At 69.2% G+C, this 56063-nt stretch carries 57 protein-coding genes and 2 pseudogenes (2 of these 59 running past the window's edge); 16 read left to right on the forward strand and 43 right to left on the reverse strand.

Annotated features, from left to right (window positions below; translation table 11 throughout):
• The 6 genes from ACGFWE_RS40515 to ACGFWE_RS40540 all read left to right on the forward strand — a co-directional run.
• Positions 1–551: the 3' portion of a type II secretion system F family protein gene (locus ACGFWE_RS40515; RefSeq protein WP_393605345.1), read on the forward strand. 349 nt of this gene lie to the left of the window's left edge; only the last 551 of its 900 coding nucleotides appear in the window; its start codon lies beyond the left edge, outside the window; the stop codon is at positions 549–551.
• 48 nt (positions 552–599) lie between these two features.
• The gene (locus tag ACGFWE_RS40520) at positions 600–806 is read left to right on the forward strand and encodes a hypothetical protein (RefSeq protein WP_393605346.1); all 207 of its coding nucleotides are present in this window, start codon (positions 600–602) and stop codon (positions 804–806) included.
• Between the two features lie 2 nt (positions 807–808).
• A complete protein-coding gene (locus tag ACGFWE_RS40525; protein WP_393605348.1) occupies positions 809–1225 on the forward strand; it encodes a TadE family protein in 417 nt (138 codons plus the stop codon).
• Positions 1222–1677: a TadE/TadG family type IV pilus assembly protein gene (locus tag ACGFWE_RS40530; RefSeq protein ID WP_393605350.1), complete on the forward strand. Its 456-nt coding sequence runs from the start codon at positions 1222–1224 to the stop codon at positions 1675–1677. Before ACGFWE_RS40525 ends, ACGFWE_RS40530 begins: the two co-directional genes overlap by 4 nt.
• Positions 1678–1730: 53 nt before the next feature.
• A complete protein-coding gene (locus tag ACGFWE_RS40535) occupies positions 1731–2117 on the forward strand; it encodes a hypothetical protein (RefSeq protein ID WP_393605352.1) in 387 nt (128 codons plus the stop codon).
• 78 nt (positions 2118–2195) lie between these two features.
• Positions 2196–5513 (forward strand): LysM peptidoglycan-binding domain-containing protein, encoded by a 3318-nt coding sequence (locus ACGFWE_RS40540; protein WP_393605354.1) that lies wholly within the window; start codon positions 2196–2198, stop codon positions 5511–5513.
• A gap of 27 nt (positions 5514–5540) precedes the next feature.
• Here the strand turns inward: ACGFWE_RS40540 and ACGFWE_RS40545 are convergent, their stop codons facing one another.
• The 9 genes and pseudogenes from ACGFWE_RS40545 to ACGFWE_RS40585 form a co-directional block, all read right to left on the reverse strand.
• A complete protein-coding gene (locus ACGFWE_RS40545) occupies positions 5541–5981 on the reverse strand; it encodes a hypothetical protein (protein WP_393605356.1) in 441 nt (146 codons plus the stop codon).
• Between the two features lie 1282 nt (positions 5982–7263).
• Positions 7264–8050 (reverse strand): annotated as a pseudogene (locus tag ACGFWE_RS40550) (DUF2637 domain-containing protein); the annotation flags it as partial.
• Between the two features lie 247 nt (positions 8051–8297).
• Positions 8298–9203, reverse strand: coding sequence for a ParA family protein (locus ACGFWE_RS40555; RefSeq protein ID WP_393605358.1), 906 nt, complete (start codon positions 9201–9203; stop codon positions 8298–8300).
• A 95-nt stretch (positions 9204–9298) separates the two neighbouring features.
• Positions 9299–10690 (reverse strand): ParB N-terminal domain-containing protein, encoded by a 1392-nt coding sequence (locus ACGFWE_RS40560; protein WP_393605360.1) that lies wholly within the window; start codon positions 10688–10690, stop codon positions 9299–9301.
• 589 nt (positions 10691–11279) lie between these two features.
• On the reverse strand, positions 11280–11576 hold the full coding sequence (locus ACGFWE_RS40565) for a hypothetical protein (protein WP_393605362.1): 297 nt from the start codon (positions 11574–11576) through the stop codon (positions 11280–11282).
• A 119-nt stretch (positions 11577–11695) separates the two neighbouring features.
• Positions 11696–13816, reverse strand: a complete 2121-nt coding sequence (locus ACGFWE_RS40570; protein WP_393605364.1) for a hypothetical protein — start codon at positions 13814–13816, stop codon at positions 11696–11698.
• The gene (locus tag ACGFWE_RS40575; protein ID WP_393605366.1) at positions 13813–15573 is read right to left on the reverse strand and encodes a hypothetical protein; all 1761 of its coding nucleotides are present in this window, start codon (positions 15571–15573) and stop codon (positions 13813–13815) included. The genes ACGFWE_RS40570 and ACGFWE_RS40575 overlap by 4 nt, the downstream gene beginning before the upstream one ends.
• Before the next feature lie 104 nt (positions 15574–15677).
• Complete coding sequence (locus tag ACGFWE_RS40580; protein WP_393605540.1) at positions 15678–17096, reverse strand: site-specific integrase; 1419 nt, start codon at positions 17094–17096, stop codon at positions 15678–15680.
• A gap of 142 nt (positions 17097–17238) precedes the next feature.
• Positions 17239–17457: pseudogene (locus ACGFWE_RS40585) on the reverse strand (IS1380 family transposase); the annotation flags it as partial.
• A gap of 633 nt (positions 17458–18090) precedes the next feature.
• Here ACGFWE_RS40585 and ACGFWE_RS40590 point away from each other — a divergent pair.
• From ACGFWE_RS40590 to ACGFWE_RS40610, 5 genes are all read left to right on the forward strand, one after another.
• Positions 18091–18999: a LuxR C-terminal-related transcriptional regulator gene (locus tag ACGFWE_RS40590; protein WP_393605368.1), complete on the forward strand. Its 909-nt coding sequence runs from the start codon at positions 18091–18093 to the stop codon at positions 18997–18999.
• A gap of 221 nt (positions 19000–19220) precedes the next feature.
• Complete coding sequence (locus ACGFWE_RS40595; RefSeq protein WP_393605370.1) at positions 19221–20600, forward strand: APC family permease; 1380 nt, start codon at positions 19221–19223, stop codon at positions 20598–20600.
• Between the two features lie 189 nt (positions 20601–20789).
• Positions 20790–21137 (forward strand): hypothetical protein, encoded by a 348-nt coding sequence (locus tag ACGFWE_RS40600; RefSeq protein ID WP_393605372.1) that lies wholly within the window; start codon positions 20790–20792, stop codon positions 21135–21137.
• A 17-nt stretch (positions 21138–21154) separates the two neighbouring features.
• Positions 21155–23470: a N,N-dimethylformamidase beta subunit family domain-containing protein gene (locus ACGFWE_RS40605; RefSeq protein WP_393605374.1), complete on the forward strand. Its 2316-nt coding sequence runs from the start codon at positions 21155–21157 to the stop codon at positions 23468–23470.
• A 268-nt stretch (positions 23471–23738) separates the two neighbouring features.
• Complete coding sequence (locus ACGFWE_RS40610) at positions 23739–25178, forward strand: gamma-aminobutyraldehyde dehydrogenase (RefSeq protein ID WP_393605376.1); 1440 nt, start codon at positions 23739–23741, stop codon at positions 25176–25178.
• A gap of 253 nt (positions 25179–25431) precedes the next feature.
• Here ACGFWE_RS40610 and ACGFWE_RS40615 read toward each other — a convergent pair whose 3' ends face one another.
• From ACGFWE_RS40615 to ACGFWE_RS40650, 8 genes are all read right to left on the reverse strand, one after another.
• On the reverse strand, positions 25432–25800 hold the full coding sequence (locus ACGFWE_RS40615) for a hypothetical protein (RefSeq protein WP_393605378.1): 369 nt from the start codon (positions 25798–25800) through the stop codon (positions 25432–25434).
• Positions 25797–26480 carry a hypothetical protein gene (locus ACGFWE_RS40620; RefSeq protein ID WP_393605379.1) on the reverse strand — a complete coding sequence of 228 codons (684 nt, stop codon included), beginning with the start codon at positions 26478–26480 and terminating at the stop codon, positions 25797–25799. The genes ACGFWE_RS40615 and ACGFWE_RS40620 overlap by 4 nt, the downstream gene beginning before the upstream one ends.
• Positions 26481–26581: 101 nt before the next feature.
• On the reverse strand, positions 26582–26761 hold the full coding sequence (locus ACGFWE_RS40625) for a hypothetical protein (RefSeq protein WP_393605381.1): 180 nt from the start codon (positions 26759–26761) through the stop codon (positions 26582–26584).
• Between the two features lie 32 nt (positions 26762–26793).
• On the reverse strand, positions 26794–27540 hold the full coding sequence (locus tag ACGFWE_RS40630) for a hypothetical protein (RefSeq protein WP_393605383.1): 747 nt from the start codon (positions 27538–27540) through the stop codon (positions 26794–26796).
• Entirely contained in the window at positions 27540–27743 is a 204-nt protein-coding gene (locus ACGFWE_RS40635; protein ID WP_393605385.1) for a hypothetical protein, read from the reverse strand. Before ACGFWE_RS40635 ends, ACGFWE_RS40630 begins: the two co-directional genes overlap by 1 nt.
• Before the next feature lie 295 nt (positions 27744–28038).
• On the reverse strand, positions 28039–28482 hold the full coding sequence (locus ACGFWE_RS40640; RefSeq protein WP_393605387.1) for a hypothetical protein: 444 nt from the start codon (positions 28480–28482) through the stop codon (positions 28039–28041).
• Positions 28479–29156 carry a GGDEF domain-containing protein gene (locus tag ACGFWE_RS40645; RefSeq protein ID WP_393605389.1) on the reverse strand — a complete coding sequence of 226 codons (678 nt, stop codon included), beginning with the start codon at positions 29154–29156 and terminating at the stop codon, positions 28479–28481. Before ACGFWE_RS40645 ends, ACGFWE_RS40640 begins: the two co-directional genes overlap by 4 nt.
• A 235-nt stretch (positions 29157–29391) precedes the next feature.
• Positions 29392–29703, reverse strand: coding sequence for a hypothetical protein (locus ACGFWE_RS40650; protein WP_393605391.1), 312 nt, complete (start codon positions 29701–29703; stop codon positions 29392–29394).
• Positions 29704–30251: 548 nt separating this feature from the next.
• Here ACGFWE_RS40650 and ACGFWE_RS40655 point away from each other — a divergent pair.
• The 3 genes from ACGFWE_RS40655 to ACGFWE_RS40665 all read left to right on the forward strand — a co-directional run bounded on the left by ACGFWE_RS40655 (position 30252) and on the right by ACGFWE_RS40665 (position 32675).
• Positions 30252–31301: a DUF6192 family protein gene (locus tag ACGFWE_RS40655; RefSeq protein WP_393605393.1), complete on the forward strand. Its 1050-nt coding sequence runs from the start codon at positions 30252–30254 to the stop codon at positions 31299–31301.
• Between the two features lie 2 nt (positions 31302–31303).
• Entirely contained in the window at positions 31304–31717 is a 414-nt protein-coding gene (locus ACGFWE_RS40660) for a RacP protein (protein ID WP_393605395.1), read from the forward strand.
• A gap of 100 nt (positions 31718–31817) precedes the next feature.
• Positions 31818–32675, forward strand: a complete 858-nt coding sequence (locus ACGFWE_RS40665) for an IS5 family transposase (protein ID WP_393605397.1) — start codon at positions 31818–31820, stop codon at positions 32673–32675.
• Positions 32676–32757: 82 nt separating this feature from the next.
• Here the strand turns inward: ACGFWE_RS40665 and ACGFWE_RS40670 are convergent, their stop codons facing one another.
• From ACGFWE_RS40670 to ACGFWE_RS40795, 26 genes are all read right to left on the reverse strand, one after another.
• A complete protein-coding gene (locus ACGFWE_RS40670; protein WP_393605399.1) occupies positions 32758–33867 on the reverse strand; it encodes an NAD(P)/FAD-dependent oxidoreductase in 1110 nt (369 codons plus the stop codon).
• Between the two features lie 351 nt (positions 33868–34218).
• Positions 34219–34710 carry a hypothetical protein gene (locus tag ACGFWE_RS40675; protein ID WP_393605401.1) on the reverse strand — a complete coding sequence of 164 codons (492 nt, stop codon included), beginning with the start codon at positions 34708–34710 and terminating at the stop codon, positions 34219–34221.
• Positions 34707–35663, reverse strand: a complete 957-nt coding sequence (locus ACGFWE_RS40680; protein WP_393605403.1) for an AAA family ATPase — start codon at positions 35661–35663, stop codon at positions 34707–34709. Before ACGFWE_RS40680 ends, ACGFWE_RS40675 begins: the two co-directional genes overlap by 4 nt.
• Positions 35660–35977, reverse strand: coding sequence for a hypothetical protein (locus ACGFWE_RS40685; protein WP_393605405.1), 318 nt, complete (start codon positions 35975–35977; stop codon positions 35660–35662). Before ACGFWE_RS40685 ends, ACGFWE_RS40680 begins: the two co-directional genes overlap by 4 nt.
• A gap of 35 nt (positions 35978–36012) precedes the next feature.
• Positions 36013–36477 (reverse strand): Pycsar system effector family protein, encoded by a 465-nt coding sequence (locus ACGFWE_RS40690; protein ID WP_393605407.1) that lies wholly within the window; start codon positions 36475–36477, stop codon positions 36013–36015.
• Positions 36478–36606: 129 nt separating this feature from the next.
• A complete protein-coding gene (locus ACGFWE_RS40695; RefSeq protein WP_393605409.1) occupies positions 36607–37092 on the reverse strand; it encodes a hypothetical protein in 486 nt (161 codons plus the stop codon).
• A gap of 95 nt (positions 37093–37187) precedes the next feature.
• Positions 37188–37475: a hypothetical protein gene (locus ACGFWE_RS40700; RefSeq protein ID WP_393605411.1), complete on the reverse strand. Its 288-nt coding sequence runs from the start codon at positions 37473–37475 to the stop codon at positions 37188–37190.
• Between the two features lie 2 nt (positions 37476–37477).
• A complete protein-coding gene (locus ACGFWE_RS40705) occupies positions 37478–37906 on the reverse strand; it encodes a hypothetical protein (protein ID WP_393605413.1) in 429 nt (142 codons plus the stop codon).
• A 315-nt stretch (positions 37907–38221) separates the two neighbouring features.
• Positions 38222–38668 (reverse strand): RRQRL motif-containing zinc-binding protein, encoded by a 447-nt coding sequence (locus tag ACGFWE_RS40710; protein ID WP_393605415.1) that lies wholly within the window; start codon positions 38666–38668, stop codon positions 38222–38224.
• Positions 38669–38918: 250 nt separating this feature from the next.
• Complete coding sequence (locus ACGFWE_RS40715; protein ID WP_393605417.1) at positions 38919–39746, reverse strand: hypothetical protein; 828 nt, start codon at positions 39744–39746, stop codon at positions 38919–38921.
• Positions 39747–39855: 109 nt separating this feature from the next.
• On the reverse strand, positions 39856–40398 hold the full coding sequence (locus ACGFWE_RS40720; protein ID WP_393605419.1) for a hypothetical protein: 543 nt from the start codon (positions 40396–40398) through the stop codon (positions 39856–39858).
• Between the two features lie 70 nt (positions 40399–40468).
• A complete protein-coding gene (locus ACGFWE_RS40725) occupies positions 40469–40657 on the reverse strand; it encodes a hypothetical protein (protein WP_393605421.1) in 189 nt (62 codons plus the stop codon).
• 77 nt (positions 40658–40734) lie between these two features.
• Complete coding sequence (locus tag ACGFWE_RS40730) at positions 40735–42846, reverse strand: chromosome segregation protein ParM (protein WP_393605423.1); 2112 nt, start codon at positions 42844–42846, stop codon at positions 40735–40737.
• Between the two features lie 81 nt (positions 42847–42927).
• Entirely contained in the window at positions 42928–43344 is a 417-nt protein-coding gene (locus ACGFWE_RS40735) for a conjugal transfer protein TraB (RefSeq protein WP_393605425.1), read from the reverse strand.
• A 15-nt stretch (positions 43345–43359) separates the two neighbouring features.
• Positions 43360–45606 carry an ATP/GTP-binding protein gene (locus tag ACGFWE_RS40740; RefSeq protein WP_393605427.1) on the reverse strand — a complete coding sequence of 749 codons (2247 nt, stop codon included), beginning with the start codon at positions 45604–45606 and terminating at the stop codon, positions 43360–43362.
• A 152-nt stretch (positions 45607–45758) separates the two neighbouring features.
• Positions 45759–45995, reverse strand: coding sequence for a hypothetical protein (locus tag ACGFWE_RS40745; protein ID WP_393605429.1), 237 nt, complete (start codon positions 45993–45995; stop codon positions 45759–45761).
• Positions 45992–46483 (reverse strand): hypothetical protein, encoded by a 492-nt coding sequence (locus ACGFWE_RS40750; RefSeq protein WP_393605431.1) that lies wholly within the window; start codon positions 46481–46483, stop codon positions 45992–45994. Before ACGFWE_RS40750 ends, ACGFWE_RS40745 begins: the two co-directional genes overlap by 4 nt.
• Before the next feature lie 124 nt (positions 46484–46607).
• Positions 46608–48800: a hypothetical protein gene (locus tag ACGFWE_RS40755; protein ID WP_393605433.1), complete on the reverse strand. Its 2193-nt coding sequence runs from the start codon at positions 48798–48800 to the stop codon at positions 46608–46610.
• A gap of 140 nt (positions 48801–48940) precedes the next feature.
• Positions 48941–49312 carry a hypothetical protein gene (locus ACGFWE_RS40760; RefSeq protein WP_393605435.1) on the reverse strand — a complete coding sequence of 124 codons (372 nt, stop codon included), beginning with the start codon at positions 49310–49312 and terminating at the stop codon, positions 48941–48943.
• Between the two features lie 121 nt (positions 49313–49433).
• Positions 49434–49691: a DUF5999 family protein gene (locus ACGFWE_RS40765; protein WP_393605437.1), complete on the reverse strand. Its 258-nt coding sequence runs from the start codon at positions 49689–49691 to the stop codon at positions 49434–49436.
• Positions 49692–49835: 144 nt separating this feature from the next.
• The gene (locus ACGFWE_RS40770; RefSeq protein ID WP_393605439.1) at positions 49836–50024 is read right to left on the reverse strand and encodes a hypothetical protein; all 189 of its coding nucleotides are present in this window, start codon (positions 50022–50024) and stop codon (positions 49836–49838) included.
• Positions 50025–50081: 57 nt separating this feature from the next.
• Entirely contained in the window at positions 50082–50348 is a 267-nt protein-coding gene (locus ACGFWE_RS40775; RefSeq protein WP_393605441.1) for a WhiB family transcriptional regulator, read from the reverse strand.
• A gap of 184 nt (positions 50349–50532) precedes the next feature.
• Positions 50533–51051 carry an ATP-binding protein gene (locus ACGFWE_RS40780; RefSeq protein ID WP_393605443.1) on the reverse strand — a complete coding sequence of 173 codons (519 nt, stop codon included), beginning with the start codon at positions 51049–51051 and terminating at the stop codon, positions 50533–50535.
• Positions 51052–51328: 277 nt separating this feature from the next.
• Entirely contained in the window at positions 51329–51547 is a 219-nt protein-coding gene (locus tag ACGFWE_RS40785) for a hypothetical protein (RefSeq protein ID WP_393605445.1), read from the reverse strand.
• A gap of 356 nt (positions 51548–51903) precedes the next feature.
• Positions 51904–52296 (reverse strand): hypothetical protein, encoded by a 393-nt coding sequence (locus ACGFWE_RS40790; protein WP_393605447.1) that lies wholly within the window; start codon positions 52294–52296, stop codon positions 51904–51906.
• A 12-nt stretch (positions 52297–52308) separates the two neighbouring features.
• Positions 52309–52701, reverse strand: a complete 393-nt coding sequence (locus tag ACGFWE_RS40795) for a hypothetical protein (RefSeq protein ID WP_393605448.1) — start codon at positions 52699–52701, stop codon at positions 52309–52311.
• Positions 52702–53477: 776 nt separating this feature from the next.
• On the opposite strand from ACGFWE_RS40795, the gene ACGFWE_RS40800 reads away from it, so the two are divergent.
• Both ACGFWE_RS40800 and ACGFWE_RS40805 read left to right on the forward strand, forming a co-directional pair.
• A complete protein-coding gene (locus ACGFWE_RS40800) occupies positions 53478–54779 on the forward strand; it encodes a GNAT family N-acetyltransferase (protein ID WP_393605450.1) in 1302 nt (433 codons plus the stop codon).
• Positions 54780–55052: 273 nt separating this feature from the next.
• Positions 55053–56063: the 5' portion of an XRE family transcriptional regulator gene (locus ACGFWE_RS40805; RefSeq protein WP_393605452.1), read on the forward strand. 153 nt of this gene lie beyond the right edge of the window; 1011 of the gene's 1164 nt are visible here — the first part of the coding sequence; the start codon lies at positions 55053–55055; its stop codon lies off the right edge, out of view.

Below are 56063 nucleotides of genomic sequence, written 5' to 3' on the forward strand. Positions count from 1 at the left end.
GCGGTCTGGCACTGCCGTTCGTCGTGCCGGCGGCCGCCGGGCTCGGTGTCGCGCTGTTCATGGTGTTCAAGTGCCTGGACGATGTCCGTGACAAGGCCACCGGTGCCCGTCTTGAGTACCGCTACTACATCGCCTCGGTCCTGGAGCGCGTCGCCCTGGCCCGCAACTCCGACGCCGGCGCGGCCGAGGCCCTGGCCCGGGCCGTGGCCGCGGGCGACGGACGTGCCGCGGTCCGGATCAGGGACACCGTCGAGCACGCCCAGCTGGCCGGGCTCAGCCCCTGGGACGCACTCGGCACTCTCGGCACCGAACTCGGCGTCCCCGACATCGCCCGCCTGTCCGCCAGCTTGTCCCTTGCGGGCGAAGAACAGGCCGCCGTCTACGACCAGCTGGAGTCCCAGGCCGAGGTCGTGCGTAGGGGACTGCTCTCCGACCGCAAGGAGCAGGCCAACGTGGCCACCGAGAAGATGCACGTTCCCTCGCTCGCGATCGTGTTCCTGATGGCTGTCTTCCTGCTGGCACCCGCCCTCGTCCGCATCCTGACGTTCTGACCCGCCCGCACGGTGCCGTCCAGCGCCGTGAGCCTCTGGAGGAAGAGCATGCACACCGTACGAAGCCGCTTCCGTTTCGTGCTGGGGGCACTGCGCCGGCATGGCGCGGTGATCCGCAGTCAGGCCAACGACCGTGGAGCCTCGGCGATGGAGTGGGGGCTGATCCTGGTCGCCGGCGGCACGATGGTCGGCGTCGTGTACGCGGCGGCCAACACCACGGTCGGCGAGAAAGTCACTCAGATCCTGGGATTTTGAGCATGCCTGCCACACGCATACGCACCCGGCGGCACCCGGCTGGTAGGCCGTGGTGGCGGGAGGACCGCGGCGCCACCGCGTTGGACATGTCGATGGTCGTCCCGCTCGCGTTTCTGCTGGTGTTCACCCTGATTCAGGGCGGTATCTGGTTCCACGGCCGGTCGGTGGCGCACCACGCTGCCCAGCAGGCCGTGGATGCGCAGCGGGCCTATGACGCCGTACCCGGGGCAGGGCAGGCGGCGGCCGGAGCGTTCCTGGCCCGGATGGGCGGCTCCCTGAACGGCACGGCCGTGAAGGTGAGCGACGACGGTGAGACCGTCTCCGTCTTGGTGGAAGGCAATGTGATCAACCTGGTGCCAGGGTGGAGCGGGCATGTGAGCCAGCGTGTCCAGGCTCCCGTCGAGCGGTTCCGGCCGTGAGGTGGCGTCTGTGGCCGGACCGGCTGGAGCGTGATGACCGCGGTAGTGCCGCGCTCAGCCTCGCGATGTTCGTGCCGGTGGCGCTGGTGCTGATCGGCTTCACCATCGCCTGCGGCCGCGTGGCGCTGGCCGAGGGCGTGGCTGATGCGGCCGCGCGGGACGCGGCGCGTACCGCCTCCCTGGCGAGCGACCCGGCCTCCGGCGAAGCAGAGGCCCGCCAGGCCGCGCAGACCAGTCTGGCCAACTCCGGGATCCACTGCTCCGGCATCAGCGTCGAGCTGGACACCAGCGGGCTGTCCGCCCCGGTCGGGCAGGCCGCCCGGGTGACGGCCACCGTGTCGTGCACGGCGCCCCTGAGCGAGCTCGCGCTGCCCGGGATCGCCGGATCGAGGACGCTCACCAGCACCAAAACGTCCGTTGTGGACACCTGGGCAGCCCGGGGCGGCTCATGACCAGATGGCGTCGCTGGCTTCGCATCCCTTGCAGTCGCGGGGACCGCGGCGGCATGGAGCTGTTCTACGCAGGCACCGTGCTGATCGCGTTCCTGATCGTGGGCCTGGTCATCGATGGCGGGCTGGCCCTGGACCGGATGTCGGACGCCGACTACGTCGCGCAGGAAGCGGCGCGGGCCGGCGCGCAGCAGATCGACCCGGGCCAGGCCATCACCGGCGAGGCGATCGTGGTCGACCCGGACTCCGCCCAAACCGCAGCCCGCGCCTTCCTCGCCCGTGAAGGCGTCGACGGTGACGTCGCCATCGCCGGGGACGGACAGAGCATCACGGTGACCGTGCGCGACAACTACCGCCCCTACTTCGCGTCCCTGATCGGCGTCGGTGAGATGCCCGTGACGGGACACGGCACCGCTACCTTGCTGCACCAGCCCGGAGGCTGACCCATGCCCCACTCCCCCACGAACGGGCCCCGCCGGGAACGCTCTTGGCCACGGGCCGTCGTCCGCGGACTGTGCGCGTTGACCGCGCTGGCCGCTCTGGTCGCCGGTGTACCTGCGCTGCTCCTCGCCGTCGGCAGCCTGCCGGCGACCGTGCCGAGCCTGGACACTGTGCGCGATGCGCTGCTGAGTCCGGACGATGACGGCTCGGGATTGCTGACCACGATGACCGTGGCGGCGTGGATCGCGTGGCTGTGGCTCGTGATCCCGGTTCTGCTGGAGGTCGTCGCCGTGTTGGCGCGGCGGACGACTCCGCGGCTGCCGGGCATGGTGACCGGTCAGCGTCTGGCCGGGTTCCTGCTGAGCAGCCTTGTACTGGCGTCGCCCGCGGCCGCAGCCAGCGCCGCCACCCCGGCGGTCGCCGCCACCGCAGCCCACGTGCCGTCGGCCGATCCGGCGACGAGCAGCCAGCCGAGCACGCCGGCCAGAGCAACGTCGCCGACAGCGTCGGCCGAAAGCTCCCGGGAGTTCACCGTGGGGGCGGGGGACACCACCTGGTGGGAACTGGCCGAGCAGCTGCTGGGGGACGGCACGCGCTACACCGAGCTGCAGCGCCTCAACCCCGAAGTGCCCACCACGGCCACGGTGGTGCCGCAGGGCACGACCCTGCGCGTGCCCGGCCACACGGAGGGGCCCAGTGAGGCGGCCGAGACGGGGTTCCGTACGCAACTCGCCTCGAGCACGCAGGACACGCCCGCCGAAGGTGGGGACGTGGTCATCGTGAAGGCTGGCGATTCCCTCTCGGAGATCGCGGCTGAGGAGCTCCACGACGGCAGCAGGTGGCCGCAGCTGTTCGAAGCCAGTCGGGGCAGGGAGCAGCCTGACGGCCTGCCGACGATCACAGATCCGGATGTGATCTACCCCGGGCAGCAGGTCACCGTGCCCGGGGCTGCATCCGAGCGGCCGGAGCATCCCCGAGAGAACACAGGTGGCGGTTCCGGGACGGAGCACTCCACTCCCCCGGCCCCGGACAACAGCGCGCGGGAGCCGGGTGCCGGAGCAGGAGGTGCCCAGTCAACGGCTCCCAGTGGTTCCGCTGCCACGGGAACGAAGACTCCTGCTCCCAGCGAGTCCAGCCGTCCGTCCCAGCAGCCGAGTCAGGGCGCCGAGCATGCCGGGCCTTCGACCGGCACCAGCGCGTCGTCCGTACCGGGATCGGGTGTGCCGTCGGCATCGGATGCGTCTACGGCGTCGGCGTCCGAGACGCCCGCGTCGTCGCCTGCGAGTCAAGGGCTGCAGTTGCGGATGGTGCTGGGCGCCGGTGCGCTGCTTGCAGCCGCCGTGACCGGTGCCCTCGCCACGCGCCGCATGCTGCAGCGCCGTCGCCGCAGGCCCGGGGAGACGATCGCGATCGTCTCGGAGACCTCCTCTGCCGAGGCGCAGATGGCGGCCGCCGCCGAGCCCGAGGGATCGGGCCGACTGGATGTGGCCCTGCGGACGATGGCCCACCGGCTGGAAGACCAAGCCGGCCTGCCCCGGCTGCGGGCCGCTCGGATCGGGAGTCGCACGCTGGAGGTTCTGCCCGAGGACCCCTCGCTGCAGCCAGTGGAACCGTTCTCGGCAGGACGTGATGGCTGGTGGGTCCTGCCCGGTGACGCCGAGCTCCTGGCCGAGGAGGCTGCCCGCGAGGTGGCGGCACCGTATCCGGGGTTGGTGACGCTCGGCAGCACCGCGGACGGTGAACTCCTGCTGGTGAACCTGGCCTTGTTGCCCGCGCTGTTGCTCGACGGTGATCCGACCCGCATCGCGGAAGTGTGCACGTCGCTTGCGGTGGAGATGGGCATGAGCCCGTGGGGAAGTGTGGTCGAGGTCGTCGTCGTCGGCTTCGGTGAGGAACTGCCCCGGCTGCTGCCGACTTCTCGGATCATGCACATGCGGGAGGCCGGGCACGCCCTGCGGGATCTCTCCGAGCGGCTGCTAGAGGTGCACCAGATGCCGGAGACCAGCCGCCACCCCTATCTGGTGCTGTGCGCTGCTTCTCTCGACGGGGACACGGCGTGGCAGGTCGCCGACGTCATCGACAAGGCCCGGATTCCGGTCACGCTGATCGCACCGGCAGCCGCGGCGGCCGCGCATTTTCCTGATGCCGAGATTCTCAACGCGGAGCTCGACGAGCCGCAGCAACTCGACTACGTCGGCACCGAGATCACGGTGCAGCGACTTGAGCGCGCCGCGTACCAGCAGATCGCCACGGCGCTCGCGGTCTCCGGGCAGCCCGCCGCGCCGGCCGAGGGGCCGTGGGAGGAGGTCCCGGACGAGCCAGAGCCCGAGGTGACACCGCCACCGGTTGGAGCGGAGACCGATGAGCAGGACGCTGGCGTCGGCACCTACGTCGACGACCTGTCCCCCGTCGCGCCGGTCGCATCGACGACGGGGCACGACAGCGAGGTGTTCCCCGCCCTGTTGGCTGCCTCGGCGGACCCGGCCGGACTGCGTCTCCTGCCCACTGAGCCGCCTCAGGGACAGGATGATCCTGAGGACCAGGCGCTCGCCGACAACCCGACAGGGGGTGAAGCGCCGGCGCCAGTTCCTCGAGTCCCGGAGCCGAACGGCGTCAAGGGTGCAGGGGAATCGGAGGCACACGACCTGCACGCCCCGGAGATCCGTGTCCTGGGCCCGGTCGAGGTGGACGGCGTGACCGCGTCGGGGCACGGGCCGCGAATCGCTCAACTCGCGACGTTGCTCTACTTCCGGCCCGGACGCTCCGCCGATGCGCTGTGCGCGGACATGGATCCGCTCACACCGTGGAGTTCGAGCACCCTCAACGCCCGGCTGCGTGGCCTACGCAGTGCCCTGGGCAACGACCCTGCCGGCAACGCGTACGTTCCGCGCCGCCGCGCCGGCGACGACCCCTACCGGCTCTCCCCTGCCGTGCGATGCGACTGGACGAAGTTCCTTCAGCTCGCCGAACGCGCGCTGCCCCAGGGGCTGGCAGGGCTGCCGGATCTAGAGAAGGCCCTGGGGCTGGTGCGGGGACGTCCGTTCGGTTCGAGACCGCTGCCCTGGGCTGCTCCCTACCAGCAGGAGATGATCACGCGGATCATCGACGTCGCTCACACGGTGGCCACACACCGCACCGCAGCCGGCCCGCACCACGACCTCACTGCAGCCAGGCGGGCCATCGCGACCGGCCTCGACGTCGACAACAGTGCCGAGCTCCTCTACCGGGATTGGATGCGGGTCGAGCATGCGGCCGGGAACCGCTCCGGCCTGCACACCGCGATCACACAGGTTCAACAGGTCAACAGGTCGCTGGACTGCGATCTCGAGATGGAGACGGAGCAGCTGATCAACGATCTCCTTCACGGGCCCGGATCGGGGATGCGCAAGGCTCAGTAGGCGGGTGCGCAAGCTGCGCGGTGGGCACTACCGGTTGGTGGCTACGTCCCGGGTTGCGTAGGCGAGCAGCTCCCGCACAGCGGCCTCGTTCGACGCGGGAGGCCGAGTCTGCCAGGCCTCCCACGTCTCCCTCACGGTCTGCGCAACTGCATGCACGTGCCGGGTGAGCTCGTCGTCCAGCGCACACACCTCCCCGCCCTGAGTGCGGCCGGTGACGACGACCGCCCCGTGGAACGGGTACAAGGACATGCCGCGCCAGGCACTCGCGAGCGCCCAAGCGGTGAGGTTGCTGTCGAGGCCGATCGCTCGCCCACGGCCATGCATGTGCAGCAGGGCGTCCGGGCGGTACAAACCTTGATCGACTGACTCTGACGACCCGACGAGGTTTCCGATCGCGGTGCGCGCGCCGAACTTCGGGAGGCTGAGTTCGGTGACGGTGCCGACCGGGGCGATGAGCAGGGCTCGCATAGATCCTCCCGAGTCCGAGGATGGGGCCACCGCTGCGCAGGACGCCGAAGGCGCAGGTTGGCCGAGGTCTGGGCTGCGCAATGATCAAAAGAACCTGCGCAATGCCCGGCTGACCTGGCACTTCCTGCGATTGCGCAGCATGCGAGCCCGGCCGGCGTAGGTCATTGCGCAGGTGCCGGGAAGCGGCTTCATGGTCGGGCCTGCGCGTGGTGGTGGGTGAGAACTTGCCACCGCCGCTCGAAGTCAGAGACCTGATCGGCAAGGTACGCAGTGGTGATGGGCTTGTTGTGCTGCGCAGTGATTCCCAGGGCTGCGCACTCCTGCGCAATGGCGTCGAGCGATGGGGTGTCAGTGCGCAGACGCTGCTCGGCCCAGAGGTTGTAGATCCGGAACGGCAGGAGGTAGCGGCGCAAATTGGAAGGGGAGACCGGCTTCCCGCCACGGCCGTTCATCCCCTTCGTCGCGAGGAAGAGCGACAACTGCTCGGCTTCCCGCGTCGAGGACTGCAGTTCCCCGTTGCCTTGCGTCTGGAACTCCGACCACGCGAGGTAGTAGCGATCGACCGTCGTGAGCTCGGCGGCCTCGACAGCTGGCTCATCCGCATCACCGGTCGACGCATCGTCAATCTGCGCGTTCACTCGGGGGCCCCGGTTGTCCTGGGCCGCGCGTGCGCCCACGCCCGCGGACATTGCGTCGGCATCCTCTTCGCGCGGCCGAGGTACATCGGCCGGTTCCGCGGTGGACGAGCCCGCCTCTGAGAACTGGCGATGTTGGAAAGCCGTGACGAAGTCCTCTAGGTCTTCTCCTGCGATGGGGCGTTCGCCTGGGCCGGTGATGCGGTCCCGTTCGTAGACGTATACGGCAAGGGTGGCGGCGTCGGGGTACGACCCGCGTTCCTGGGCGTACGTGATCCAGGCGTTGTAGAAGTAGTCATGCCAGTACATCTCATCGTCTGCCTGCGGTGTCTCGACAGGCTCAGGCTCGGGCAGTGGCCCGTAGCGCTGCTTGAGGAGCTGGAGCAGCGGCTGCAGTTGTTCGTCGGTGAGGGGGGCGCCGGCCGCGGTGGTGATGCCGTGGTCTTGGAGCCAGTACGCGAACTGGGCGGCCGTGGGCTCGCTCTGGAAGTTCGCGATCCACGCCTGGTAGGCCGCGGCGAAGCCCTCCGCCGTCTCTGCGCCCGCCTGGCCCTGCACGTGGGAGCGCTCCGGCTCCGCGGGCGACGTCATGAGTTCGGGGTGTACTGCTCCTCTATTGCCCTGCTCCGTCTCCTGCTCCGCGGTTGCTGCGGCCTCAAGTTCGGGCTCCTGTCCGCGGACCGGGGCGGGCGGCGTCCGGTCGACAGTGAAGGTGAACGCGATCGGCAGCTCGTCGATGCCTGCTGCCACCAGGCCGGCGGGGGCCGTCTCGGCGAGCGGGACGCCGTAGCGGGCCAGGCGCAGCGGCATCAGGGACTCGACGGGGGCCTTGCGGCGCCAGGCGCGGCCGAACCGGGAGCGGAGGCTGGCTTCGTAGACGAGGCGCTCCTGTTCGAGGCGGATGACCTGTTCGTAGGAGCGCAGTTCCCACAGCTTCATGCGGCGCCAGAGCAGGAAGGTGGGAACGGGAGAGAGCAGCCACCGGGTGAGGCGGACGCCTTCCATGTGCTTGTCGACGGTGATGTCGGCGATGCGGCCGATTGCGTGCCGTGCGGCCTCGACGGCGACGACGAACAGCACCGGAATCACCGCGTGCATGCCCACACCGAGCGGATCGGGCCACGAGGCTGCACCGTTGAAGGCAATAGTGGCTGTGGTCAGCAGCCAGGCTGTCTGCCGTAGGAGAGGGAAGGGGATCCGGATCCAGGTGAGCAGGAGGTCCAGGGAGAGCAGGACGCAGATGCCCGCGTCGATGCCGATAGGGAAGACGTAGGCGAAGTCTCCGAAGCCCTTCTTGAGGGCCAGTTCGCGGACGGCTGCGTACGATCCGGCGAATCCGATGCCTGCGATGACGACCGCTCCGAAGACCACCACACCGATCAGGATTCGGTGTACCCGGGTCAGCGTGGGTGTGCCGCCCTTCCCCGCGCTCACGTACCACTCCCCTGTTTGAGCCTCGCTAATGAGCAGCTCTCACACTCCCACGATGTGCGGCGGGTTGGAGCCCTTCGGCATTGGCTCTGGGCGGATCGTCTGCGAAAAGTGATCATTGAGGCCCGTGTGCGGCGGTGTGCAGTCAGCGCTCCTGGGCCGTTCGGTCATGCCTGGGGGCAACAGTGCGGCGCCCGCCCCACGCTGAGGGATCAGGCGCCGCGTGCACGGTATTCCGTCGGAATACGCTTCATCGCTTCCGTGTGGAGTTGAGGCGTTGGATGCCGAGGGCGTCGGCAACAGCAGCGATGTCCTGGAGTGCTTCGTTGCGGGGGTCGAGGAATCGCAGCGGGCGTTGGGTAACGATGGTGTCCTTGAAGCGTTGCTTGCGTCGGATGATGGGCAGCAGCTTGTCGTGCCAGTCCGGGTTGCCGCGGATTGCTTTGATGGCGTCGTCCGCGACAGCTCCACCGCTGCGCCGGATGTTGCCTTGGGCGTCCAGGGGGATGTTGGTGGCAAGGATGTGCTGGACCTCGGTCTTGAAACCGAAGCGGCGGAACTTGCGCGCTCCCTTGTCCAGGGTGTCTTCGAGGTCTTGCAGGCCGATGATGTACTTGAACTCGTCGGCGACGCATCCGATGACCTCGGGGCCGACCATGGCGATCGACAGCAGAAGGATTCCGAGTGTCGGGCCGCAGTCGAAGAACATGATGCTCCAGCGTCCTTCGGGCAACTGCTCGTCCAGAACGTTCTGCAGCCACAGGACACCGGCCGGGTCGAGGCCGAGGTTGACTTCCGCATCCGCCATCTCCGGCGTGCCGAGGATCAGATCGAGGTTGGGAATACGGCGGAATGCGCTGTCTTCTTCACCTTCCCCGATGCGGTAGCGGGCCGGTACGACGGCTTCCTCAAGACGGTGCTTTCCCTGCAAAACATCGAAGATGGTCGGCTGACCCTCGGGCGGGTCCTGGTAGCCGAGGATGTGGGATGCGGTGCGCTGGGGGTCGAAGTCGGCGACGGCAACGGAGTGCCCTCGTCCGGCTGCTTCAACGGCGAGGTTGATCACGTCCTGGGTCTTGCCGGCACCGCCGGCGATGACGGAGCAGGCGAAGATTCTGGGCTCTTCGGACGCGTTCGTGGTCTTCGAGGTTGGCAATGGTTCTCCTGAGGGTCGTGCTGGGGCGCCCTCGTATTCCGTCGGAATACCGCTGACTCAGCGGTCGACGTATTCCGACGGAATACGAGCCTGCCTCACTTGCCGCCGAGGCGGTCCAGTTCCCAGTCGGTGGGCTGATAGTTGACGGCGGACTTGAGATGGGCGAGGTAGTCGCGGTCCTGGACGTCCCAGGGGCGGCTGGCGTCAGAGGCACGCTGCTCGGCGACGGCTAGGGCGACAGCCAGGGCGACGTGAGCGGTCAGCTTTGCGTCGCCGGACGCGGACACCTCCGCGAAGTACTCGTCCGCTCTCGTTACATCGGGCCCGATCGGCTTGGCTGTTGACCGAAGCCACTCGTGGGCTGTCTCCCGTGCGGCCTTGCTCGGGACTGCGAGAAGGGCAGGGGCCAGGAGCCTCAGAGTCTCCCGGGGATTGGAGGGGACTCCCAACTCCAAGACGGTGCGGCACGCCTGTACCCGCAGTTGTGCCGCTTCGGCGCTGGGATCGGGTTCCGGCTTGGTCTGTCCCTCGGGGTGGTTCTGCTCGACCGCCAGTTTGGAGGCGTCGTCATCTGCACCCGTCGGGTTCGTCTCAGCAGGGTTGGCGTCTGCTGCCGGACTTCCCTTAGCTGCTTGTTCGCCCGGGGAGGTCGTCTTCTGTTGTGGGACGGGATGAGCCGGCTTGGCCTTGGATTCGGGCTTGGCCTTGGACTTGGATGTCGTTGGGGCCGGGGGTGCCAGAACCTTGGCGGCGGCGAAAGCGGCCTTTAGGCCCTCTTCCTTCATAACCCGCCAGGCCTGCAGGTGCTGCTCCGGAGTGGTGAGCCTGTCGAGCAGGATCTCTGCCTCGCTGACAGCGAGCCCGTCCATAACGGCCTGCCGGACTTCGGTGGGGAGCTTTAGGAGCTTGATCCGGCGCGAGATGTGCGGCTGCTTGCATCCGGTCTGTGCAGCGACCTCCGCTTGCAGCATTCCGTCGTCGAGCGCTCCTTGGAAGCCCAAGGCCTCTTCAATCGGGTTCAGCGGGATCCGCCGCATGTTCTCCGGCAGGCCGAGAAGCCGCGCCCTGGGGATCTTCGAGTTGGTGACCTTGCAGGGCGCGGTGTCCTTGCCAGCCCGGGCGAGGGCGAGCTTCCTGTTGTGTCCGATCAGGGTGACGTAGTCGCCTGCCGGGACGGAACCCAGCTTGTCTTCCAGCTCGTCAAGCTTCTCAGGCTGCGTCTCGGCTAGGCGGGGACGCCAGTACTCGAGGAACCCTTCAACTTCAGCAACCGACAGGTCCTGCAGGACTCCGCCTTCTGCCTTGATCGACTCGGTGAGTTCGTCGATGTCCTCGTCCCGGTAGACGAGGCGCGGGTTGAAGGGGTTGGGGTGGAGTTGCTCAAGGGGGATTTCGACGACCTCGGTGGCATCAGGGTCGTCCCAGATGCTTCGGGTCTTCTTCTTCCTGCCGAAGGTCATCGTGGGCCCGGAGGCTCCAGCGGCCATGAGGGGTGCTCCTGAGACGAATTGGGTGCTAACTGGAGGTGACCCTAGCGGCCCAGTAGCCAGCCCCTCGCCAACGGGGCGGTATTCCGTCGGAATATCCGAGACCCCACAGAGATCTATACGCCCGCATTTGGCTGTTATCGCACGTTATGCGTCCCAGTCCAGCTCCCATCCGTGTCTCGGCTTGGAGCGACTGATATTCCGTCGGAATACTCGATCGGGCGATCCCTCCCTGCGCTGTGAACGCGCTCAGGATCAGGGGAGGTCGTCCCGTGGTTCGGCCACGGCCCGAAGAGTAGGCCCGCCAACACGAAGAGCCCCGCACCCTGGCGACGTGTCCAGGGTGCGGGGCTCGTCATGGGGTGGATCGGCCCGAAGGCTGCGAGGAGCACGCGGGACGGCTCAGCGGTCCTCACTCGGAGGCGGTGTCGGCCGGCCTGGATGCTGGGTGGCGCATGAGGGTCACCGGGACGGCGCCGGGTTGGGCGGGCGGGGTGTAGATCAGACGCCAGTTGTTCTCCCATTCGCACCCGCAGGGGTGGGCGGGATGGTTGTGGCCAGGGTTTGCAGTTGACCGTTGACCACTTCCTCAGCTGGGCGCTGACCGCCTGGAGGGGATGGATGTCAGGCGTGTGACGCCCGTCGCGGCTTCGAGTTGTTCCCTCAGCTTCTGGTTCTCCAGGGTGATCCGCTGGATGTGACTGGCGGCGAGCTCGAGGGTCTCGGTGAGTTCACGGTTTCGCCGTTTGAGCTTGGCATTTCGGGCGACGAGCCTGTCGTGGCGGGTCGGTACGCTGGGGACTCCTGGGGTCGTCGGTGTCGACCGGATAGCAGTGATCTCCTGCGCGATGTCCGGGAAATGGCGACGGAAGGTCGTGTTGCTCATGCCGAACTTCCTGGCCAGGGCTAGGACGCTCGGTTGGATGCCGTTGTCGCCTGCTCGCCGGCGGAGTTCCTCCAGTGCTGCCTGGACCCGGACTTCGGAAGGTGCGTCGACGCGGCGGGTCACATGGTCTCCGGGATGTTGGTGTTGTGGTTGAGGAACGCCTCGATCTCGGTTCGCCGTGACATGAGCCGGTGCTGCATCAAGGGCGGCAGCGGCGGCCGAGCACCCAGACGCCGGTCGATGCGGTCAAGTTCCGCCCGCCATGCTTCGGTGTTGCTACTGGTCAGGGCCACGTTCCGGCAGGCGAGGGGCTGGCATTGGCCATGGTCGGGCAGCCCTTCGAAGCGGCCTTTGCGGGCCCGCTCGCAGAGCGCCTTGCTGTGATCGTGGACGCAGCTGATGTAGGTGCCGGTGTAGACCGCGGGGTCTTCCCGTTTCATGATCCGTTTCAGGCGCCGTTCGTCGGTGACGACGGTGCCCTGGAAGCGGGCCCGGTGACCGAAATCTTCGAGGCGGCGGGCGGCTTCTGCGGCGGCTGGGCCGGTCAGTTCGGTGTGTTCGTGGGCGTCGACCATGGCGAGGTAGTGCTCGCCGCGGGCGAGGGCTTGTTCACTCTCGACCTCTGCGCGGAATCCGGAGTCGCTGGTGCCGGCGTAGCCCTCGAAAACCTGAATGCCGTGGTGGCGGTATTGGAGGGCCCCGGCGATCGTGCCGCCCGGTCGGCGGGCGATGAACCAGGCCAGGGTCCGCCGGAAGTGCGACGTCATTAGGCGGAACATCCTGCTGTTGACGGCCGGGATGCCGTCGACGCGGTCGTGCTTGTCGCAGTAGGCGTTCACCCAGGCGACGAAGTGGTTGAGGTTTTCGTTCGTGGTGCTGTTGACCATGGCGTTGGCGCCGCGAACGCGGTGGCGGGTGCCGTAGCCGTGGGGAAGGCGGGTAAACAGGATGTCGGTGCCGGGCGGCTGGAGGGCTTCCATGACCGCGATGGCTCGCGCTACGGGTTCGCCGACGATCCAGGTTGCCGGTACTCCCTTCGGGTCGTCTTCGCCCTTGAAGGCGATCCCGTCGACCTTCCAGCGGTAGGGGAGGCCGTCGGGGTCGCGCTCGGTCCGCAGGCAGCCGCGCCGCAGTTCTTTGACCTCGGAGTCCCGCATGCCGCTCAAGTACGCGATCACGCAATAGGCGGCAGCTTGGAGATGCCGGGCGAGAACGGCCAGGCTGTTGGGCTGCTCGGGGTGGGTGACGATGTCGTCGGTCCAGGGCCGGCCGCCGAGCGAGCCCTTGATCCGGATGTCGAAGGCCGCGCTCTCGCTGATGCCGACCCTGGCCGCGGCCTGGTCGATCAGCGCCTCGTAGGCGGGATCGTCCAAGGACTTGCGGCTGCATCCGATCTGCTGGGCCAGGACCTTCCGGTTCGGGGCTTTCCGCCAGCCCGGCAGCGGCCGGCCGCGGGTGACGTACTCCTCCAGATGATCGGAGATCGCCTGGTGCAGGGTGCCGGTGGACTTGTGGAACTTCCGGACTGGGAGCCGCTGATAGACCCCCGCGAACCGGGTCTTCCTCCACAGCTGGTCGGCGGCGATGATGTCGGGGGAGAAGAGGTCGATGAACCGTAGTGCCCAGACGAACAGCGGGCCGAGGACCTCTTCGGGAATCCGGCTGGTGCGGTTCTCGCCCCGCCGTTGTCCCCGCGCGGTGGGTTCGCCCCACCCGTCGATGTGAGCCGGGTCGAAGGACAGCCAGTCACCGAGGTTGTGCCGCCAGCGCCAGAACAGCCGGACTTTCGCCCGGCAATGTTCTCGCTGTGTGGCCGAACCCGGGAACAGGCCGACGAGATGCCGCTGGTAGGCGAGAAGGTCGACCGCGGTCAGGGTCGACAGCCTCTGGCATCGGGGCTCGGGCCGACCGTCCAGCCAGGTCAGGAACCGGAGGAGTTCGGTGAACGCGGAGCGTACTCCCTCGACCTTGCCGCGCTTCTCCCCTGGCGGGAGGGGGCCGGACAGCATGGCGTACGACAGCTGCTTGGCGACCGGCTGGAAGCGGACCGGGACGCGGTCGAAGTTCAGGATCAGGTTGCGGCCACTGCTCTTGTGGATCGCGGGCCGCAGCTGCCAGACGCCGTCGCCGAACTGCGAGGTCTGCGCCAGTGTGAAGCCGTCCCGCAGGGGGCGGTCGTGGAGGACGAAAACGTCGTCGCCGGGAAGCGCGACGCTGCGGGCGAGGGCGGTCACGGTCACAACTGCTCCCAGGGCTCCTCGACCAGATCCAGCAAGGCATCGGCTGGCTTGGCCCGCTCAGCGTGCTCGCGTTCCGCGGGGCTGAACTTCGCGAGGATGTCGTGGCGGATCGCCGCCCAGGCCGGCCCGTAGCGGCGCCACCACTCGGCCTCGCTCATCGCCTGCCGACGCTCGGCCAGGGCGTCCATGAGCCCCAGCAGCCGGGGAAGGTGATCGCGGGTGACCAGGCAGTTCCCGCAGTGGAAGCAGGCCAGGAAGGATGCCTCACACGTCTTCCCGGTCGCCGGGTGGGCGTGGTCACCGCAGGCGGTCCAGGCGGTGTCGAGTTCGCCGTCGGCCGCCCGCCGGGCCGACTCGGCATCCAGGCCCGCCTCGTGCTGCAGAACTTCGGCGTCGGCCGGACCGGTCACTACTCGCAAGGAGCCGCCCGCGGCGTTCAGCACCTGCTCGTGCGCGCGGAGTGCGGACTGCTCAGCATCGACGAGTGCCTCGCCGAGAACCTGGTGGGCCCACTCAACGATGACGGGATCGCCGCCCAGGTAGTTACGGAAGAGGACTTGCATGGTGTTCGACTTCGCGGCCGACGGCAGATGTCCGCCCAGCCGGCGTGTGCGGCGGACCTCGGTGCTGGTCTTGATCCGGTTGAAGGTCACCTGGAGCGGCCCCGCCTCGGCGCCTTCGGATGCATCGGCCAGCAGGGGGCGCCGGCGGTCCCCGGCCCATTTCGCGAGCTTCACCTCTCCGCCCCAGAGCTTGTCCGCGAAGGGCGGGTAGTGCTCGTCGACGTCGTCGCCCCCGACCTCGAGGATGTTGCGCCAGGCGCAGAAGAGCCGGTCCGAGCCGCAGAACGCCCGGCTGCGGGCCGTCAGCTTATGGATCAGCAGGTAGAGGCCGCCTGGGGTATGCAGGGCTCGGTGCGCCGGGCCGATCTCCCAGGTGACCGTCTCGAACCATCGCCGCGGGCCGCGCCGCCGTTTGATGAGGGTGACCTCGACGGCCCGGCGGTCCAGGATCTTGTGCTGTGCGGGCAGTTCCTTGAGCGTCTCGCCGTTGCGTTCGGTCAGAGCACACAGCAGGACCATCAGCGGCGGCAGATCCCGCAGGTGCAGGAACAAGTGCTGGGCCAGCTCGATCCGTCGTGGCAGGTGGTCATGAAGGCTGGCGTCCCGCAGCCGCGGAACCCTTCCGCTCGCGGCCATGTCGGCCAGCATGGCCGCTTTCGCGTCACGGCGGCCGTCGCGGTGACGGCGTACGAGTTCCTCTCCAGCTCTGATCCGGTCGCGGATCTGGGCGACATCGGCTCGGGCCGCAGACAGCAGCCGTGCGAACTCGCCGTCGGAGTAGCCCGCCTGGCCGGCACTGCGGGATCTTGGCTGGCGCCGGGCCAGGGAGTCACGGGCCTCGGAGGGCAGGAGCGAGACGATCGCGTCCATGTCGAGCAGGAGCTTGATGTCCTGCACGTCGCTGAGAGCCGTTTCCTCGCCGGCCTGGACCGTGCGCAGTCGTAAGAATCCTTCGACGTGGGCGGCGGTGAGCTGGCCTGGATGGGCGGGCGGGGTGGGAAGTCCGGCCAGGAACCGCATCCAGCGCCCCAGGCACCACCAGGCCCCCGACGCTGAGGTTCGAGTGCGTAGTCCGCCGCCGGGACCCGTCCGCTGGGCGAGGGCCCCGGCCAGCGGAATCCACCAGCCCGGCAGCGGCAGCCGGGCCACGTCGAAGACGTCGTGACGGCCGTCGTCACCGTGGAAAAAGACCACAGTCGCGCCCGCAGGACCTGCCCCCACCGGGCCCGGCGGGTCGTATTTGCCCGGCGGCAAGGCCGTCGGGCGGCCTGGCCCCGTGCTGCCGCGTCCCCGGCGGGTCACGGAACCGCTTCCTGTTCAGCGTCGGCCGGGACGGCGTCGTCGCCGAGCTGAGTCAGCGGAGTGTCTCTCGGGTCGTCCCAGGTGTCGGGGACCAAGGCCATGCGGGTTTCCATCTCCAGCTCCTGCAGGGCGTGCAGATAGATCAAGGTCGTCAAGATCGACCGGTGTCCGAGCCTGCGACGGACCCAGTCCAGCGGGTCGCCGAAGATCCGGGTGTAGTGCCCGCGCTGCTCGGAGTTGAGTTCGGCGAGCTGAGCGATGTGAGCCCGCTGAAGCTGCTCGAGGGTGACCACAGCGAACGTGTGACGCAGGAGGTGGGCGTGTGCTTCGACCAGCACGTCCGCCTTGTGACAGCGGTCGTTGGCCGTGGAGAACATCGCCTGCCAGCCGGAGACCGACATCGGCAACCCATTCTCGTTCAGCCAGAGCATCGCAGGTTCCAGACCGTCCTCGGTTTCCCGTAACAGCCGCCGCCGCTCAATCGGGGAAAGATCTTGCAGCCGCATCCGGTGGACACCGCCCGAGCTGAGCCTGTGCACCACATCCGGGCGGGACGGGTCTGCGATTACCAGGGGTCGGCGGATGCGCTGGTAGCGGCCCGCTGCCCGGGCCTGCTCGACCGCCTCGGCCCGGTCCCACTCGATGTAGGCGATCACCTCCTGGACCGTGCTGTGCGGGACGTAGACCCACCGGGCGGAGAAGTTCTTCGCGATCGCCCCGGGCAGCCAGAACCGCTGGTAGCCGCCCAGCGCAATGCTGGTGGGAACCTCGAAGACGGTGACGCTGGCCTGCTCGGTCAGCCGCAGCCCCGTGCGGACCATCAGATCGCTGAACGTTGCATTGCGGGCCGCCCACCGGCCGCGGAACCGGTCCGAGGGCAGCCCGTTTGGGCCGTAGCCCCGAAGCCCCACGTCCCGCCAGAGCCGGTAGGTCGCCGGCGGCATCCACTCGATACGCTCCCCGTTCTCGTCATGCGCGTAGGTCGCAGGGACCGTGGATGGGGCGAAGGCCCGGACGACCGACCCGATCGGAGCGGGACGACGGACGCGATGCGGGATCGGGACCGCCCCGACGTAGCCCTGCCGGACAGCCCACTCGTAGAACTGATTGACCAGCGACACCTCCTGATTCCAGGTGCTGCCCTCGATATGAGGCCCTGTCTCATCCCGGCGGCGCCACTGGTGGAACGCCATATGATCCGCCTCCGCGGCGGCCCGCCACGACTTCCCACCGCGCGAGGTATGCAGGAACGTGAAGAACCGGGCCAGAGCTCTGGCCCGGTTGGCGTTGCTGTTCCACGGCGCCGTCAGATTCGCCTGAAAGAAGTACGAGTTGAGCGCGACGTCGTACTCGAACCGCGGCGAGAGCAGGAACGGCAGGCCATCGGGCAGACCCGCCTCATCCAGCCACGACACCAAGTCGTCGGGCTGTACGTCCAGGAAAGAACGCGTGGTCGTGGGGGCGGGTAAGTCACGGCTCACGAAGTGCACCGTCCACCCGGGTCTGCTCAACACCCGCGGACACTAACCGGCCAGTGGCCGCCTCCTCACAACCACAGCCGCCCAGCTGTGACTGGTGCCCGGCGTTCAGCAGGAACTTGCCGGGATCATGGACCGCACGCGCCTTACACCACGGCGCCAGCGCCTCCGATATCGCCGCATCCAGCCCCGCCTTGCGGGCGGTCTCGACCAGCAGCACGGCGCCGAACTGCGAGACGACCCCGCGACGACCGCCCTCGACGCGAACACGCGGGTACGACCCGCCACGCTTACTCACCTGGAAAGTCTTCCGGCCGGAGCGGGAACAGGGACCTAGATAATCCTCATTCTCGCTGGTCGGAGGCCCTTTCTGCTTTATGGTCACCCATCGCCGACATGATGCTGGGTGAGCGCGTCCAGCGATGTCTCCGCTACATGCACAGCGACGCTCATCGCTGCGATGCTTCGCCGTCGCGGATCGGAACGGCGGCGGAGCGGATACCGGCGGCAAGCTCTTCGTCTGCGACTGCCCATCCGCGCCCTCAGTTCGGTGTCGAGCTCATCGGCGCCGAGCCGCCAGAGGAGGGACGCCGGACCTGCTGGGCTCGGCAAGGACGTCGCAATACGCTGGTGCGTGAGGAAAGACCCCGACCAGCCCGCACAGGCATGCCGCCCGGACTGTGTCGTTGGATCCTGTTTAACCCGGCCGCCAAGGGATCAGAAGCAGGACCGGCCAGGCTCCTTCTCCCAGGCGATCACCACGAGCGCGATGTACAACCGCAGCTCGCACCCTTAGGGCCCGAAAAGACGTTGCTATCGTGGGGTGGGGTAGTCCGGCTTCGAGAGGGATTCACTGATGGAGCCATCCCACACCCGGGTCCTGGTCGAGGCGGCCTACGCGGCCGGAGCCGGTGACCGGCGCGAGGCCGCGATGACGGTGCTGAGGCTGCTCGAGCCGGTGACCCATCACGACGCGGGCGCCCTCATGCTCTGGGACCCGATGGCCCGTGCGCACCGCGCACTCGCTGTGGTCACCTACGGTGATGAAACGGTTGCCGCACTGGGGGACCGCTATGCGGCGAGCACCGAGAACCGGCCGGTCCGGGAGCGGCACCTGCCGTTGCGGATCGACGACATGCCAGGCGACTACCGACGGTCCCCGATGTACCGAGAGGTGCTCGGACCTGCCGGATTCGCAGACGGCATGACCGCCTGCCTCTTCGCGGACAGCGGTGTGTACACGGGCATGCTGCATTTCTCCGCGGCGGCGCGCGGCGCGTTCCGCGACGACGCGGCCGAACTCCTCAAGGCCCTGGTGCCCGCGCTTGCTCAGATGTGCGACGTGGCTCGACGGCAGACCACCGGATGCGCCATACCACCGGGAGCGAACGCCACCCTGATCGACCACACCGGCCGTGCCTGGGCCGTCGAGTCGTGCGCCCCGGCGCTCGCGCCCACGCAGCCCGAGTTCACCGGCTTTCTGCGCCGATTCATGGCCTCAGCGCAGGTCGCCGCCACCGGGCTGCAGGCGTCGAGTGAAGGGTGGCTCTCGCTGCAGGTCCTGAAGGTGGCCGATCCGCTGGGACGGCCGGAGCCGGCTGTACTGGTGCAGGAGCTTCCGACGGCCGGCCTGCCCTATTCACTCTCGCCGCGCGAGTACGACATCCTGAACGGGATGGCGGCGGGGTTCTCGAACCAGCAGCTGGCATCGCAGCGAGACGTCGCCTTGCGCACGGTGACCACGCACGTGGAGCGGATCCTCCACAAGATGGGGCAGCCGTCGCGAGCCGGCGCGGTGGCGTCGGCGCTGCGCGAGGGGATTCTCAGCCTGGACCGCTGACCGCCGCTGTCGGTAGGAATGCGTATTGAGCCACAAGGTGGCCTAGCACCATATTCGAGGTGAAGACAAGCCCGCGCTGAAGGCGGCCCCCACCCGCCGAGCCGGCTGCTGCCGACCCCGCGTCCTACCCCGCTGTCGCCGCTCACGGCGCCAACAGCCGACCGGGGCTCGTTCATCCCTCAGGAGGCCCGGCCTTGAACGCTCCAGAAGCTCCGCAAACAGTGCCCGAAAGACCCGGCGGCACGGATGACGCCCGCGACCGGCTGCACGAACTCGGTTACAAGCAGGAACTCGCCCGCACACTCAGCCTGGCCGACGTCGTCATCTACGGCCTGATCTACATGGTGCCGCTCGCCCCCGTCGCGGTGTTCGGCATCGTCTACAACATGTCCGCCGGCGCCGTCGCCGCGGTCTACGTGGTGGCTGCGATCGCCATGCTGTTCAGCGCCATCAGCTACAAGGAGATGGCGGTCCGGTTCCCGGTCGCCGGCTCGGTCTACAGCTACGTACGGATGGGCAGCAACCGCTTCCTCGGGTTCGTCTCCGGGTGGGCCATCCTGCTCGACTACCTGCTGCTGCCCGCTCTTCTGTGTGTCTTCGCGGCCAGCGCGATGACCGGAGTGGTCTCCTGGGTGCCCGCCTGGATCTGGGTGGTGATCTTCGTCGCCGCGACCGCCCTGATCAACATCATGGGCATCAGCGTCACCGCGACGATGAACAAGATCTTCCTCTACATCCAGCTGGTCGTACTGGCCGTGTTCCTGGTCTGGGCAGCCGTGCTCATCCTCAAGGGCCAGGCCCACCTGTCGCTCAACCCGTTCATCCCCGCGGACGGCGGCTCCTGGTCCCTGGTCCTCGGTGCGGTCCCCGTCGCCGCGCTCAGCTACATCGGCTTCGACGCGATCTCGACACTGAACGAGGAGGCCGAGGGCGGCGGCCGGACGGTCTCCAAGGCCACCATGATCGTCCTCTACCAGGTGACCGCGCTGTTCGTCGTGCAGGTCTTCGTGGCGGGCATCCTGGTCCCGACCGGGACGAAATTCGCCGACGGCGACCCGGTCAACAACGCCTTCTACAACGTGGTCGGCACGGCCATGGCGGGCTGGTTCAAGACGGTCCTCCTGCTGACCGCCGCCCTGATCGCGATCTTCGCCAACACCATCGCCTCCAACGCCACCTCCGCCCGCCTGGTCTTCAGCATGGCCCGCGACGGGCAGCTGCCGAAGTTCCTGTCGCGGGTCAGCGACAGGCACCAGGTCCCCCTCAACGCGATGATCTTCATCGCGCTCCTGTCGGTGGGAGTCGGCATCCTCGGCGTGGAGCAGTCGGGACTGCTGACCACCCTGGTGACCTTCGGCGCGATCACCGCCTACGTCCTCCTCCACGTCAGCGTCTTCACCCACTTCGTCGTCCGAGGCGGCAGCCGCCGCTTCTTCGTCCACTGGGTCTCCCCGATCCTCGGCGCCGCGCTCCTCCTGGTCGCGCTGTGGAACGCGGACCCCAACGCCAAGATCGTCGGCTCGTGCTGGCTCGTCATCGGCCTCGGCGTGGCGGCGTACTTCAAGCTCACCGGCCGTTCGCTCGGCGACTCCGACGCCTGACCGCACTCCCGCTCACCGCCGGGCAGCACTCGGCATCGGCCCGAGACACCGTCACCTTGAGGCGCAGGCCAGCCCCAGTCGCGGCCCGGAGGTCGCGAGCCCCCTCACACAGGAAAGGCACCCTCCCGTGAGCCCATTGTCCTTGCCCCGTCGCACCGCAATGGCGTCCCAGCAGCAGGAGGTGAACTGATGCGCACCGGTGCAGATCGCTCGGCCGAACTGCTCGAAGTGTTCCGTCTGCGCAGCGAAGAGCGCCTGCGCAAGGAGTGCACCCATGAGGTCGCCGCTGCCCATGACGCGGCTCCCCTGGGACCGCACGACGACCGCACGCAACGCGTGCTGCGAGCGCTGCGCAGCCTGCCCGTCTCGGGCAAGCACATCATCTTCTCCGAAGGCCCCGACGGCCCCTGGCGCGTGTCGAAGATCGCCCTGGGCATGCCGGGCAACCTGCTCCTGACCGAACAGTCCTTCGAGGACTACGAACACGCCATGCGGTACATCTTCACCGCGCGTGCCGCGGCACTGCAGCAGAACTAGAAAGAAACGAGAAGGTCATGGCACTCGCGAGCGGCCGCACGACGACCCAGAACGTCTTCGGTTACACCGATCGCTTCTCCGCCCGTCCCGGCGAGCAACTGTCGTTCCACATCAGCTGTGAAGGCCCGCCGGCCTACGACGCCGCCCTGGTACGCCTGCGACACGGATACGACGGGCAGGCGGGGCCCGGCTTCCTGGAGGCCGAGGTCCCCTCCACCATCGACGGCACGTACCCGGGGCAGTACTACGCCTGCCAGCCCGGCTCCTATGTCGAAGTCCCCGATCCGAACGGTTTGCTGGCGACCCCCGACGCGCTGGTCATCCGCGCCTCCGTCTTCCCGACGCTGCCACGCGACAACCGCTCAGGGAGCCTGGGCGCCTACCGGGTCAGCCAGAGTTCGGTCGGCTTCACCGGCGAACGCCAGCCGGTCATGGGCACCTGGGACGCGGCGACCATGACCGGCTGGGCCCTGCTGCTCGACGACGGCAAGCCGTCTTTCGTATGGAGCGAGGGCGGTCAGCGGCGGACCCTCACCCTGGAACAGGAGCTGACTGCCCACCAGTGGTACCGGCTCGAGGTCGAACTTCCACGGTCGGCGGGGCAGATCACCCTGCGGCAGACCCCGCTGGACCACTGCGCGGACCGGGTGGCCCCGGCCGCCGCAGCCGCCGTACCCGAGCAGGCGAACGCACCCGCCTCGGCGGCCTGGACGGCTTCCTCCATGCCGTTCCGTATCGGCGCGCTGGCTCGCGAGGACGGTGACCGGCTGCTCGCGGCCACCGCGTTCAACGGGAAGATCGGTGGCATCCGCGTCGAACGCGCCACCGACGACGCCTCCAGGACGCGCGAGCCGGTTGCTGCCTGGCACTTCGGCCGCAGCGAGCGCCCCGACGGGCTGCTGCTATGGGATGTGGTCGACGAGGGCCCGCACATGCTGCACGGCCGCTGCGTCAACGCGCCCGTCCGGGGCGTCACCGGGCCCACGTTCCAAGGTGTCGTGGAGGACTTCCGGCTCGCGCCGGACGAGTTCGACGCCATCCACTTCCATGACGACGACATCGCTGACGCCCAGTGGCCCGCGGCGTTCACCTTCGAGGTGCCCGAGGACCTGCCCAGCGGCGTCTACGCGGTGCGGCTGCGGGCCGAGGGCATCGAGCAGCACGTGCCCTTCCTCGTCGGGCCGGGCCGCCGGCGCAAGGACGTCGCCGTCCTGTTCCCCACGGCCACCTACTTGGCGTATGCCAACGACAGGATCGCATTCGAGGCGGACGGTATGGAGATGCTCCTCGGGCACACGCCCATCGTCCACAAGGAAGACCTGGTCCTGCAGGACCACCCCGAGTTCGGCCGCTCCCTGTACGAAATCCACAATGACGGGTCCGGCGTGGTGTTCGGCAGCGTCCGCCGCCCGCTGATCAGCCTGCAGCCGCGGTACCGGGCCTCGTTCATGAGCGAGGGTCCCTGGGGCCTGCCCGCCGACCTGTCCCTGGTGCACTGGCTGGAGACGGCGGAGTGCGAGTTCGACGCCCTCACCGACGAGGACCTCGACCGGGAAGGCTACGACCTGCTGCGCGACTACCGCGTCGTGATCACCGGAAGCCACCCCGAATACGTCACGCGGCGCGAGCTAGACGCCCTCGAGGAGTTCACTGCAAACGGCGGCCGGCTGATGTACCTGGGCGGCAACGGGTTCTTCGCGACTGTCTCCTACGACCCCGACGCCCCGTACCTGATGGAGCTGCGCCGGGCCGACGGCGGCACCCGCCCCCACCAGTCCCCCTTCGCCGAACGCCGCCACACCACCTCGGGCGAGGCCAGCGGCCTGTGGCGCAACAAGGGCAAGGCCCCGCAGCGTCTGGTGGGAGTCGGGATGGCGGCCCAGGGCTTCGACCGCTCCACCTACTACGAACGCCTCGCGGACAGCCGGGATCCGCGTGCGGCCTTCATCTTCGAAGGCGTCGGCGAGAACGAGCTCCTGGGCGACTTCGGCATCATCGGCGGCGGCGCGGCCGGCTCCGAAATCGACTGCTGGAACCCGGCGCTCGGCTCGCCGCCCGGAACCCTGGTCCTGGCCACCTCCGGGCCCTTCTCCGACAACTACCTGCTGGTGACCGAGGAGATCTTCGAAATGCTCCCGGGGATGGGCGGAACCGAGCAGCCGGCAGTTCGCTCGGACATGGTCTACTCCGCGCTGGAGGGCGGCGGCGGCTTCTTCTCGGTCGGATCCATCGCCTGGACCGGGTCGCTGTCCCACAACGGGTACGACAACAACATCGCGAAGATCACAGGCAACGTGCTGCGGCGCTTCCGCGACGAGAAGCCACTGGAGTAGGCCGCGCCTGCTGCCGAAGGTGATCCGCTCCGCCAGCGGAGCGGATCACCTTCCGAAATCCGGCTGCGCATCCAGCACATGGAGCAGGGGCGCAGGCCACTCTCTGGAAATTCACGGCCCTGGCAGCCGGTCAAAGTCGCCGCCGTGCTGGTGCTGCCGTCCTCATTCCCCGTCCACCTGGCCCAGCGGCTGTCGTCCGACGTCGCCCCCAGACAGCCGAAGCCAAAGAAGCACGCGAGGAACCACCAATGTGCCGACTGGAGACCCAGTGACCACCGTTCTGCGCACGCTGCGAAACTACATCGGCGGCGAGTCCCTGAACGCCGCCGACGGGCAAACCATCGAGATCGTCAACCCGGTGACCGGCGAGTCCTACGCGACCTCGCCGCTGTCCGGCCGGGAGGACGTCGACGCCGCCATGGCCGCGGCCGCGGCCGCCTTCCCGGCGTGGCGCGACACCACCCCGGCCGAGCGACAGCGCCTGCTGCTGAAGATCGCGGACGCTTTCGAGGAGAGGGCCGGAGAACTCGTCGCCGTCGAGTCCGAGAACACCGGCAAGCCCCTTGGGCTGACGGCGAGCGAAGAGGTGCCACCGATGGTGGACCAGATCCGCTTTTTCGCCGGCGCCGCGCGCCTGCTGGAGGGCCGCTCGGCCGGTGAGTACATGGAGGGCATGACCTCCATCGTCCGGCGTGAGCCCGTCGGGGTCTGCGCGCAGGTCGCACCGTGGAACTACCCGATGCTGATGGCGGTCTGGAAGTTCGCCCCGGCGCTCGCCGCGGGCAACACGGTGGTCCTGAAGCCGTCGGACACCACCCCGGCCTCCACCCTGCTGATGGCCGCGATCATCGGGTCCATCCTGCCCAAGGGCGTCTTCAACGTCGTCTGCGGTGACCGCGACACCGGCAGCCTGATGGTCGAACACCCCACACCGGCGATGGTCTCCATCACCGGCTCCGTACGGGCCGGCAGGCAAGTCGCCGAGTCCGCGGCCAGGGACGTCAAGCGCGTCCACCTGGAGCTGGGCGGCAAGGCGCCGGTCGTCGTCTTCGCCGACGCCGACATCGCCCAGGCCGTCGAGTGCATCTCGGAGGCCGGCTTCTTCAACGCCGGTCAGGACTGCACGGCCGCGACCCGCGTCCTCGTACAGGAGTCGGTCCACGACGAGTTCGTGACGGCGCTGGCGAGGGCCGCCACCGGCACGAAGACCGGCCGACCCGACGACCCGGACGTTCTGTACGGACCGCTCAACAACGCCAACCAGCTCACGCAAGTCTCCGGCTTCACCGAGCGTCTGCCTGCCCACGCCAATATCGAGGCAGGCGGCCATCGCGTCGGCAACAAGGGCTATTTCTACGCCCCCACCGTCGTCTCCGGCCTCAAGCAGGACGACGAGATCATCCAGAACGAGGTGTTCGGCCCGGTCATCACCGTCCAGCCCTTCCGCGACGAGGCACAGGCCCTGGAATACGCCAACGGCGTCGACTACGCCCTGGCCTCGTCGGTGTGGACCAAGGACCACGCACGCGCGATGCGCATGTCCAAGAAGCTGGACTTCGGCTGCGTGTGGATCAACACCCACATCCCACTCGTCGCCGAGATGCCCCACGGCGGCTTCAAACAATCCGGCTACGGCAAGGATCTGTCCGCGTACGGCTTCGAGGACTACACCCGCATCAAGCACGTCATGACGTCACTGGACGCGTGACCCTCGCGCCGACGCCGCCAGTGCCGGTGGGATCGCCCAGCCGGGATCCCGACATCCGCCCGAAGTGAGGAAGGGATCCGCTGCGGAGCAGTTCGAGAACCCCTCTGAACTGGAGGGGGCTGATGCAGGTTTGGGTGACCCATCGACACGACGATCACCGCGATACGCCCCTCAGTTCGCGACATGGGGCAGGGATGAGGACTCGGGGGCCAGAGCGCCCAAGGCACCGCTTCTACAAATGGTCACTGACCGACTATGCACAAGGGTGCGGGTGGCGCAGGTACACCGCGTGCGTGTGCACGGCGCGGGGGAACTGGGCGATGACCTCGCTGGGATCATCACCGGGGTAGCTGTGAAGGTGCCGCCAGTCGTGGAAGTGCCCCATGTAGGCGGTCGCGGCCTCGATGACGGCGGACCACGAGTGGTGCCCGAGGGCGACGAAGGCGACAGGGTACGGTTCGCCGTACGGTCCCTCCAGGCCGCTGATCTGCAGGCCGGCGCAGTTGAGGAATCCGCACTTCTCGGCCTCTTCGCTGGCGGGGGCCCACATGTGCTCGGTCGAGTAGAGCGTTCCGTTGTCGGCCTCGCTGGTCTCGATCTCGTACAGGGGCGTGGCGGTCACGCGCTCACCCCCGCGATGGCGGCGGCCAGCAGGCCGGCGATGTCGGCGTCGTATGGGTCGGTGTAGCTCTCGTGCTCGCTGACGTGGAACGGCGCGTCCTTCGCGGTGAGCGTGAAGGCGGGGAGGACGGTGGCCGCCCGGCCCGCCAACTCGGTGTTGAGGCGGTCGGCGTCGCGGGAGGCAAGCCAGGTCTGAAAGTAGGGACCGAGGCGGAGCAGGGTGTAGCCGGTGTTGTCACTGCGGCGGGCTTCGACGTGGACGCCGTAGTGGGCGGGGGCCATGCCGACGTCCTCGGGGAGCGGTAGGTCCGCCGCGGCGTGGGTGAGCATCGCGTAGGCCGGCTGCCAGGTGCCGAGGATCGCGGCCGTCTCGCAGCGCAGCCAGCCCCTGTTGTTGTAGCCGAGCTTCTTGCCGTGGAGGTAGGCGGCAGCGTGCGGGGTGTCAGGGTGGCGCAGGGCGACGGCGATCAGGTCGGGGCCGTGGTCGTCGCCGGGGCGGGGCTGGGCGCGCTCGATGAACGGGCCTACCCGTACGGCGATGTCCTGGGCGTGGCCCGGCGTCCAGGGCTGCGGGTTACGCATGGCGGTGAGCATGGCGCGGACCTGGCCGATGACGGCCTGGTCCTCGGGCGACATGGCGCCGTGGGCGTGGCCGCAGCGCCGGAAGGAGGGTCGCTTCATCGGGTGGGCTCCTGTTCTGGGATGAGGTGGGCCCTTTGGGGGCGGGAATGGAGGGGCGTCGCGCCCGGCCGGGAAGGTCGGGCGCGGCGCTCCGTGTGGTGCTACTGGGGAGCGGTGTCGGTGACCACGAGGAACTGATCGCTGCGCAGGTCCATCACGACCCGGGCGTCCGGGCGGCCTTGGAGGCGCTGGGCGGCGGCGTACTCTTCCGCCGGCCACGAGCCGCGGGGGCCTCCGGCGGGAAACCGCTCCAGGACGCTGCGCTGGGGCTGGGTGGACATCAGGGGTACATCCCTTCGGGTGTGGCTGGCGGTCACGGGTCGGTGTCTTCGGTGGCGGGGATGTCGCCGAACATGTCGTCCATCGCGCGGGTGACGGCAAGCCGGTGTTCGGGCCGGGTGGCGTTGAGGACCGTGTTGGTGAGGTCGATCAGATCGATGCCCTCGAACAGCTTGGTCAGGTCCGCGACGGTCTCCGGGTCCAGCACCACGCTGTCGGGGCGTTCGCTGTCCATGAAGCAGCTCATGGCGTCGAGGTGGTCGGCGAGCCGGTGCGCCATGGCCGGGGAGATGTCGAGCATGTGCGCATGCTCCGAGGCCATGCCGGGGCCGTTGGGGCTGAGGTCGATGCCGATGGTCCGTTCACGGCTGGGTGAGCGCCGCACGAGGTTTTCCAGGGCTTCGGCGAGGGCCGTGATCGCGTTGCTGCGGTCGGTGTCCGTGTCCGGGGCGGCCACGGTGTCCGTGTCGTCTTCATCGGTGTCCAGCACCGGCGCTGCCCAGAGGACTTCGAGGGTGTCGGCGTGCAGTCGGATCACCCCGTCGGCGGTGTCGGGGAGGGTGAGGTGTCCGGTGACGCGGAGCAGGTCGCCGGGCTGCCGCTCGGTGAGCAAGGTGTGCGCGATCTCCGGCTGCGTGGTGATGCAGGGGATGACCGCTTCTTCCATCAGATGGTCGGTCCCGGCAGAGCACGTCAGCCGCCAGATGGCGATGTCCTCCCGGTCGCCGGGTTCGGGGGCGGCAGCCAGGTAGCCATCCAGAGCAAGCGGTATAGCGTCCATCAACTGGCCTCCGCCGGGGGTTTGGTGGGGCGAGGGGAGTGGGGTCGGGTGGTGCGCTGAGCGAGCAACAGGAGCTCGCGGTTGCGTCGCTTCTGGGCGTCGGTGAGCGGGCGGGCCTTCGCGCCGTGGCGGTGCCAGAGCGGGGAGGCGGGCGGCTCGGGGTAGGCGAGGGCGTGGTCCACCTCGCGTTGGGTGCTGTTCAAGGGAGCCTCCGGGTGGAGGGGTTCAGGCGTGGTCGTTGTTGTGCCGACGTTTGGGCTGGATGTCGGAGGCGAAGCGACCGAGGCGGGCCTCGGTGGGTTCGCGGCGATCCAGTCCTCAGCGCACGCCTTGTGCACGGGCTCGCCGTAGTGGGAGCGCATGGGCGTGGGCTGGTCGCACAGCGCGCAGGGGCGGTCCTGCCAGCGGTCGAAGTGCTGGCTGTCGCGCCAGTCAAGGAGCGCGCCGGGAGCCGGGATCAGACCCGGCTCGTCAGCGGCTTCTTGCTGCGGCGGCCTGTCACGGACGGAAGGCGGGCAGCTGCTGGAACACCTGCTCCACCAGGTCCCGCCGCGGCTTCCAGGCCGGAAGTGCGCCCGTGGCGGGCACAGGCAGAGGGAGCTCCTGGACGTCTTCGAGGACCAGGTGGTGCGCGTCGCGCTCCGCCCACGGGCTGGTGCACCGCTCGGGCCCCAGGTCCAGGTGGCAGTCGGTGAGGCGGGCGACGCCGATGACGGCGCCCAGATGCAGTGCGCGGCCGTGGATCGCGGTGGCGACCAGCGGGTCGCGCAGCGCGTCGGGCTCCGGCTTCTTCTTTCCGGCGTGGAGCAGGACCCAGCCGCGCCACGGCCAGTGGGCCGGCCTGTTCTCCGGGCTCTTCCCGGCGAGGATGCAGGTCGCCCAGGGTTGACGGATCGTGATGGCGCGGATCCAGTCGCCCTCGGGCAGGGTGGCGGTGCTCATGCGGCTCGCCCCCACACGGCCGTGCCCGGGCGGCCCGAGCGCCGGCCGTTGATGGACGGCACGTTGGCGTGTTCCTTGGTGGCGAGGACGGCGCGGCCGGAGTGCTTGCCGTCGTAGAGGGCGGCGTCGGCGGCGCGCTGCGCCGCGGACAGGTCGCGGGTGCCGATCGCGTCCAGGGCGGCGGCGCCGACCGAGGCGGCGACGTCCACGGCCTGGCCGTCGTCCAGGACCACCGGGATGCGCAGCATCCGCACCAGTTGCTCGAGGCGGACCTCGCGGCGGCCACGGGGCAGGCGCAGTACGGCGGCGAACTCGTCTCCACCGAGCCGGCCGACGGCCGCACCCGGGCCTGCCCAGGCGGTGAGCCGGTCGGCGGTCGCACGCAGCACCGTGTCCCCGGCCGCGTGGCTCAGGCTGTCGTTGACGTCCTTGAAGTGGTCCTGGTCGACCAGGACCACAACGGTGTCATCGCCGTGGCGGCGCAGGACCTGCCGGGCCCGGGCGGTGTACGCGTCGCGCCGAAGGAGCCCGGTGAGCGGGTCCTTCTTCGCGGCGGCAAGCTTCCGGTGCATCGCGATCGCGTGCACGGTCCAGCCGGTCAACGGCACGGCGGCTGTGGTCAGTAAGAGTGCGTGCTGCCCGAACCGGGCCTGCACGCGCAGGACGGAGCCCATAATGAGGATCTCCCTCTCTCGTCTCGACGGGATGGGTGGGTCCGGGGCAGGCGAACTGGTTTGGACGCCTTGAGCGCCTGTCCCGGCGTGGATCTACAGCTCGAAGTCGCCCGTCGCCGGCGGGGATCCAGCTGTACGGCATCTCGTGCTACTCGTGGTTGAGGGGCCACTGCGACGGCCCCGACCCCGACAGGTGACGGGGCGGGGCAGCACGGAACGCGCTCAACTCACAAAGTCAGCGGGTCGTTTCGATGGCGTACCGCAGATGCGTCCGCGCCCGGGCCAGCCCATCGCGCTGGTCGGCCCCAGTGAGGGTGAGCGCTTCGGTGAGATAGCCGACCGCGTAGTCCAGTTCCTCGCCGGCGCGTTGCAGGTGGTCGCGGTTCGCGCAGCCGAGGGCGTGCATGGCGCGCTCCACGAGGCTGATGAACTCGGTCGGGGTGACGTCGGTCGGCGGTTCTTCGCTGATGAGTGCGGCGAGGTCCGTACTGAAGCAGTCGGTGACCGCGGCGAAGGTGTCGGTGTGACTCTGGGTCTCGGTGGTCATGCGTGACGTCCTTAGTGCCCGTTTCTGAAGTCTCTGAAGTGATATTCGGGCGGGCCTAGCCTGGTCATGTGGCCAATCGTGACGGCCGGGCGCCGGTCCGGTACTGCCCGGCCTGTGGTGAGCGGTTGCGACCGGATGCCGGCCCACGGGCCCGGTTCTGTTCGGCGGTGTGTCGTTCCAGGCAGTGGCATCAGGCCCGCCGGGTGCGGGCGAGAGTGACGGCCCTGCGGGACAGCCTTGATACAGCAGAGTGTCCGTCGTGCGGGGCACAGTGGACTCCGGGGGTGGAGCACCCGGCGGGGACGGTCTACTGCTCGCCCAAGTGCCGGACGAGAGCCTGGCGGCAGCGAGGATGAGCGTTCAGAACAGCGTCACAGTGACGCTGTTCTGAACGCTCATATGTCCAACTTCCGTACGTTCATCTCAAGTTGAAGCCAGAGTCTTGTTGACGATCTCGTGCCGGGAGGACGCTCCAGGGAAGCAAGGGACCGCGGGTTCCTTGCGGCCTGGAGTGCCGCGCCCGGTCCCGTGAAGGGGTGGTGGCCACCGTGTCCGAGAACGTCGGTCAGGTTACGCGGCAGCGCTACGAGGAGATCATCGCCGGAGACCGGCAGCTGGTCGCGCAGATGGGGCGGGCGATGTTCACGATCGGCGATCACGCTGTGGAGATCGAGCCGATGAGGCAGCAAGGTGGTTCGACCTCGCACGGCGACGAGCTGTTCGGGGTCTACGCGTCGCTGCAGATATACGCCGACGACATCGGGTTGTCCCTGAGCACGGTCCTGAACTACCGGTTCACCTCGCGCCGTTGGCCGGCCAACCGGCGTCGTGAGGGCGTCTCGCACAAGGTCCACTCGATCCTGGCGTCGATCCAGGAGGATGCCGAGCGGTTCAGGGCGATCGACGACCCGCCGGTCGACGACGTGACCGGGACGCGCAGGTGGACGACGAACCTGGCCAAGAAGCGTGTCGGTCGCCGGCCGGACCGGCCGGGGACGGTCCAGGAGAAGGTGGAGCGCGTCCACGACCTGGCTTCCGACGAGGAGGTCGCGGTGGAGGTGACGCGGGACGTGCTGCGCCGTCCGCAGGTCGCTGCCCGGTTGATGGAGGACACCGCCGTCAGGCGCGCGGTCAATGACGCCCAGCGGCCCGAGCACCGCGCGGAGGCCATGCAGTCCCTGGTCAAGGACGACGCCGCGGCGGCGAGGATGGCCTCCGACGTGCTGCGCCGTCCCGAGGTCGCTGCGCGGGTCGCGGCCGACGACAGAGCACGGCACATGGTCAACCGGGCTCAGGCCGACCGCTCCCGCCAGCAGGCCGAGGCCTTCCGCCGCACCTCGCCGGTCGGCCCGGCCGTGAGGAGGATCGAGCGGACCGAGGAGGTCGTCGACCTGCTCGGCGCGTTCCACCGGTTCGTACGCGAGGCGTCCAGGGCGGTGCCGAAGATGCGCGACCGTGAGTGGTCGGGGGACGAGCGCGAGGTGCTGTTGTCGAATATTGCCCGCACCCGCGCGACGCTCGACTGGATGGAGACCGCGGTCTCCACCGGCCGGGTCGACATGGACGAGGAACTCGCCCGCATCCTGCGGGGTGAGTGACCGTGCGTAAGCGCTCCCCGGCAGCGGAGCGTCATGCCGAGTTCATCCACATCGCACTGATGGAAGCCGCTCCTGCGGGGCTGCCCCTCAAACGGCTGATGGGCGCCTGCGAGCTGAGCAAGTACCAGACCCGCAGCGGTCTGGCGGCCCTGCGGGACCTGTGCGGTGAGCGCGAGTGGCCCCCGCTGATCTGGACCCGTGAGACCGGCTACCACTTCGCGGCGAGCGAGGAGGAGCTCGAAGTGTGGGAGAGGGTCTGGATCAGCGAGAAGCTCACCCAGTTCCGCCGGATGATCACCGGCACGCTGGCGCCGCACCTCGCGCTTTACCCCAGGAGCCGGTGGGCGAACTATCTGAACACGCAGATCAGAGCAGTGGAGGCCAGTCTGGAGATGGCGGCTTCGCAGACCAGCTGACTCCCATCTCCGGGGCGCCGACACTTCAACAGAAGGAAAGGATCGGGGGTGCTGGCCGGCTCCCTCCTCGCGCCAGACGGCCAGCACCCCTCCCGTTCCTATGCGCCGACGCCGCTACCCGTCCGACATGACGGACGCCGAGTGGGCCCTGATCGAGGCCCTGTTACCGCCAGCAGCCTGCGAGATCGGCCGCGGACGGCCGGAGAAACACCCCCGCCGCGAGATCATCGACGGCATCCGTTACCTCGTGGATAACGGGATCAAGTGGAGGGCGATGCCCTCGGACTTCCCGCCTTGGCGGACGATCTACGGATTCGCGCGCCGCTGGGCTGCCGCTGGCGTCATCAGCCTCATCCGTGACCAGCTTCGCAGACGAGTACGGCTCAGCAGCGGCAAGACCCCGCAGGCCGCCGCGGTGATCGTGGATTCCCAGAGCGTGAAGGCGTCCGAGACCGTCAGCAGGGACAGTCGCGGTTACGACGCCGGGAAGAAGATCAACGGCCGTAAGCGCCACATCGTCGTCGACACCCGTGGCCTGGTCCTGCTCGTCATGGTCACCCCGGCCGATGTCACCGACCGGAACGCGGCCAAGGAGGCCTTCTTCCGGCTCCACTTGATGCATCCCGAGATCGCGATCGTCTGGGCGGACTCCGCCTACGCGGGCGGGCTGGTCGACTGGGCGAAGGAACGTCTCGACATCGAGATCAAAACGGTCCGGCGCCCGCCGGGGGCCAAGGGCTTCGTGGTCCTGCCGCGCCGCTGGGTGGTCGAGAGGTCGCTTTCGTGGATCATGCGGGCCCGTCGCCACTGCCGGGACCATGAGAGGTTGCCGCAGGTCAGCGAGACGCTCATCACCTGGGCGGCCATCACCCTGATGACCCGGCGACTCACCCGAAAGCCGACACGCCGGCCCACGCGGGCATCGACCGCCCCGACCGTGATGGCGGCGGCTGCCTGACCACCATCCATCTCATCGTCGTCACACCGGCGGTGCCCAGGATCGCCCGGGGAGCACCTACCTGGTGGCGCCGCCCGGGCTGTCACGAGGGGAACCGTGCGGGCCGGAAGTCCGCGAGCAGCTCCTCTCTCTTTCCGCTGAGGATCTCCGAAGCCAGCAGTCGGCCGATCACCGGCCCAAGCGTGATCCCGCTGTGGGAAACGGCCTCGAAGTAGCCGGGCACAGATGGCACCGCTCCCACCGAGGGCCATCCGTCGGCAGGGATGGGCCGGTCGACGACTCGTGTCTCTGCGATGCGGGAGTTTCCGAGCGCGGGGACGACGTGGCGCGCCGATTCGTGGAGCAGCTGTGCGAGTTGGCCTGGGGCTTCGCCGCTGTCGATGAGTGCGTCGATCTCGCGGCTGTGGAGGACGACCGAGGTGTCTCCGGCAGGACGAATCTCGATGTGAGGCGCGTGCATGGCCCGGTGAACGGGGACCTGAGCACAGTCGATCCTGGTGACGACGCCGGGTTCCCGGCGCATCGGCAAGCGGCGTGGGAGGAGCCCTGCGACGTGGGAGGCGCTGGGGCCCGCCGCGTTCACGACGATGTCGACGTCGAGATGGCTCCCATCGGACAGAGCAACTGACCGGATGCTTCCATCGGCACTGGTGCCGATGTCGCGTACCGCGTTGCCGGACCGGAGCTCGGCACCGGATGCGACGGCCTGGCCGACCAGGCGGCCGACAAGATGACGTCCGTGCACCCAGGCTTCGTCGGGGTAAAACAAGACCGGTACATCGTCGGGCATCGTGAGAGCCGGTTCGAAGCGGCTGCGGACCTCGGCCCCCGTGTACATCTCGACCCGGTAGTCCCAGCCGGCCAGCAGTTCGGCTGTCTCCAGGAACTTCGCCTCCGCTGCGGGATCGTCTGCCCAGCGCAGGTGGCCGCTGGGATACCACCACGAGTCCGGCCCGATGATCCCGGCAAGCTCACGGTGAGCTGCCATGCCCGCGACGTTCAGGTCGAAGTAGGACTTGCGCGCGGTCTTGTTGCTCGCGTTGACCCACGAGAAAGACCAGTTGGTGACGCCTTCGCCCGGCTGGCCTGCGTCGATGAAGACCACTTCGGCGCCGTGCCGGGACAGGTTCCAGCCCACACTCGCCCCGATGACGCCCACTCCGATGACAGCAACACGTTCAGGCCGCTTCACGGACCCGCTCCTCACGAACGGCCCCTTCCCAGATCACAGGCGAACTCCCGTTTCCAGCTCGGGCACCAGCAGTCCTCTCGTCGTACGGCAGGCAGACGACAATCACGCTAGCCAGCAACGCAGACACCTACACCCGAACGCGGGACTTCGGCCAGATCCCCGCTCACCGAGACGGACCGCTGACCGTTCGACTTCGGGATCACCCCATGTCCCCTTCTGGGCTCACCTCGGCTATACCCCCCACAAGGTCCACGGAATGTGAAACAGGCACTTACGGGGAGCCGAGCTGGGTCGTGCAGCGGTGCCACCGCTCGCCACCCTCCGGGGCGAGCGGGTGTGGAGGCTGGGGGCTCATTCCGTATCCCGCGAGCCGCGGACGTAGCCCATGGCGGTTTCGACATCGGTCCTGACCATGAGGCTTCCGGCGTCGTCGATCCGGTCGCGTAGCTTGTCCAGCTGCGCCCACGCCCGCCTCAGCTGCTGGGCGAGCCACTCGGTGTCAGCGGGAACGTGGGCGAGGAACTCCCCGAGGGGGAGGGGTACGTCGCCGCTTGTGCCGAGGATGGCGACGGGGTGACCGTCGGCGTCCTCGATGAGACCGGCGTCGCCCTCCCGCTGCCGCCAGCCGTCGGGGACGGCCTTCAGGCGGGTTTCGATGGCGTCCAGGCGGCCGGTGTCGGGACGGCCAGCGGCCAGGTACTCGTTGGCCCGGCGGACTTCCTCTTGGGTGAACAGCTTGGTGATGCGCTGCTCGCCGTCGGAGAACCCTGCGTGATGCAGGGCTTCGCGGGCGAGTTGCCAGTCGGTCCAGCCGGGGAAGGTGCTGGTTTCACGGAAGGTCATCGCGCGCTCCCGGCGATTTCGTGCAGCGCCTCCAGGGCGTGGTCGTGGGCCTCCTGGTCGACGTCGTCGGCTCCGCCGTGGACGGTGCAGACGATGTCCTCGTGACCGTCCAGGTCGCCGTTCAGCGCCTGGAACAGGCTGGTGATGCTGTAGGCGGGCGCCCACGCGTAGCCGGTGCAGTCGTCGTCGTACGGGCACGGGAGCATCACGTCGAACCCGATGTCGCCTTCGCCGTCGACGTTCTGACGGAGTGCGAGGGTGAGGTACATCTGACCGAGGCGGATCTCGCCGACGCGGTCGCCGGCGGCGACGTTCGAGTCGGGCTTCCACCGCCACAGCGGCACGATCTCCGGTCCGAACACCCGGCGTACGAGCAGCAGGTCGCCCAGGCCGTCGCCGTCGTCCAGCCCGAGGTCGGCGGTCCGCGCCTCGCTCAGCCGCTTCAGGTAGGGCAGCAGCTGGTAAAGGCTGTCTGCGAAGACGACCTCGTTGAAGCCCTCGGAGAGCAGGTGCGGGTGAGAGCGGACCATGGCCTGGTGCTGCGCGGTGACCGTGTTCTCGTGCACGCTCCGGTCGGCGGGCCTGCCCTGCTGCCGCTCGATGCATGCCGACAGCGGGGTGGAGACCAGGATCGCGATGACCGGCATGTTGTGCCGCTTCGCCGCGTCGACCAGCAGGGCCCTGTCCTTGGCGAAGACGCTCGTGGCGTCGACGACCGTGTTGAGGCCTCGGGCCAGTCGGCGGTGCACGATCAGGAGCATCGCGTCGACTGCGTCGACGGTGGCGCTCTGGTCACCGCACGAGTCGGACACGACCTCCCTCAGATGATCGAGGCTGACGACCTGGCTGGGCGGCCAGGTCGCGGCGAGCGTGGACTTACCGGCACCGGAGGCACCGATGAGCACCAGGAGCGCGTTCTTGGGCAGGTCCGGGTAGAGCGGTGCGGCGGTCATACAGGTTCTCCTTGCGGGTCAAGAGCGCGGGCCGCCCAGTTCAGGCGCATCCCGGCGTTGTCGGTGAGCAGGGCGGCGGCCTCGTGTAGCGGGCAGGAGGCGTCGCCATCGCGGTCGGGCTCGATCTGCTCCGCCCGGCGTGCGGCGGTGCTGACCAGTTGGGCGAGCGCGGGGAGGAGGCCGCCGGGCACCTCGGTGTCTTCTTGGATCTCGTGCAGGATCGCGGCGAGTTCCGGGCCGTCAACGTCGTCGGCGTTCAGGTCGTCCTCGACCTGTTGCAGGGCCAGCTGGGCGATGCCGACCGAAGCGCGCACGCGCTCCAGGCGCGTGCGGGCCTGCGCGGCCGCCGTCACAGCGCGAGACCGGCGGCGGCCAGGGCGAGCAGGACCAGGGCCGCGAGCGACAGGTCGACCGCGCGCCGCAGCTGGGTGAACTTCCGTACGGCGAGGGTGGACAGGACCCGAATACGGGCGGCACGGGTGTCTGCGTCCATGCAGCCACGGATCTCGTCTTCGTTCAGGCGCGCCCAGTGCGGGAAGGACGCCTTGTCGTCGCCACGCAGGCGGGGGCGGACAACCAGGAGCAGCAGCACGGCGGCCGCGCCCAGGGCGAGGATGGCGAGCGCACCACAGACCTTCGTCACAGGCGGCAGGTCCTTGTCGGCGACGGACGCGAGGCCGGCAAGGACTGCGCCATTGAAGGCGAGCAGTAAAGACGACTTGCCGTCCGTGCGTGCGATCTCGCTGGCGACGGAGGCGCAGGCGGTGTCCAGGTTCTTGTCGATCAGAGGGTCGGGGGCCATGACGTCCGTCATGAGCAGGGTTCTCCTTGCGGAACGCGAAGGGCGGGACGGTGCACGCTGGGGTTCATCTGATCTCGCTAAGCGTGAAGAGGAGTTGGGCGGCTGGCGCGGTACGAGCGCGCCAGCCGCCCCTTCTCGCTGTCACGGCCTGGGGTCGCCCCAGGCGCGCAGGCGGCGCTGGCTGTCGCAGTCGGGCCCGTCGTTGTCGTGCGGGAAGCGGCCGCCGGTGGCGCGCAGTTCGGTGAGGACCTGCAGGAGGTCGCGCTCGCCGTCCAGGATGGTGTCGATGTAGCCAGCCCCGCAGGTGCAGGGCGCGATGAGGGTGAGGATGTCCTGCTCCTGGTCGCCGTCGACGGTGTGGTGCAGCCACAGGCCGCCGTCCAGGTAGGCGACGGCGCACGGTTCGAGGTCAGCCCCGGCGTGGGCGGGCCGGCCGGACCAGTCGTCGTCGTCCAGGGCCTTGCCGAGGGTGTCGGGATAGGCGTTCCAGACGTGGTCCAGGGCGGCCGTCTCCGCGTTGTCGCGCTGTTCGTCTTCGCCCTCCACGCCGATCTCCAGGGCGATGTCGAAGAGAAGAGCGAGCGGCGAGTCCGCACCGGCAGCAGGCGGGGTGAGGGTCTCGGTCATACGGCTCCTTCGGGGGTGCGAGCGACCGGGCTGTCCGGTCCTCCGCACCGACCCGGCCAGCGCTTGGCGGCTGGTCGGGGCGGCACGGGGATCCGTCAGAACGGGGGTTCGTCGTACGGGACGGTGCGGCGCGGCAGGAGCCGCAGCGTCAGCTCGCGTCGCGCTGCCCAGCAGCCGCACGGCTCCATCTCCGGGTTCGCGCCGCCGACCCACCAGCCGCCCGCGCCTCGGCAGTCGGGGCAGGAACGGCGGGCGGTGGGGGTGAGGTGGATGCGGTGCCGGTCGGCGTGCAGCTGCCAGTGGCCGGCTGTGAGTGCGGCGGCAGCCGCGGCGACCGTGACGGGCACGACGGCCGCGACGCGGGCGGCGGTTCGGGCGCGCACGGTCAGGGCCGGTCGAAGGGCTGGACGGTGAAGCGGGTGCCCTGGCCGTAGCTGGTGGGCGTCGCGGTGAGGAAGCCGGGGTCGGTCTGCGCGATGCTGGTCAGCAGCGTCTTGATCCAGTCGGTGGGGCGCTGAAGGTCGATCCGAAGCGTGTGGAAGTCGGCGATGTGCACCTGGTGCGGGGCGGTGCCGTAGCGGCGGGCCCAGAGCCGGGTGTAGATCTGCTTCGCGGCCGCGGCGTCGGTGGGCCGGGCGGGGATGCCGCGCGGCATTGCCCGGCAGGCCGCGGCGTAGCGCGCGGCGCCCCGGTCGGCGTCGGCGGTGTAGACGAGGACGGTCGCGCCCTCCAGCGCCCGGTAGCGCTGGGAGATGAGCGTGCCTTCCGGCGTCCAGGTCTCGGGGGCCGGGGCGGGGCGGGTGAACAGAGCCACGGTGACTCTCCTTGGGGTCGGTGAGGTGCGCACTTCGTGGTGGGTTGGAAATTGGTGGTCGCTGCCGAAGTGGTTCGCCGGTCTGGGAGGATGCGTGGTTCCGGTTGAGGTGTGAGGGCGTGGGAGCCTCATGTGTCTCTGCAGGCAGCTCACCCAGTGCCCCCGACCAGGCCGGCGTCTACGGGCCCCGACCATGAGTCACGATCAGGTCACCCGTGGCTGGTCGGGGCTGTGGTCGGGCCGACCATGCTCTGGGGAGGGGCTTCGTCTGGGGTGAACAGAGCCACGGTGACTCTCCTTCGAAGGGGTCGTTGATCAGGCGGCCAGCCGGTGGGAAGCGAAGTAGGTGTCGGGGCTGGGCTCGTAGCCCCTGGCGCAGGGGTCATACTGGCCCTGGGTGCGCAGCGGGAGGCAGAAGTAGTACCTCCGGCGGCACGTCGGGCAGGTGCTCCTCGCGGCCATCGCCCGGTCCAGCGCCTCTTCCTGCGCGAGCGTCGGGACGCGCTTGGGGCGGGCGAGTTCCACGCTGTAGAGCCAGGCCCGGGTGGGGTGGTTGCACGACTGGCCGGGCCGGTAGGCGCAGTATTTGCAGCGCAGGATGGCCACCGGGCCGTGCCCGCCGGGGCTCCGGCCCATTTCCCGTAACTGCCTGCGGGTGACCAGGCCCTCGGGACAGCTGCGCCGGTCGTATTCCTCGAGGGTCGCGGTGCTGCGCGGCACTTTCCTGACCTCGCGGCGGCGCCGTTTCCGGGGGCGGGCCATCACCTGCTCCAGGTACCGGGGAGCCGGGCGGGGCGCTGCGGGTAGCGGGGGCCGGGGCGCTGCGGGCAGGGCCGGCCGATCCGGCGGCGCGGTCGGGGGATGAGCACGAGTGATCTCCTCCAGCAGGTTGGCGTGGGCAGCGCCCCGCTGGCGTCTGGTCGTCGGCGAGGGCTTGGGTGAGGCGTGTGGCCGGGCGGCCTGTACGGTCCTCGCCGGCACGGGGCGGGTGAGGACCAGGCAGGGCGTCGGGTCAGGTCTGGAGCGGGTGGACGTCGTCGGGCTCGTCGTCCAAGTCCTCTGGGTCGTCGTGGTGGGGCGGGGCCTGCGGCGGGATGTGGATCTCGGGGCGGATGTCGATCTGGGGCTGGAATGCCGGGGGCACGTTGTAAATGACCGGGCGCAGGCTCAGGCCGCGCAGGGCGAGGGCGGAGGCGATGGTCCAGACGAGGACGGCGATGCCGGTGGCGATGGTGCGGCCGTCGGCGGGGGCGGCGGACCACACGGCGGCGATGCTGGCGGCGCCCCAGATGGTCCAGGTGATGCGGGCACCGGTGTTTCCGGCGAACCCACCGATCAGTCCGAACAGCCCGGTGAGCTGCCAGAAGGTGTAGACGGCGGATCCGCTGACGGTGATGTCGGGGCCGGTATGCCGAGCGATGTAGGAGCGGATCGGGTTGTCGATGACGGCCCAGAAGCTGTTGGACGTCTCGGGTACGGTCTGCGTCGTCGGAGTCGTGGTGCCCAGCCGGCGGGCCACGGCGGAGACGATGTCGCCTGCGGTGTCCAGCAGGACGATGAAGGCGCACACTCCGGCCAGGATGAGCACCGCTTTGATCCAGTTGGCCATCCTGTGCCAGCCCATCTGGCGGGCCTGGAAGACCTCTTCCCACCGTTTGTAGAGGAAGCCGCCCTGCTCCCAGGAGGCATCCCATGCCTTGCGCAGCCGGGCGAAGCGCTTGGTGCCCGGGCCCTTGTCCAGGGCTATGACCGGCGGCTCGGACGTCTTGTCGAGCAGGTCGGAGGAGCTCGGGCGGTTCTGGGTGTGCTGGCTGTTGACGGGCTTGTCGTCGGACTGCATGCGGGGTGTCTCCCTCGCTCGGGCGGCTGTGGTGGGCAGGCCGGACGGCCTGGCCCGCACCCGACCGCGAGGGGTTCGGGTGTGAGGCAGGTGGCCCGGAGATCTGGGGTCAGAGGCCGCGGCTGTCGGCGAGGCCGGCGGCCTGGTCGACCATGCGGAGCGGGACCCGGGCGGAGCCGTGCGCGTCGTTGAAGGACGGCAGGGAGTCGACGTCGCCGAATGTGCGGCGTATCGCGTCCAACAGCACGGCTGCCGCGCTGGCTTCCAGGCCCCTGTCGCCGCGGGACTCGATCCGGATGGCCCCGAGCATGCAGCGGGCGCCGTCCTCGTCGACCAGGAGGTCCTTGCACCAGCCGTCGGTGAGCAGCCGGTGGTGGGCGCGCTGCAGAAGGGCCGCGACCGGGGTGGGGTAGGACTGCGGCGATGGCTGGAGCGTCGGAGTGAGCGGGACGGTGATGACGTCGGCGAGGTCCACGGGCGCGGTGTCGATGTGCGCCGTGTTGACCTCGTAGGCGACCTTGGCTTCGTCCAGCCGCACGGTCATCGCCGTGGTGATGAATGCCAGGCGTTCCTCGAGGGACAGTGCCGGCGCCGGCGCGGGCGCTGCAGTGGTCGGGGCTGCCTGGCCTACGGCGGGGTGGGGCTGAGGCATCGGGGCTCCCTGGGGGCGTCGAAGGCGCGGGGGTGGGTGGCGCCTTCAACGCCGGCGGCCGGGGCGGTTTTCAGATGGTGGAGATCCAGCCGGTGACGGTGCTGGTGGCGTCGGTGATGAACGGTGCTGCGCTGGTGGAGGCGAGGAAGAAGCCGAACCCGGCGCAGGCCAGGGCGGGCCCGGGGCGTACGGAGCCGCCCCGGATGAGGACGAAGGTGACGATGCCGAGCAGGACGACGGCGGAGATCGATATGGCCACGGACGGTGTGTCCTTCCAGAAGCAGGAGGGGCCCGGCCGTTGCGGCCGGGCCCCTCGCAGTTGGGGTGTTGGGGTGGTCAGACGCCGGAGAGGTTCTTGATGGCTTCCAGCGCCTGGCGGGGCGAGGTGACTGCGTCGCGGCGCGTGGCGGACGTCCCGCCCCCGCCGCGGTACTGGCCGGCGCCCTTGTTGGGCGCGTCGTCGCCGTCCTCGTCATCGGGCTCGGGGCCGAACTCGCCGGGCCGGGGCGGCTCGTTCCAGTCGAACCACAGGTCTCGTGCTTCGAGCTCGCGGATCTCGTAGTCGGTGAGGGTGGCGATGGTGTCGGGGAAGTAGCCGTCGATGCCGGCCTTGAAGTCCATGAACAGCGTGCGCAGGACGTCGGGCTGCTTGGCTTCCACGATCCATCCGGCGCCGCCGGTGTTGGAGTCGGAGGGCGGCTCGGGGTCGCCAGCCATCACGCGCTCGATCCGGCCCTTCTCCGCGGGGGAGAAGGAGCGGGGGAGCGGGTCGGGGGTGTGCTCGGGCGGGATGCCGAGGGCCTTGAACATGTCGTTGACCTTCTTCGGCGCCACCTTCAGCACGACCGGGATGCAGTTCTCGCGCAGGTTCTCGCACAAAAGCTGCGTGAAGCCGTCTTGGACGTAGATGGACTGGCCGGCGACCTTCAGGCCGACCCCGTATTTGCGGCCCTTGACCGAGACCAGCTCCGCGAGGTCCATGATCTCCGCGCCGTAGTCGCCGTTGCGGGCGGCGGAGAGGAACTCATCGAGGTACGCGGACAGCATCCGGTAGGGGCAGCCCGGCCGGGTCGGGTCCCACTCGTGGACCTGGCCGTCTTCCCACGGCATCTCGCCGCGGATCTCCATCAGCGCGGCCAGGACCCGCAGGAGCCGGATCATGTAGAGCGCGCCGACACCGTAGCGGGCGGTGTGCCTGCCCAGCGCGGCGGTCTTCTCATCCGGTGCCTCGGTGGCCAGCATGACCACGGCTCCGAACAGGGCGTCGGCCGCGACGTGCAGGGCCATCAGCTGGGTTTTGCCGCCGCCGGAGGGGGCGACGAACAGGCCGTGGGCGGCGCCCCGGTCGGTGTAGACGCGGTTGCGGGCGGGCTGGCCGTTGCCGAGGTATCCGGTCACCCAGCGGCCGTCCTTGTCCGGGGTGAGCAGCTCCTTCGTGGCGGGGAAGATCTGCGCGAGCGGGCTGCTGTCCCATAGGGAGACCAGGATCTGGTTGCCGTCGATGGTGATGAACAGTCGGCCTTCGTCGTACTTGGTCTTCAGCGCGGCGGCCAGCGTGTGCTGGTTGACGCGCGGTTCGCCCATTTCGTCGGGGACCTGGGCGATGTAGTGGGTGACCTTGCGGCCGTGGTCGCGGACCTTCTTGAGGAACTGGGAGCCGGGCACGGGGCCGCCGGTGGCGCCGATCCGGTCGGCCCACCACTCGTGGGTAGTGGGGGCCTTGCGGCGGCGCTCGTTCGCGTCGGGGGTGACGTGGACTTCCTTCCAGCCGGGGCCGCCTTCGCGGCCGTATTGCCGGGCCACGTCTTCGATCCGTACGTCGGTGACGTCGACACCGAACGCGGCGGCGACATCTGCGTCGGTGAGTCCGGAGATCGGCCGTCCGGCCTCGGAGGCGCGCAGCAGCAGTGACAGGTCGTTCGGCATGCCCGCGTGCGGGGTGGCCTTCACGACGATGGTGCGGCCGGGCAGGCCACGGGCCTCCCACAGCCAGCGGACCTGGCGGGTGAAGGCGTCCGCGCCGTCGTCCGGCTGTGCGGGGGACGGCTCATGGGCGGGCTGCAGCTGCGGTGCGGGGGCCGGGGCGGCGAGAGCCGGGCGGTGGCGGCGGCGGGTGTGCCGGGAGAACGGCATCACCAGCAGGCCGGCCGCCGCCCATCCGGCGGCGAGCAGACCGTCCAGGCACCACGGACCCCAGCCGATCGTGTTCCGTGCGGCGACGTCGACGGCGGCCGCGAACACCAGCGGCGACCAGCGCAGGATCTTGCGTCCCGCACCGGACTCATCGCTCTTGGAGGCCAGGACCCAGCCGCCGACGCCGGCCGCGCCCGCCAGCTGCACGACCGTGTTGACGGGGTTGTCGGCGAAGAGGTTCGGGGCCGCGGCGAGGACCGGGGCAGTCACGGTGTAGAAGGTGCGCTCCAGGGCGACGCTGCGCGGCACGGACACGGGGTTTCTCCTTCGGAAGTTGGCGATGGGCGGCCCGCCGTCGGTGGCAGGCCGCCCGTCAGGGACTTCGGCGGGGGTGGGTCAGTGGGCGAAGAAGCCGGGCCTGGGGGTGCGCTCCCTGCGGCCGGAGCGGATGGTGTCCAGGCCCTCGTACAGTCGGGCGTGCGTACGCCGCGTGACGTGGGCGAGGCCGGACACCTCCTGCGCCGTCTCATGGAGCTTCTTCACTTCGACGGCGGCGCCGCCCAGGGCGACGGACACCTGGTTGGTCATCTCGACGAACTTGCCGTCCAGTTCTGCGTTGGCGATGTCGACGGCCAGGCCCTCCGCGCGCTGGGCATTCGTGCGCATGCCGCGCAGCAGCGCCTCGAGCTCGTTGCTGGCCAGGTCCATGGCTTGGCCCAGCGCCTTGAGTTTCTGCTGGACTGCCTTGTAGCGGTTGTCGCCGTCCGTCGCGGCGGCGGCACCGCTGCCGGTGGTGGGCGCGAGGTCGCTCATCAGCAGACTTCCTTCCTAGTCGTGGTGGGCAGCGGCGGAGGCGGTGGCCAGGCCCGCGTCGTCCATGGCCTCGATGTCCTCGCCGTAGACCCGGCCGACCGACATGGCGGCGATCCGGGCGGCTTCCGCGGCGAGCTCGCACTGAGTAGCGCACCGTTCGGACAGGTGCTTCATGCGGGCGGCAGCGTCGGCCAGGTCCGTGATCTGATCGACGACCGCGGTGGCGATGTTGTGGTCGCCGGACAGGTCGGCCGCCATGTCCCGCAGGGCGTCGGCGACTTTGCCGAGCGCGATGGCCAGTTCCTGGGCGCGGTCCTTGTCGCGCGCGGCGGCGATCGCGATGTTCACGATCTCCATCAGGTATTCGCCGAAGGTGATGTCGGTCCGGTGCTTGGCCGCCATACCGGCCTGGCCCGAGGTGGGCTTGTTGACCTCCGATGCCACGGGGTCCTCCTGTGCAGTGGGTCGGGTGGTGCCGGGACGCTGGGTGTGCGGCTCCGGGGCGCGGGGCAGGCTCGCCGGGCTGGAGATGGTGGCCCCGAAGGGGTCTGCCGGGTCGTCGACGACGACCGCGTCCACGATGACGTCCTCAGCCTCTTCGGGCTTCGGAGGGCGGCTTGGACGGCCGGGGCTGTCCACCGTGACGTCGCCGAGGTCCTCGGGCCGGAGTGTTGAGGGCTCCTCGGGCTCGGGCGGGGTGGTGTCCTCGCCGGGCTTGGTGAAGAAGTCCTTGATCTTCTCTTTGAAGGATCGCCTGTCATCGCCCGCGTCCGGGGGGTCTTTGACGTCGTCGGGCTTGGGAGCGTCGTCCGTCCCGGTGGCGTCCTTGGCGTCCTTGGCGCCGGTGCCGTCGGACGGCTCCTTGCCGCTCTTCTTGCCGTCGTCTGGCTCCTTCTTGGCCGTGGAGTCGTCCTTGGGGCCGTCTGAGGACGTCTCCGGGTCGTCCTTGGTCATCTTCTTGGTCGTGGCCTCGGAGTCCTTGTCGCCGGTGGCGTCCTTGGCCTTGGCGTCCTTCTCGGCCTTGGCTTTCTCCGCCGCCGCGCGCCGCTCATCCCAGCGCCGCTGCGCCTCATCGGCCACGGCCGTGCCCAGGCTGGTGCGGTCGTCGGCGGCCTTGGTCGCCTCCCCCTTCGCCTTCCTCGCGGCCTTCCGTTCGGCTTTCGCCCTGCGGCGTTCCTCGCGCGCCGCCTGGTTGGCGGCGCGGTTCTGGTCGCGGTCCTTGGTGCGGTCGGCGAGGTTGGCGGCCTGGTTCGCGCCGCGCCGCTGCTGCCGGGCGGCCTGGCGGGCGGCAGCGCGTTCCTGGCGGCCGCGGGTCCGTTCCGCCCTGGGGCTGGCGGCCGGCGAATCCTTCGGCTTCCCGCCGTCGCCCTTCGAGTTGCCTTTGCCGGACCTGGAGCTCCCCGAGCCGCTCTTGCCGCCGGGGCCGCCCGAACTGCCCTTGCCATGACCGGGTTTGCCGGATCCGGAGCCTCCGGAGCCGTTCTGGCGGCCTTTGGAGCCGGCGGGCGACGCATTGCCCTTCGAGCCGCCCCTACCGCCGGCGGAGCGGTTAGATCCTTTCCCTGCTCCCTTGGGGGAGTTGCCGCCCCCGGAGGTGCCGGACCCGTTCGTCCCCGAGCCTTTGCCCCGGCCGCCTCCGGTGCCCCGGCCTGCGCCGCCGGCGCTGCCGCCGCCTCCGCGTGAGCCGCCCCCGCCGCCGGCCTTCGAGCGGCCGCCCTTGTCGGCGCCCAGGCCGGAGCTGGAGGACCGCGCCGCGTCAGCCTTGCCGCGCGCCGCCGCTTTGTCGGCCTTCGCTTTCATCTGCGCAGTGTGGAGCTTCGCGTTCTGCTCCATCATCGCGGTTTCCTGGGCTGTGCGGGCCTCCAACAGCGCGGCCTTGCGCGCTATTTCCGCCTCACGGAACGGCGCTTCTCCGGCATGCCGGTCCCGAGCCACTTCCAGCCGGTATTCCAGCCAGTCACCGAGGCGATCGGCGAGAGAACGAGGCTGCTCGTATTCGACTTCCTCATCTTCATCGTCCCCAGAATCCGGAGCGTCGGGCATTCCCGTTTCCCGCAGAGCCGTTTCCGGGGAAATAGGACCGCGAATGGCCGGGGCTCCTGCGGTCACGCCTCCCGGAGACTTCGAAGTGAAACCGTCACTAATACTGTCGGACGGTTCGGAATAGAAGAGATCTCCACCATCGGGAGCGTCCGGCATGGCGCCGGAATCACTGCCCCGAGTGGGGAGGTGGACCACGTTGCTGTCGGTGTCGTCGGACACTCGACTCCTCCTCCTGGGCTTGACAGTCGGCACTCGCCTCGCGTACGCGCGCGCACGTCACGCGCGGCACGCGGCACGCGCGGCACGCGTTGGGATCACCGAAGGGCCGTCCCCGGGATCGGAGACGGCCCTTCGTGACGAGACGCGGGGAGCTAGCCGAAGTGGCGACTGTGGACGTTCTGGAGGGCGAGCGCGACGTCATGGATGAACGCCTTGTCCCCCTCGCGGGCGGCCTGCGTGCCTCGGATATTCACAATCCGGAGCCAGGCGTAGAACGTGCCGAGTTCATTACCGTGCTGCGCAATCAAATCCTGTTTTATTTTCCGCTCATGTTCCGCACGGTTGAACTTCTTCCGCTCTGCTTTCGTGAGCGGGCGACCTGCGCTCACGCCGACTCCCTGCGGTCCAGGTTGTAAATCGACGTGGGACCACCATAGCCCATATTCGGGCTTTGCACGCCCTGCTGCACCGGGTTTTCCGGGGCGGCCGGGAGTGACGCATTGTTTTTACGTGCCTTGAGCTGCGCCTTTTCCTTTCGCTGCTTCTTTACCTCGTTTACCTTTTCGTCGTGAGCGTGGCGCTTATGGGCACTCTTTTCCAGTCCCGCGGTGGCGCTCTTGAGGTTTTTCAGAACGTCGTTCAGGGCCCTTTCCACCGGGAAACTGCGGAGGAAAGCCTGGCCCATCCTGTCGCCCTCCACGTGGGTACCGCGGCAGTGCACGCGGGTCTCGCGCTGGAGGATCTCCAGCTTGGCCTGCATGTCGAGCACGACCCGGTGGAAATCGGCGAGGTAGTGCGCGCAGGCGGCGGGGTTCTGCGCGATCTCGCGGAGCGCCGCGTTCGGGTCTTCGAAGAAGGGCTCGTCTTTGGTGTTCACGGGGTCCTCCGTGGGGGTCGGATCTGCTGTACTCGGGGGGCTGTTGACTGCTTCCGGCAGTCGCAGCGGAGGGCCAGCCCGATTCGCGCGGGCTGGCCCTCACTGGCGTGTGCCGGACGGCGGATCAGGTCAGGTACTTGTCCGCGTCCTCGGGACGCAGCAGGCCGGCCTCCTTCAGCAGCCGGATCGCGCGGGTCTGGTTCACGCCGAGCTGGGTGCGGGCGCGCGAGATGTTGACGAAGCCGTCCGTCTCGCGCGGGAGTTCTCGTACGGCGGGCAGCAGATCGGCGTCCGTACGGGCCGGAGTGGCCGTACCGGTACGCCCGGCACTGTCCGTGCCGCCGGTACGCGGGCGGCCGTTGGCCGTACCGGTACGGGCGGCGGGAATCCCGTTCGCCGGGGCCGTACGGGCAGTGACCGTACTAGTACGCGTCCCGCCGTCGTACACCGCCGCACTGGTACGGCCGGAGTGCTCCGTACTAGTACGGCCCGCCCCGGAAGGGGTGGCCTGTACGCCGCTTGTACGGTCGCTGTACGCGCTGGTCACGCCCGCATTCGCTCCCGCCGTGGCGGGGGCGCGCGAGGCGTCGCGTACAGGCTCCGTACGAGCCGCGCCGGGGGCCGTACGAGCGGGCGGCGTACTGGCTGCCGTGCCGTACGAGCCCGTACCGGACGGGGTGGTACGCGGGTGCTGCGTACCAGCCGGGCTGTCCGTACGGGCGGCCGTACTAGTACGTCCGTCCGTCCCGGTCGCCGTGTCCGTACCACCGTGGCCGTCCGTACCGGCGTCGTGCATGAGGGAGTGGACGCGCCAGATGACGGCCACGAAGATCAGCACGACGAAGGTGGTCAGCGGCCACGGCGCCGACTGCCCGTCCTTGACGAGGTGGGCCTGCTCGGACAGGTGGTAGATCACGTTCGCCGACGCCATCAACATGAGCGCCGCCGGGATGTCCCGCTTGGCGCGGAACGCGGTGACGCAGTAGACGTCCAGCGACACCGGCAGCAGCGGAGCGACGTAGCCGTTGATCCCGACCATGCGGGCCAGCTCGTACTCGCCGGAGGCGGCGAGCCCGACGCCGGCGGCCAGCGCGATCCACGGCGCGGTCTGCCAGGCCTTGCGGCCGAGCCGCTGCTGCCAGCCCTGGAACTTTGAGTTGGTCTTCTTGGCCTCCCGCGCCTCTTCCAGCATCCGGCGGGCGCTGGCCTCGGCAGCCTGCGCCCGGTCGATGGTGGCCTTGGCCTTCTTCTCTGCCTCGCCGGTGATGCGCGCGGCTTCTTTCTCCGCCGTCTCCCGCAGCTGGGCGGCAACGCTTGTGGCCTCGCGCCGCAGCCGCTCGCGCTGTTCGTCGCACGCCTTGCGCAGACTGGCGAGGTCGGCGTCCAGGGCGGCGCGCTTGTCGGCTGCCTCCTTGTCGAACGCCTCGCCCATCGTGCGCAGCTGCTCGCGCAGCTCGGCGCGCGCCTGCTCCGCTGCGGCGTGAGCGTCGGCGAGGACCGTCTCCGCCTCACGCCGGCGGGAGTCGGCGGCGGCGACCGCGTCGGTGTAGAGCTTCTCGCCCTCCGCGCGGCGGGCGTCGTAGGCGGCCGCCGCCGAAGCGGCCAGTTCCCTGTAGCGCTCGTGGGCCTGGGCGACCTCGCGCTGGGCGGTCACCCGCAGCTGGTCGGCCTGCTCTTGGGCGCGGGCGATGATCGCGGCTGCCTCGCCGCGGCGGGCCGTGACCAGTTCGCCGATCTCCGCCAGGTCGGCCTCCGCCGTCCGGCGCATCTCCGCAACCGCCGCCCGGGACGCCTCGTGATCCGCCGACGCCTGCTCGCTCAGCTGGGCAACCTGGGCGCGGGCCTCGGACAGGAGGCTTGCCGCACGGTCGCGGGCCTCGGACAGGAGCCGGTCGGCTTCGCCGCGCGCGGCCTGGACCGTCTCCTTGGCCTCCGTCTGGAGGGCGGTGGCCTTCTGGCCGGCGTCGGCGGTGATGCTCTCCGCACGCGTGCTCGCCTCGGACAACATCGCCGTGACCTGCTCGTGGGCTGCGGCGACGGCGCCCGCGGCCCGGTCTTCGGCCTCCGCCTGAAGGGCTTCGGCTTCCTCTCGGGCCAGGTCGACGATGTCGGCGGCCCGGTCCCGCAGATCCGCGGCGCGGTCGGCAGCGTGGACCGTGCGCGGTTCGGCCTCGGGGTACACCGCCTCGGCGGCGGCCGCTGAAGCGGTGGACTGCGTGGGAGCGGCCGCCGGCGTCGTCGTCTTTGCGCGCCCGCCGCGGGGCTTCGGGGCCGCCGCGGACTGACGTCGGCGACGGGGGGTCTTGGTGTTGGCCACGGGGTGTCCTCTCTCCGGGCGCCTCCGTGCAGAAGGGGCACCGTGTATCGGTGGCGGTCGGTGGGGGTGTGACCAGGCCTTCCGGGGCCCCGGCAGCGCGAATGCCGGGGCCGGAGGGTCTTTCTGCGGAGGACAGGTGGTCAGCTCGCGGCGGGCAGCGTGCTGCTGGCCTGCGCGATGTGCTGGGTCAGCCAGGCGACGGCGGCCGGGGTCATCGCGCCGCTGTCCGGCTCGGTGAGCGGCGCGGTGTCGATGTCGTACATCGCGTCGGCCGGCGGGAGCAGCCGCATGTAGTCGGGGTCGACCCCGGCGCGGGCCCCGTTGCCGCTCAGCTCGGTCAGGTCGTAGAGGACCTTGCCGGTGTCGGCGTGCTGCCAGGACCGCTCCACCCGGCCGACGAACGTGTGGCCGGGCTTGCCGAGCCAGAACCGTTCGACGTCGCGGAACAGGACGAAGTCGCCCTTGATGTAGGTGGTCTGGGGGCGCGTGGCCTGCGTCTGCTGCTCGGTCACGTGGTCTCCTCACGTCGGGTCACCGGCCCGAGGGCCGGAGTGTCCGGACTGTCCGGCTCCCAGTCACCGCCCGACCCGGCCGCCAGAGTGCGGCGGTCGGTGCGGGCGGATCAGGCAACCTTCAGGCCACGACCGCGAGGTGACGGTGCGGGGCGATGACCCGGCCGTCGGGGAGCAGCTCGCCGGTGTCCTCGAAGACCAGGACCCCGTTGCACAGCAGGCTCCAGCCCTGCTCGGGGTGGCTGGCCACGACGTGCGCGGCCTCGCGGTCCGGGCTGTCGGCGGTCGGGCACTTCGGCGTGTGCCTGCACGGTGAGTCCGGCAGCGTGGTGGTGCGGGCGCCGGTCGTCGCGGTGTTGAATTGAGCGGTGCTGTCCATGGGGACTCCTGCGGGGGGGGGGTGATCCCGGGGCCTTCCCGGGTGGCGGACGTGCGACAGGCCGGCCGCCCATCGTGCGGGCGGCCGGCCTGGTGGAACAGCGGGGGTCTGGCGGGTAGTTGGCTTTCGGTCGTGTACTACTGGTCAGCCCCGCTTCTGCTGGTGGAGGTATGCGTCCTGGAGCCGCTCGAACGACTCCTGCAGACGCTTGCCGACCTCGCACCGCGCATCCGGTGAGCACGTGGTGCAGGTCTCGTCGTGTGCGCGGCGGGCGGCGTCGGCCTTCATGTAGCGGTCATGCAGGGACTCAGCCATGCGCACGGCGGCCGACATCGTGCTGCTCGTTGGTCCGACGGAGCGTGGCTACCAAGCGCTGTCGGTGAGCGCCCGTCATCCCGCCGCCCTTTTCCTCGCCGCGGACCGGTTGCGGGCGGCACGGCGCCTCATGGTGCGGCGGTCGCCCTCGGACAGCCCACCCCAGACGCCGGACTCCTGTCCCGACTCCAGCGCCCACTGGAGGCACTGCTCGACGACCGGGCAACGCCGGCAAACGGCCTTCGCTTCCTCGATCTGCACGAGCGCCGGACCGGTGTTGCCGATCGGGAAGAACAGCTCGGGGTCTTCCTCCCGGCACACCGCATTGTGACGCCAGTCCATGTGATTCCTCCGTGAAGTCGATGACGAGTGCCGGCAACAGGACAGCCAGCACCAGAAGTAGGGGGGTTTTACAGAGCCCGCTCGAGCAGAGGGGGCGGGCGCGAAGTGATCTCCGGCTCCGAGGCGAGGGCAACGCCGGAGGGAGCTGACCTGCCTCGCGCCCGCCCAATGTGCAGCGGCGGTACTACTCAGCTCGGCTGATGAAGCACCTGATCATCTTTTTGAAGGACGGCTCCGTCGACGGCTCGACCGACCAGCGGTCGGTGAGCGCATCGAGGATGCCCAGGCCCCGGCCAGACTCCGCCTCGGCGCTGTCCAGCGCGGCATCGCTACGGTGCGGACGGCCTGGCACGGTGTCGTGGACGATCACCGCGATGCCCGGCGAGCCGACCATCGCGGCGTACACCTCGACGACCAGGGGGATGTCCGTGTCCGGAGCGCTCGCCCGCACCGCGTTGCCCACCAACTCGGAGACCAGGAGCTCCACGGACTCCGCGAGGTCCTGGTCCGCAACGTACGACGTCCGCATCGATCGGGTCAGCCTGCGGACACCGCTGACGGCCTCGCGGGACGCCGTCAGGTCAGCGCGGAAGCCGCTCTCGTACTCGCGCACCCTCAGTCCCGGTACAGGGTCGGGCCACAGCAGCCTCTCGTCCACGGCCACGGCGTGCAGTGTGCCGATGCCGTAGACGGTGGCAGTCACCGCGTCCCACCCCTCTGGTCCAACTCCCTGGCCCTGCGCAGCGCCTCGTCCTCCTGGCTCGGGTCCCCGCCCCCCTGCGCACTCATCGCCACGCGGGATGTCATCATGTTCTTCAGCAAGGTCGTTCTTCCTCTCACCTGAGATGGGCGAATGATCGAGAACGGCCCCGGGGTGCATCCCGGGGCCACTCTTTTTGGCTGGTCGTACGAGCAGCCACGGCCCCGGCCACCCCGGTTTGTGCGGGGTGGCCGGGGCCGTGGTCGTTCGTCACGGGGTACTAGCTGCGGCCTTCGTGCGCCTTCCGCGCGGCGGTGCGGCGGGCCTCGAACGCCGCCCGCTGCTCATCCCGGCGGGTTTCGAACGCCGCGCGCTGCGCATCGCGCTCGCCCGCACGCGCCGCGTACGCCGCGCGCTGCTCGTTTCGGCGGGCCTCGAACGCCGCCCGCTGTTCGTTCCGGCGCGCCTCGAACGCCGCGCGCTGAGTGTCCTTGTCCATAACGTCTCCTCAGATATGGCCTTCGGTGAACCGCCAGGACATCCGGCGGTGAGTGCGACTGCCGTACGAGCAGCCACGGCTCCGGCCGACCCGAGGTGATCGGGTCGACCGGAGCCGGGGTCGATCGTCTGGTGTGCGGGGCAGGCGCCTGTGATGGGCGGATGATCGAGAACGGCCCCGGGGCGCAATCCCGGGGCCGTTGTCGATGTTCGGTTTTAGCGACTGGGTTAGCCTCCCCTGGCGGAGGCCAACCCAGCGGGGGCTGCTGACTTGAGGAAGCCCTGCTGCCCCCCGCCATCGCCGCACGTCATACGGGCGGCGATCACAGGCAACGCAGGTCCCACGGTGCGCGGCAATCACACGAGGAGGCTCTCGCGCCGCTGGTAGCGGTCCAGCGCCAACTCGAGGTGGTACAGGATCGGTTCGGCCGCCTCGCAGTTCTGCTCGTTCTGGCAGGCGAGACAGAAATCCACGTGCTTGGCGGCGACCCGGATGCAGTTCAAGTAGTCGAGGACCGCCTGTTCCTCGACCGTCGGCCCCGACGTGGGGGTCAGCTCCAGTCGCGTGACCGTGAGGTCCTTGCCGGCCAGGCCCGTGAGGCGGTCCGTGAGCCGCTTGGCCAGCGCCTCCTTCTCCACCGGGTCCTTGACCGTGATCTTGCCGCTCGACCCGCGGTAGCTGCTTTTCATCGCGGCCGGGAAGGTGACGGCGAGGTCGAAGGCGTAGGTGCCGGGTTCGACGATTTCCATGGGCCCTCCGTGTCAGCGCGAGATGTGGATCGGGTCCAGCGGGACGCTGGTGTGGTCGTTCGGGGAGTCGGTGCCCGCCGGGCTCTGCGCACGGACGCGGTCGGTACGCCGGACCGCGGGCTCCACGCGCCGCCAGTCCGACGCCCGCCGACTGGCGAGTCGACGATCGCGGCCGCGCTCCCAGCTCTGCTCCTCCCGCTGCTCGCGGACCTGCTGCCGGGCCACGTCCTCCCGGGTCTGCTCCGTCCACGCCTTTCGCTCGGCCAACTCGTAACCCAGCGGGCAGAACCGGCCCGTCTGACAGTCGGCACAGGCGACCCGATGATGGGCGACCGCACGCAGGGCGCGCTCCAGCGCCTCCAGCCCCGCCCGGCCGGCCTCGCGTTGGGCCAGAACTGCGGGCATCCGGCACGTCTTGCCGCCAGAGCAGATTTTGCAGTTGCCCTGGTGTCGCGCGATCGCCTGCCGAGCACGGTCAAGTGGCGACGTCTGGGCGGTGTAGGGCAAGCGGTGAATCGGCTGCCCCGACGGAGTCGCCGGCTTGCTGAACTGCCGCGCACTCCGCCGCGCACCGGCCTCAAGTTCCCCCTCGACCAAGGCGGCGCCCCACTCCTCGACGGTCATGTCGAAGACGATGCGCCGCGCGCTTCCTAAGCACCGCTTCCCGGGCTGCGGGTAGTGCGGAGCCAGGAGACTGCGCTTGATCGAGCGCCAGGTCTCGCACTCCGGGCAACGGAGAGTCGGAACCTCGCCTTCGCGGAGGTTGACGTGCTGGGGCCGGAAGTCGCTGAGCCGGTATGGGGGGAGCTTGCTGACACGCAAGGCGGGCTCCTTGGCGGGGGAGGAGTGACATGGGCTGCGTTCCCTGCCAACCAGGAGCCGTACAGCGGAAAGCCCGCTGATCGGATCGTGGAGGACAGGCAGGGCAACTGCTGTCTGGCTGCCCTGCTCAAACCAGTCGGGGGACATCGTGTCGACTCGGTGGTCGGTCACCCCGGCGCCGCATGTAAGCGATGGCGAGCAGGCTGCGCTGTTCGGATGTGACGCATTAACTACTCGAAGTAGATTGACTAGTCAATGCGCGATGAGACGATGCTGACACCCTCGGCAACTGATCGTCAAGAGCAAAACTGAGATCACATAGATTGACTACTCATTGCACCCACCTGTAGATCTGTCCTATGGCAGTCAGCGGGAGGCCTCGAGCCCTCTACCAGCGCATCGCGGACAAGATCCGTACCGAGATCGCCCACGGCACCCTCGGACCAGGCGCACGTCTGCCGACTGAAGCAGAGATCGCGGCCGAGTGGGAGACCACTCGGTCGACTGCTGTTCAGGGGCTGAAGGTCCTGGTGAACGAGGGTCTGATCATCAGTGACCGTCCACGCGGATACTTCGTCCGCAGCCGACGTCCCATGGTTTACCGCCCGCAGGCGGAGTTTCGGAAGCGCCCCCTGTCTCCGGAGATGGACGCTTTCCTCTCCCAGATGGCAGAGGACGGCCGGGAGGCCAGCCAGCACATCGAGGTACGCGTCGTCACGCCCAGTCCAGAGATCCGCGAGCGGCTCCGGCTGCGCGAAGGTGAGCTCGTGGCTGTCAGGCGTCGTGTGCGGTTCGTGGACGGCGTCCCGTACAACACCAATGACTCGCATTTCCCCCTGTCCCGGGTGCAGGACAGCGAGATCATGAACCCGGACGACATCGCCCGTGGCGCCAACACCGTGCTCGCTGAGCTCGGCTACGAGCAGGTCCGAGCCCTGGACGAGTTCTCCATCCGCATGCCGACCCCTGATGAGGCGGACCGCCTCCAACTCGGCCCCGGGACGCCGGTCGCGGTTCACCTCTGCACTGGGTACACCCAGGACGGCAAACCAGTACGTGCCGTCACCAACGTGCTGCCGGGTGACAGACACGTCATTACCTACGAGCGCAGCAGACCCCCGCTTGGCTCCAATCCCAAGATCCGCCTGGCAACCGAGAGCGACCTGCCGACCGTAACGGAGCTGTGGGAACACGCTGCAACCTGGCTCAACAGCCGAGGCATCGACCAGTGGCAGTACCCGCCCCGTGCTGAACGCATCCGGGAAAACATTGCCGCCGGGGAATGCTGGGTGGTTGAAGACGAGGGCGTCCCAATCGCTACCATCACCATCGACGCACACGCTGACGGCGACTTCTGGACGTCCGAAGAAGCCTGCGAACCCGCCCTGTATGTACACCGCATGGTGGTTCGTCGCGACGCCAGCGGACTGGAGCTCGGCTCCGCCATGCTCGACTGGGCAAGCCAGCGCGCCGCCGATCAAGGCAAACACTGGCTGCGTCTCGACGCCTGGCGAGACAATGAGCGCCTCCACAACTACTACGCATCCCGCGGTTTCACCCACCTGCGGACCGTCGAAGCATCGGGCCGGCGAAGCGGCGCCCTCTTCCAGCGCCCCGCGGCTCACGAGCACGGGATCGGCCCCAAGTTGAGCAGCAGCTGATGAGGCCTTCCGCCGGACTCGCTGCGACCTGTCGCCTTGCAGGTGCAGAACAGTCCGCAGCCTGGGATCGACTCGGCCCGGCATGGACTCGACTTTGAGTTCGATGTCTGACGACATGAGAGCTACCGACCGATCGCTGAATGGCTGGTTCCGTCTCCAGATAGCTTCGGGGTCATGGGCTTTGAGCGGGATGCCCCTATGTAGCAGTGGTGTGGACTTAGCGTGGCAGTACGGCTTCGTCTGCCTGGTCAAGGACCGCCAAGGAGGTGTCTAGTGATCGCTGTGGAGCAGTGGACAGGTGAAGAGGGGCTGCTGCTGCGGTCGGTGAAGCGCCAGTCCGTCCGCGACTTCGCTGACGATCTCGGCATCAGCCCCCGGACGGTTTCTCAGTGGCGGAAGGACCCAACTCGTGAATGCCGTCCCCATATGGCACAGATCCTTGATGCCGCACTTGCCAAGTGCACACCGGAAGAGCAGGAGGCGTTCCGCTTCCGGCTCGCAGCATTGCGGGGAGAAGCCGTTGGTGCCGCAGGAGTTGAGGTAGCCCGGCCAGCACCGTGCACCGTTGTCTCGTACAAATTCCTGCCGGTGTACTTGGGGGAGCGACTTGGCTCGCTCTACGCTGCCGGCGCGCCCCGACCGTCGGGTCCTGGGGGCCTCGATCAGCGGGTTCTACCTGGCGAGCATCGGACGGCACACGCCTCCGCGATCCACGTCTTCGCGTGTGGGATCGCGTTGGTGCTCCTGGAAGAGCATCTACGCGTTGGCTCCCTTACCGAGTTGGCGATGTGGCGTTACCGGTCGTACCTGACGGATCGGACCTGGGCTGGCCAGCGCATCACGCGGCTGTTGGAACAGTGCACCCCTGGAGCCGTTGTTCCGTCGCCAGATCCGGAGTACGTCCTGTCCGTGTACGAGATGCGTGATCACTCATGGACGCAAGCAGGGCTCGACCCCGCCTTGCAGTTGCTGACGACGCCGTCGGTCCTGGTGAACCGCCAGGACCCGCAAAACATCCAGCCTCTAGGAGCGGGCGTTGAAGAGGTTAAGTTCCGCGACGGCTGGGAGCACCCGGAAGCAGTGGCGTTCGACGGCGGTGCTTCTCGGGGAGTGGCCGGCTGGTCTGGGGTTTCCTATCACCCACAGCCGCACGAACGTGCCCTGACCACCAGCCAAATCGTTGCTCTGGAGCTGGACGTCCAAGCCCTGTGGGCGCTGTCGTCGCACATCTTGCGCGTGATCGAGGAAGGCCAGGACCCAGTGATGCCCCCGCCGTATGGGTGG

Source organism: Streptomyces sp. NPDC048523 (assembly GCF_043199815.1).
GTDB lineage: Bacteria > Actinomycetota > Actinomycetes > Streptomycetales > Streptomycetaceae > Streptomyces.

What these genes read in the sequence shown, in the direction of transcription:
- ACGFWE_RS40720 (WP_393605419.1), bottom strand. Translation starts at nt 40,398, where the DNA reads ATGCCTCAGCCCCACCCCGCCGTAGGCCAGGCAGCCCCGACCACTGCA.
- ACGFWE_RS40520 (WP_393605346.1), top strand. Translation starts at nt 600, where the DNA reads ATGCACACCGTACGAAGCCGCTTCCGTTTCGTGCTGGGGGCACTGCGC.
- ACGFWE_RS40630 (WP_393605383.1), bottom strand. Translation starts at nt 27,540, where the DNA reads ATGGACGCTATACCGCTTGCTCTGGATGGCTACCTGGCTGCCGCCCCC.
- ACGFWE_RS40545 (WP_393605356.1), bottom strand. Translation starts at nt 5,981, where the DNA reads ATGCGAGCCCTGCTCATCGCCCCGGTCGGCACCGTCACCGAACTCAGC.
- ACGFWE_RS40765 (WP_393605437.1), bottom strand. Translation starts at nt 49,691, where the DNA reads ATGGACAGCACCGCTCAATTCAACACCGCGACGACCGGCGCCCGCACC.
- ACGFWE_RS40735 (WP_393605425.1), bottom strand. Translation starts at nt 43,344, where the DNA reads ATGAGCGACCTCGCGCCCACCACCGGCAGCGGTGCCGCCGCCGCGACG.
- ACGFWE_RS40605 (WP_393605374.1), top strand. Translation starts at nt 21,155, where the DNA reads ATGGCACTCGCGAGCGGCCGCACGACGACCCAGAACGTCTTCGGTTAC.
- ACGFWE_RS40600 (WP_393605372.1), top strand. Translation starts at nt 20,790, where the DNA reads ATGCGCACCGGTGCAGATCGCTCGGCCGAACTGCTCGAAGTGTTCCGT.
- ACGFWE_RS40640 (WP_393605387.1), bottom strand. Translation starts at nt 28,482, where the DNA reads ATGAGCACCGCCACCCTGCCCGAGGGCGACTGGATCCGCGCCATCACG.
- ACGFWE_RS40620 (WP_393605379.1), bottom strand. Translation starts at nt 26,480, where the DNA reads ATGAAGCGACCCTCCTTCCGGCGCTGCGGCCACGCCCACGGCGCCATG.
- ACGFWE_RS40590 (WP_393605368.1), top strand. Translation starts at nt 18,091, where the DNA reads ATGACGGTGCTGAGGCTGCTCGAGCCGGTGACCCATCACGACGCGGGC.
- ACGFWE_RS40800 (WP_393605450.1), top strand. Translation starts at nt 53,478, where the DNA reads ATGGCAGTCAGCGGGAGGCCTCGAGCCCTCTACCAGCGCATCGCGGAC.
- ACGFWE_RS40665 (WP_393605397.1), top strand. Translation starts at nt 31,818, where the DNA reads ATGCGCCGACGCCGCTACCCGTCCGACATGACGGACGCCGAGTGGGCC.
- ACGFWE_RS40770 (WP_393605439.1), bottom strand. Translation starts at nt 50,024, where the DNA reads ATGTCGGCCGCCGTGCGCATGGCTGAGTCCCTGCATGACCGCTACATG.
- ACGFWE_RS40680 (WP_393605403.1), bottom strand. Translation starts at nt 35,663, where the DNA reads ATGACCGCCGCACCGCTCTACCCGGACCTGCCCAAGAACGCGCTCCTG.
- ACGFWE_RS40625 (WP_393605381.1), bottom strand. Translation starts at nt 26,761, where the DNA reads ATGTCCACCCAGCCCCAGCGCAGCGTCCTGGAGCGGTTTCCCGCCGGA.
- ACGFWE_RS40645 (WP_393605389.1), bottom strand. Translation starts at nt 29,156, where the DNA reads ATGGGCTCCGTCCTGCGCGTGCAGGCCCGGTTCGGGCAGCACGCACTC.
- ACGFWE_RS40650 (WP_393605391.1), bottom strand. Translation starts at nt 29,703, where the DNA reads ATGACCACCGAGACCCAGAGTCACACCGACACCTTCGCCGCGGTCACC.
- ACGFWE_RS40790 (WP_393605447.1), bottom strand. Translation starts at nt 52,296, where the DNA reads ATGGAAATCGTCGAACCCGGCACCTACGCCTTCGACCTCGCCGTCACC.
- ACGFWE_RS40695 (WP_393605409.1), bottom strand. Translation starts at nt 37,092, where the DNA reads ATGACCGAGACCCTCACCCCGCCTGCTGCCGGTGCGGACTCGCCGCTC.
- ACGFWE_RS40690 (WP_393605407.1), bottom strand. Translation starts at nt 36,477, where the DNA reads ATGACGGACGTCATGGCCCCCGACCCTCTGATCGACAAGAACCTGGAC.
- ACGFWE_RS40560 (WP_393605360.1), bottom strand. Translation starts at nt 10,690, where the DNA reads ATGGCCGCTGGAGCCTCCGGGCCCACGATGACCTTCGGCAGGAAGAAG.
- ACGFWE_RS40785 (WP_393605445.1), bottom strand. Translation starts at nt 51,547, where the DNA reads ATGGACAAGGACACTCAGCGCGCGGCGTTCGAGGCGCGCCGGAACGAA.
- ACGFWE_RS40710 (WP_393605415.1), bottom strand. Translation starts at nt 38,668, where the DNA reads ATGGCCCGCCCCCGGAAACGGCGCCGCCGCGAGGTCAGGAAAGTGCCG.
- ACGFWE_RS40715 (WP_393605417.1), bottom strand. Translation starts at nt 39,746, where the DNA reads ATGCAGTCCGACGACAAGCCCGTCAACAGCCAGCACACCCAGAACCGC.
- ACGFWE_RS40675 (WP_393605401.1), bottom strand. Translation starts at nt 34,710, where the DNA reads ATGACCTTCCGTGAAACCAGCACCTTCCCCGGCTGGACCGACTGGCAA.
- ACGFWE_RS40535 (WP_393605352.1), top strand. Translation starts at nt 1,731, where the DNA reads ATGGAGCTGTTCTACGCAGGCACCGTGCTGATCGCGTTCCTGATCGTG.
- ACGFWE_RS40775 (WP_393605441.1), bottom strand. Translation starts at nt 50,348, where the DNA reads ATGGACTGGCGTCACAATGCGGTGTGCCGGGAGGAAGACCCCGAGCTG.
- ACGFWE_RS40565 (WP_393605362.1), bottom strand. Translation starts at nt 11,576, where the DNA reads ATGAGCAACACGACCTTCCGTCGCCATTTCCCGGACATCGCGCAGGAG.
- ACGFWE_RS40795 (WP_393605448.1), bottom strand. Translation starts at nt 52,701, where the DNA reads ATGCCCGCAGTTCTGGCCCAACGCGAGGCCGGCCGGGCGGGGCTGGAG.
- ACGFWE_RS40525 (WP_393605348.1), top strand. Translation starts at nt 809, where the DNA reads ATGCCTGCCACACGCATACGCACCCGGCGGCACCCGGCTGGTAGGCCG.